This is a genomic window from Streptomyces sp. WAC 04229 (assembly GCF_003947455.1).
GTDB lineage: Bacteria > Actinomycetota > Actinomycetes > Streptomycetales > Streptomycetaceae > Streptomyces.
This window is the reverse complement of record NZ_QHJH01000023.1, coordinates 1-57,193: the sequence shown is the minus strand read 5'-3', so window position 1 is coordinate 57,193 and position 57,193 is coordinate 1. Positions and strand designations below refer to the sequence as shown.

Below are 57,193 nucleotides of genomic sequence, written 5' to 3'. Positions count from 1 at the left end.
CCCGGCGGTCCGCACTCCCTCAGGGGGTCGGGGACCACCGCGGCGTCGCCCCGGTGAGCCGGCAGACGAGGAAGTACAGCGGTATGGGCGCGGTGTACGGCGAGTCGCCGTCGGGTCCGTGGACCATGCGCGGACCCGACGGCGGGGTCTCCGTCCGCGCGCGGGTCCAGGAAGGGTCACCGCTCACGTAGAGGGCGCCGGGCGGCCACGCGACCCCGATGTCGGAGCCCGACGGGACGATCCACCACCAGCGCTCCTGGTCGGCGAAGACGCAGCCCGCGCGGGGCAGACGGGCCAGGATGCGCTCGCCGTGGTCCGGCGAGGTGCCCACCGCGTCGTGCCCGAGGCCGGTGCGCAGTCCGGCGGGCAGGGACAGCGGGGCGGGGGCCGTGGACGGACGTGGATCACGGGTGTGCTGCAGGTCCATGGGGGTGTCCTTTGGCCGGGCGGGGGGAGCGCGGTCTGCCGACGCGCACAACCGGCGGAGCACCAGGAGAACGTTGTCATGCGAGACCGACCCGGACGGGAAGAAAAGGGGCGGCGGAACCACTGTGTCATCCGCCGACAACCGTACGCAACCGGCAAGTTGAAATTTGCAGTTGAGTGGATGCATGCTCCTCGGACGGGGACGCCCGCCGTGGCAGACTGCGCACCCGAGGCTTGGCGCGCAGCCGCGAAGAAGGAGATGGTGTGACCTCGGAGACCGATTGGGGCGGTGCCCCCTCCGTGCTGCGCATGATCCTCGGCAGACAGCTGGAGGAGTTGCGCACCCGGGCCGGTCTGTCCTTCGAACAGGCCGCCGAGTCGATCGGGGTGAGCCACTCCACGATCCGGCGCATGGAGGCGGCGAAGGTGGCCCGCCTGCGGCTGCCGGACGTGGAGAAGCTGCTCCAGTACTACGGCGTCCGCGACCAGCAGGAGATCGACACCTTCCTGAAGTCGGCCCGCGAGGCGAACAAGCGGGGCTGGTGGCACACTTACCGCGACGTCATGCCGGACTGGTTCGCCGCCTACCTCAGCCTGGAGCAGGCGGCCCTGCACATCCGCGCCTACGAGCCCGAGTTCGTGCACGGACTGCTCCAGACCCCGGCCTACGCGCGGGCCCTGCTGAGCGCCGGCAATCCGCACGCCTCCTCCGTCGCCACCGAGCGGCGGGTCGCCCTGCGCATGCGGCGCCAGGAGATCCTCACCCGCCCCGAGCCGCCCCGGCTGTGGGTCGTCATGGACGAAACGGTCCTGCGCTGGCCCGTCGGTGGCGCCGAGGTGATGCGGGAGCAGGTGGACCACCTGATCGAGGTGGGCCGGCTGCCCAACGTCACGCTCCAGATCATGCCGTTCGCCCAGGGCCCGCACCCCGCGATGCGGGCCGGCGCGTTCCACGTCTTCCGCTTCCGGGCTCCCGAACTCCCCGACATCGTCTACCTCAGCGGCCTGGTGGGCGCTGTCTACCTGGACAAGGGCGACGACGTGGTGGTCTACCGCGAGGCGCTGGACCGCCTGGGCGCCCAGGCCGTACCGGCCCGAAGCACCGAGGAACTCCTCGGCGCGCTACGCAAGGAGCTCTGAATGGACCAGCACCCACAGCACTCCGCCGGCTCCGGGACACCGTCCCCGGAACCTGGCCCCCACGAGTGGGTCAAGCCGTGGAGCGACGACGCGGGCGGCGCCTGCGTAGAGGTGCGCAGGCTGGGCGACGGACGGATCGCGTTGCGCCAGTCCTCGGACCCGGACGGCCCCGCGCTCGTCTTCACCCCCCACGAGATGACGTGTTTCCTCGACGGTGTGAAGGCGGGACAGGCCGACTTCCTCTACTGAACGCGCCGGTTGCCGTAGGTTCCACCGAGAGACCACTGGTACCGCACGACTTGACGGAGAGGGGCGGACGTTGTCCGACAGCGGATGGCCGGCCGACCGGATCGACACCGAGCACGCGCACTCGGCCCGGATCTACGACTACATCCTGGGAGGCAAGGACTACTACCCGGCCGACCGGGAGGCGGGCGACGCGATGGCCGCGGAGTGGCCCGCGCTGCCCGTGCACATGCGCGCCAACCGGGACTGGATGAACCGCGCGGTGCGCTGGCTGGCGGAGGAGGCGGGCATACGCCAGTTCCTCGACATCGGCACCGGCATCCCGACCTCACCCAACCTGCACGAGATCGCGCAGTCGGTGGCGCCCGAGTCGCGCGTGGTCTACGTGGACAACGACCCGATCGTCCTCACCCTGTCCCAGGGGCTGCTGTCCAGCACGCCGGAGGGCCGGACGACGTACATCGAGGCGGACTTCCAGCATCCCGAGGACGTCCTCGAATCCGCCGAGTTCCGCAAGACGCTGGACCTGGGCAGGCCGGTCGCGCTGACCGTGATCGCGATCGTCCACTTCGTCCTCGACGAGGACGACGCGGTCGGTATCGTCCGCCGCCTCCTGGAGCCCCTGCCGTCGGGCAGCTACCTGGCGATGACCATCGGCACCGCCGAGTTCGCACCGGACGAGGTCGGCCGGGTCGCACGCGAGTACGCGGCCCGCGACATGCCGATGCGGCTGCGCACACTCGACGAGGCGCACGAGTTCTTCGACGGCCTGGACCTGGTCGAACCCGGCATCGTCCAGGTGCACAAGTGGCACCCGGACGGCGCGGGGGAGCAGGGCATCCGCGACGAGGACATCGCGATGTACGGCGCGGTGGCCCGCAAGCCGTAACGGCGCCCGGGAGCGGGCGGGACCGGAGGCCCTGGGGCGTCAGATCACGCGGAAGAGGTCGGCGGCGGCGTGCACGTCGGTGAAGTCCTCGACCGAGCGGAGGTTGTCGCACAGGGCCTCCAGGACCGACCCGGCCTCGGCGGCCCGCGGGGTGCCGACGGCGACACCGAAGACCCGGAAGCCCAGCAGGCGCTTGGCTTCGTTCCAGTCGCGCATCCACTCCTCGGTGACGCCGCAGTCGTCGTCGGTGAGCAGCACGATGTCCCCGCGCCTGCGGGCGGCGTCGTCGAACTCCTCCCGCAGCAGCTCCGCCGCCGCCGACAGGGGCCGCTGGTAGCTGGTGCCGCCGCCGAGGAAGGTCTCCGCGAAGTCGAGGGTCCGCCCGAGGTCGGCGGGCTCGTCGGCGGGGAAGTGGAAGACCTGGAGCTTGTCGGCGGCGGAGAAGAGGATGCCGACGAAGTCGCGCCCCGCCCGGCGGGCCTGGTCCAGCAGCGCCAGGGCGCACGCCTTCGCCCACGCCTCCCGGGTGATGCCGCCGGGCCCGGCCTCGTACATGGAGTGCGAGGTGTCCACGCACGCGATGACCGCGCCCCGGCCGGTGGCCTGTTCGCCCTGGCTGTCGTAGAGCATCAGCTCCCCGGCGGCGTAGCGTGCGGCGAACACCGCACGCAGTTCCGCGAGTCCGAGGTGAGCCAGTTCGGAGGGGATGACACGGGAGAGGTCGTCGCCGAGCGTGACCCCGATCAGCTCGCCGGTCGCGTTCTCCACCTTGCGGGCGCGCTCGCCTTCGGCCATCTGCCGGAAACGGCCGATCAGCTCGGCCCACCGCGCGAGCCGACCGGTGCGCAGCCGCTCGGCGAGCCGGGCGCGCCGCTCGAAGGGCATCCGCTCCAGCTCGCCGGAACCGACGCCCCAGGCCCGCATCAGTGCCGCCTCCTCCCGGGCGGCCGCCACGGCCGTCGCCACCCCGCCGCGCGCGGCGGCGGGCATCCCGGGCAGCGGCGCCGCGAGCGCCTCACCGGCCGTGTGGGCGGACTGCCGGGCGTGGGCCCGAGCGTTCTCCATCGCTCGTTCCACGGCGTCGGCGGCCGGACCGGGCACGGTGCCGTCCTCGTCGGCCTCGTCGGCGGCCTGCCGGAGCGCCTCGGCGACGGCGGTGGCCGAGTCCTCGGCGTCCCCGCGGGCCCGACCCGCCCGCTCCGCGAGGTCCTGGGCGTCCCCGGAGCCGTCCAGCATCCGGCGCAGCGCACCGGCTTGGGCGAGTACGGCCATGGCGGCGGCGTACGGGTCGCCGGCCGTCTCGCGGTGCAGTTCGGCGAAGTGCGGCGACTCCAGCATGGCCCCTACGACACGGTGGTTGACCAACCGGGTGGGGTCCATCTCGCCGGGCTCGCGCAGCCGGGGGCCGACTCGGTAGGCGGCCAGGAACGCGTCGGTCAGCAGGTCGGTGGCGTGCGCGTGGCGCTCGCCCAGTTCCGCGGCCAGGTCGCGCAGAGCGGGCGACTGGTCGTAGGTGTCGCGCCAGGCGATCCGGTCGAAACGGTCGGCGACCACGGCCGTGGTGTGGCGTGCGGGAGCGGTGGCCGACCCGGCCAGCCATGGCGCGGCCCGGGCCGCCAGACCCTCCAGCAGGGCCGGGATCTCGTCCATGTCGCTGATCACCCCTCGTGCTCAGAGCCGGGACTGCACCGTGCTCGCGTCCACGCCGAGGGCCTCGGTGAGTACCCGGGCGCGGACGGCGCGCTGGCGGCCGGTGACCCGGTCGATGGCGGCGGTGGAGCGGCCGGCCACCACCGCTTCCTCCCGCAGCTTCTCCAGTCGGGTCCCGGCGGTGGCGAGCTGGTTGTGGGCCTTCTTGATGACCCACTCGCTCAGCGCCTCGCGGGACTGCCCGGCCATGGCGTCGAGCTGGGTCTCCAGTTCGTCGATGGTGTCGGCGAGGTCCAGGGCCTCGCGGGCGTCGGGGTTCACCAGGTGCAGCACCTCGCGTTCGACCGTGGGGCGTTGGGCGGGGGAGTGCCACAGCACGTGGGTCAGCACCGACAGGTCGCTCTCGCCGACCGCGCTGCGGCCGTCGAGGTAGGCGGAGGCCTGGAGCAGGCCCACCGCCTGCCGCCAGCGCCGGTCGGAGGCGACCAGTTCCTTGCGGCGCAGGGCCGCGCGCAGCGTGCACACCGCGTCCACTATCGCGTCGGGGACGTCGACGGCCGGGACGGCCCCGGTCACGGCGTGCTGCAGCGCGGCCAGTTCCACCGTGGTCCGCGGCGGCGGGGCCGGGCGGCCGACGGCGGAGCGGACCAGCGCGGCGAAGTTCGACGGGTCCTCGAGGTACGACACTTCGACCCGCACCAGAAGCCGGTCGTAGATGGCGGCCGAGTCCTCTCCGGTGGGCAGTTCGTTGCTCGCCGTGATGGCCCCGATGAGCGGGCAGTGGACGGGCTCGCCGCCGCTCTCGGGATGGTAGATCCGTTCGTTGAGGTAGCCCAGCGTCTCGTTCAGCGCCGCCGTGGAGCACTTGAAGATCTCGTCGATGAACGCGACGTGTGCGGTCGTGGCGCGCCCCTCGTAGACCTGGCGGTACTCGCCCCGGGACAGCGCGGCGACGTCGATCGGGCCGAACATCCGCGTCGGCGCAGTGAACTTCGACAGCAGGATCTCCCAGTACGACGCCCCCTCGATCCGGCCCGTCAGTTCCCGGGCCAGCTCGGACTTCGCCGTCCCGGGCGGACCCAGTACCAGGGAGTGCCGGCCTGCCAGCAGCGTCACCAGCAGCGTCCGCACCACGTCGGCCCGTTCGTAGAAGCGGTCCGACAACTCCTCGCCGATCGCGCGCAGTCGCCGGGCCGTGTCCAGGGCGGTGCCCTGCGCGCCGGGCGCGGCCGGATGGTCCCGCGCGTCCTGTGGGCCCATCGCCGACTCCTTGCCTGTCACGTCCGGGGGCTGGCAGGTCGGAGCCTATCCCGCGCCCGCGCCGAGTGATCAGGACGCCTGCGACGCGGAGGGTTCAGGTCAACGGACGCTGCGGGCGCCCTCTTCACCACCGGTCGGCCACGTGCGGAGCAGGGAGTCCAGCGCGTTGAGGATCTCCGTCCAGCTCTCCTGCGAGTCGGGTGCGCTGTGGCTGAAACCCCCGGCGGTCTCCAGGCCGACGTATCCGCTGAAGACGCTGCCCAGCAGACGTACGGCGTGCGTCTGCTGGGGTTCGGCCAGGTCGTACCCGCGCAGGATGGCCCGCGACATCTGGGCGTGCCGCGCGCCGGCGCCGACCGCCGCCGCCTCGGGGTCGAGGCGGAACTGCGCGGCGGCGAAGCGGCCCGGGTGCCGGCGCGCGTAGTCGCGGTAGGCGTCGGCGAAGGCGGTCAGCGCGTCCTTGCCCGCCCGGCCGGCCACCGCCTCGGAGACCAGGTCGGCCAGCTCTTCGAGAGCGAACAGCGCGATGCCGGTCCTGAGTTCGTGCGCGTTCTTCACGTGTGAGTAGAGGCTCGCCGTGCGTACGCCGAACCGCCGCGCCAGCTCCGTGGGCGTGGTGTGCTCGAAGCCGATCTCGTCGGCCAGCTCGGCCCCCGCTTTGAACAGGGTCTCCGTCGTCAGTCCTGCCCGCGCCACACTCGTCCTCCACGTCACCCGCCGAGCAACCGTAGAAGATTATGTGTGTGCCTAACGTGATTAGGCAACCTGAGGAGTCAGTGGTGCGTCGCGGTCGTCCAGCGGGTCTCCCGGTACTCTCGCGCCGCGGCCATCAGTGCGTTGAGCGCGTCCCGGGTGCTCATGAGATCCGCGATGTGCTCGGACAGCCGGTCGCGCTCCTGCGCCATGCGCTCCAGGGCGGCGTCGGAGTTCTCCTCGCTGGGCGAGTCGACGCACGGGAGCAGTTCGGCGATGGTGCGGCTGGACAGCCCCGCCGCGTAGAGCCGCTGGAGGAACCTGACCCGCTCGACCTCGTGGTCCGTGTAGTGGCGCTGGCCGCTCGGGCTGCGAGTGCTGGCCAGCAGCCCCTGGTCCTCGTAGTAGCGGACGGACCGCACGCTGACCCCGGCCCGTGACGCCAGCTCCCCGATGCGCATGCCGTACTCCCCACTGCTCGCTGTGATCCGCGACACAGAACCTTGCCTCTGACGTCAGTGTCAGGTTTTAGCGTAGCCGCCGAGCCCGACATCCGGGCCCCGCGCGACCAAGGAGTTCCGACGTGACGTCCCTCTTCGACAGCTACCCGCTCGGTGAACTGACCCTGCCGAACCGGATGGTGATGGCCCCGATGACCCGGGTCCGTGCCGCGGCGGGCGGGCTGGCCACGCCTTCGATGGCGACGTACTACGCCCAGCGCGCCTCGGCCGGACTGATCGTCTCCGAAGGCGTGCAGCCGAGTCTCGTCGGGCAGTCCAACCCCGGTACGCCCGGGCTGTATTCCGATGAACAGGTGGCCGCCTGGCGCCCGGTGACCGGCGCCCTGCACGCCAACGGCGGACGGATCTTCGCCCAGATCATGCACGGGGGGCGCGTCTCGCACCCGGACACCACGGGCATGCGGCCCGTCGGCCCCTCGGCCGTCCCCGCCGTCGGGCAGGTGTTCACCCCGACCGGCCCCCAGCCGGCGCCGACTCCGCGCGCCCTGGAGACCGCCGAGGTGCCCGAACACGCCCTCTCCTACGCCCATGCCGCCCGCCGTGCGATCGACGCCGGCTTCGACGGGGTCGAACTGCACGGCGCCAACGGCTACCTCATCTCGCAGTTCCTCTCCTCCAACGCGAACCTCCGCACCGACCGCTACGGAGGCTCGGTGGCCAACCGGATCCGCTTCGCCGTCGAGGCGGTGTCCGCGACCGCCGAGGCCGTGGGCGCCCACCGGACCGGCATCCGCCTCTCCCCGGCCGGGACCTTCTGGGGCGTCGAGGAGACGGACGTCCCCGAGCTGTACGCCGAGCTGCTGGCCGAACTGGCGCGCCTCGATCTCGCCTACGTCCACGTCGAGGCCACCGCCGAGGAGGAGGTGCTCGTCGGTCTGCGCCGAGCCTGGCCGGGCACGCTCATCATGAACCCCGTGCTGCCGATGGGGCCGAAGCAGGCCGGTCGGGACGAGGCCGACCACTGGCTCGGGCTCGGCGCGGACCTCATCAGCTTCGGCCGCGGGTTCATCGCCAACCCCGACCTGGTCGAGCGGCTGCGCACCGGGCTCCCGGTCGCCCCGGTGGACGAGGGCACCTACTACCAGGGCGGCGACGCCGGCTACCTGACCTACTCGGCCTACCAGCACACCGCCTGACGACCACTCGTACGCCGGTGTGTGACGTGAATCACGCACCGGCGCGCGGTTGCCGGGCGGGGAAGTTTCGTATCCCTCTCATGACAGCGGGGCTGTGAATGCGAGGATGAGCCGCCATGACTGCTGGGTGGTGCTGCCGCACAACGCGGGCCGCGGTGTTCGCGGCCGTCTGCGTGCTGCTCGCCACTCTCGGGCACGTCCTGATGTCGGACACGGCCGTGCCCTGGTGGGCACTGGTCACCGCGGTCACCGTGACCGGCGGCGCGGGATGGTGCCTGGCCGGCCGGGAGCGAGGGGTCGTCCTCGTCTCGTCCGTCGTGGTGGTCGCCCAGACGGCACTGCACGAGTGGTTCTCCTGCGCCCAGCGGCTCACGGCGCCGCCCGCGTCCCCGGTGCCCGTGGGCGCCGGCGCGTCCGCCCCCGATCACACGGCCGGCATGGCCCACCTGGGCCACGCCGTGCATCCCGCCGCGCACGGCGGCTCCGCCGCGGGACCGGCGGGCGCCATGGACTCGATGACCGGCCTCGGCCCGGTCATGGAGGCGATGTCCTCGTCGGGCATGCTCGCCGCCCACCTGCTGGCCGCGCTGCTGAGCGGCCTGTGGCTGGCGTACGGCGAGCGCGCGGTCTTCCGCATCCTGCGGGCCGTCGCCGGCTGGCTGGCCGCCCCGCTGCGCATGGTCCTCACGCGCCCGGTGCCACCGCACCGGCCGCGTCTCGCCCCCCGCCGCGGCCACGCGGCCCACCGGCCGCCGCGGCTGCTCCTCGTCCACGCGATCACTTCTCGGGGTCCGCCCGCGGGAACCGCTGTCGTCTGAGACAGCCGGTCCCCCGACCGCGCCGGGCGTTCCACGCCGGGCCGGGCCGGGCGCCGGACGTACACCGCTGCGCGGGTGCGTCCGCCACTCCCACCCCGTCACCGGGCCCGCCGCGCACTCCGCGCCGCCGGGTCCGGAACCCGGACGACCGCGCACGCGGTGCCCGCACGCCGCGCGTCGTGTGCCCGAGATCCGGACTCACGAGAAGGACAGCACGTGATCAGTCCTGCCCCCTCCGCCGTCCACGACCGGACGGCACCCGCCGCGAGAGCACGCCAGGAGCGGACGTCCGCCGACGAGTCGGCGACGTTCTGGGCGCTGGCCGCCCGAGGCGGCGATCCGCGGGCCGTGGAGAACCTCGTCCGCGCCCTCCAGCGGGACGTCCGCCGCTTCGTCACCCATCTCGGCGCCGACCCCCAGTCCGCCGACGACCTCGCCCAGGACACCTTCCTGCGGGCGCTCGGCAGCCTGCACCGCTTCGAGGGCCGTTCCTCCGCCCGCACCTGGCTGCTGGCCATCGCCCGTCGCGCGGTGATCGACAGCCACCGGTACGCGTCCGCCCGGCCCCGGCTGCTGGCCACGGAGGACTGGGAGACCGCCGCCGAGTGTGCCCAGGAACACGGTCTGCCGGGATTCGACGACGGCATCGCCCTGGCCGGGCTGCTGGACGCGCTGCCGCACGACCGGCGTGAGGCCTTCGTGATCACCCAACTCGTCGGTGTCTCCTACGCGGAGGCCGCCGAACTCATCGGCTGTCCGGTCGGCACGGTCCGCTCCCGCGTGGCCCGCGCCCGCGAGGCGCTGATCCGGGCCCTCGGCGAGGCCGAACGCAGCGGGCCGCCGGACGCACAACGGGCGATCAGGGCCCGCACAGCCTGCCGTTAGCATGTTCGAACTCGTGACGATCGCCATGAGTGACCCGTTTGTCCGATCACTAGCAATCAGGCCAAATAATTGAAAACCATACCGACACGAATATCCGCGCGAACGACGCTCTGGGCCGCGGCGGGTGTGGCGACCCTCGGGTTCCTCATCGCGCTGGAGTTCGCCGCGCGCCACTACGGCGAGCCGGGACCGATCACCCAGCAGGCCCGCGAGGTGGTCTTCGCCCCGGATTCCGGGCCGCTGCTCTACGCGGGGCTCGCGCTGACGATGGTGGTGCTCACCTGGCGGCAGCGGTTCGTCGCGGCCGGTGTGGCGATCGGCGTCGACCTCGTGCTCTGGCCCGTGCGCTGGGCGGTCGGCGCGGACATGAACTTCGGCAACGGCGCCCTGTGGGTGGTCCTGGGCTGCGCGGTCGTCGCCGTCACGCGTCGTACCGGCCGGGAACGGGCGCTGCTGCTGAAGGGTGTCGGGCTGGGGCTGTTGCTGGTGGCCGGGCACAAGACGGGTGACACCTGGCTGCTCATCACGTCGGAGACTCGCCCAGCAGTACTCGACCCCTATCTGGCGATCGCCGACCACGCGCTGGGCGACCCCTCCTGGCTGGTCGGCCGGCTGGTGGAAGCCACCTCGCCGGTGGGCGGCGGCATCCTGCACGTCGTCTACGGCCAGCTCCCGCTGGCGGCGGCCCTGGTCGGCCTGTACCAACTGCGCCACGTGGCGGTCGAGCGCCGCTTCCCGAGCCACCATCTCGTCCGCACCTTCCTCGTCATCGGCCTGCTCGGGCCCGCCGTCTACATGATCTTCCCGGTCGTCGGGCCCGTGTACGCCTACGGAGCCGAGGGCGGACAGTGGGCGGTGGCCAACCTGTGGCCGGACACCCTGCCATCGATCGGTGCCCCGCACGCGGTGCCGTTCGACGAGATCACCCCGCGCAACTGCATGCCCAGTCTGCACACGGCCTGGGCGACGACGCTCTTCGTCCACTCGCGCAAGGGATCGCGCCCGATGCGGTACGCCGGGGCCTTCTGGCTGGTCGCCACCCTGACCGCCACGCTGGGCTTCGGCTACCACTACGGGGTGGACCTCGTCGCCGGCGTGGTCTTCGCGCTCACGGTCGAGGCGGCGATGCGCGCGTTCGCCCGCGGCTGGGACGGGTCGGCCGTCCGGCTGGTCGCCCACGGAGCGACGGTGTTCGCGGCGCTGCTGGTCTCGTACCGCCTCCTCCCGGAGGACATGGCCGCGTACCCGTGGGTGGCCGGACCGCTGCTCCTGCTCGCGATGGCCTCGGTGGTGTTCGGGTACCTGCGGACCACCAGGGCGTGGGAACCGAAGTCCGTGCCGGCGCGGCAGCCGGAGCCGCCGAGGCCTGCGGAGCCGCAGCCCGAACTCGTCTGAATCCCTGGGCGCCCTTGCGGGCCAACCAGCCTGCGGGGTCGGGCGGTTCACGAAAACGACGCAGCGCTCTGGTCGTCGGACACCCGCTGGGCTACCGTCGGTAACACCCTGTCGGCGCAGGAGTGACTCCCGTGTCCCTCCGCCCCTCCGCACACCGTCGGAAGGCAGTCCATGCAGAACACGCCACCTGCCGGGATCACTCGCCGCAACGCCCTGACCGTGACCGGGGGAGTGCTCGCGGCGGCGACACTGGCCCAGGTGGCGCCCGCCTTCGCGGCCGGGGAGCAGGCCGCGGACGCGATCGTGGTCGGACACGGTCTCGCGGGGCTGGTGGCCACGGCCGAACTCGCCGCGGCGGGCCGCAAGGTGCTGCTCCTCGACCAGGAACCCGAGGCGAGCCTGGGCGGCCAGGCGTTCTGGTCCTTCGGCGGCCTCTTCTTCGTGGACTCCGCCGAACAGCGCCTGATGGGCGTCAAGGACTCGCGCGAACTGGCCTGGCAGGACTGGCTCGGCACGGCCGGCTTCGACCGGGGCGTCGCCGACCCCGCCGGCCAGGACCACTGGGCGTACAAGTGGGCCGAGGCGTACGTGGACTTCGCCTCCGGCGAGAAGCGGTCCTGGCTGGCCGGGCTGGGCGTGCAGTGGTTCCCGATCGTCGGCTGGGCCGAGCGCGGAGGCGGCCTCGCGGACGGCCACGGCAACTCGGTGCCGCGCTTCCACGTCACCTGGGGGACCGGCCCGGCGGTCGTCGAGCCGTTCGAGAAGAAGGTGCGGGCGGCGCGCGCCGAGGGCAGGGTCACCTTCAAGTTCCGGCACCGGGTCGACGGCCTCGTGACGACGGGCGGCGCCGTCACCGGCGTACGCGGCGCCGTCCTCGAACCGAGCACGGCGCAGCGCGGCAAACCCAGCTCCCGCACCGTGGTCGGCGAGTTCGAACTGCGCGCCCCGGTCGTCGTGGTGACCTCCGGCGGCATCGGCGCGAACCACGATCTCGTCCGGCGGAACTGGCCGGCCCGACTCGGTACCCCGCCCAAGTCCATGATCACCGGTGTGCCCGCGCACGTGGACGGCCGCATGCTGGCGATCACCGAGGAGGCGGGCGGCCGGATCGTGAACCCGGACCGCATGTGGCACTACACCGAGGGCCTCAGAAACTACGACCCGATCTGGCCCGGCCACGGCATCCGCATCCTGCCCGGACCGTCGTCCATGTGGTTCGACGCCACCGGCAAGCGCTTCGGCACGCCCGACATCCCCGGCTACGACACCCTGCACACCCTGAAGTCCATCACCGACACCGGCTACGACTACTCCTGGTTCGTCACCACACAGAAGATCATCGCCAAGGAGTTCGCGCTCTCCGGCTCCGAGCAGAACCCGGACCTCACGGAGAAGAACGTCTGGAAGCTCCTCTCCCGCATCTGGCAGACGCCGGAGCCGATCGAGAAGTTCAAGAAGAACGGCGTGGACTTCGTCGTCGCGGCGACCCTGCCCGAACTGGTCCGCGGCATGAACAAGCTGACCGGCGACCACCTGATCGCGCTGGACGGCCTCCAGCGCCAGATCGAGGCCCGCGACCGCGAGATCGACAACCCGTACACCAAGGACGTCCAGGTCATGGGCATCCGCAACGCGCTGGCCTACCCCGGGGACACGCTGAGCCGGACCGCCCCGGTCCACCGGATCCTGGACTCCGGCGCGGGCCCGCTGATCGCGGTCCGGCTCAACATCCTCACCCGCAAGACCCTCGGCGGCCTCCAGACCGACCTCTCCGGCCGGGTCCTGAACGCCTCGGGCGCCCCGGTGCCGGGTCTGTACGCGGCCGGAGAGGTGGCGGGCTTCGGGGGTGGCGGCGTGCACGGCTACCGGTCGCTGGAGGGAACCTTCCTCGGCGGCTGCCTGTTCTCCGGCCGCGAGGCCGGACGCGCCGCGGCCGCCGCGACGGGGACCTGAGGGACGGCCGTCCCTCACTACGGGAGGCGCATCAGCCCGAGGTCCTCGCCCCACGCGTCCAGCACCGCCGCGTGGCCGGCCGCGCGCACCGCGGGCTCCACCCGGCCGAACAGTTCCCGCTGCACGTCCGCGTCACCGGTCTCCGCGACGCGCGTGAGCGCGGACAGCAGCGCTCGTGTGTCCCATCCCGGGAGGGGGAAGCGTTCCAGTTCCCACGCCAGGTACTTGTTGTAGGGACGCGGACGACGGTCGAGGGCGAACAGCAGCTCCAGCAGGAAGCCGACGCTGTCCCCCGCGTCGAGGCGCGCCGCGAGCGGGAGTCCGTCCCGGGCGTTCTTGACCGACCGGTAGAGGGAGTTCGCGTAGGCGTCCAGCCACTCGGCAGCCACCCGCGACGCCTCCCCGGCGTCGAGCCGCCCCTTCGCGGCCACCATCTCGGCGATACCCCCGTCGAGCCGGTCGAGCACGACCCGGGCCCGTGCGAGCGCGTACCGCTCGAAGCCGCCGAGCCGGCGGAACTCCGCGACCGTCACCACGACCAGATCCAGCCCGGCCGAGCGGAATCCGTCGAGACCGGCGAGCCCGGTGCCGGCCGAGTCGGCCAGCACGACGTACAGGTCGTGGTCGGAGTGGCGGGTGGCCATGCCGTCGTGGGCGTGGGAACCCTTGAGGACGAGTCCGGCCACATCGGGGTCGGCGGTGGCACGGGCGACGAACGCCTCGTAGGTCATGGGGTGTTGTGCGGACATGGTCCGATCGTCTCCAGACTGCTCTACGGGGGGCATACCGAGCCGCCCTCGGAGTCCTGCCGACTCGAGGGCGGTGAATCCGTTCGCGACGGCCGTGACCGTCGCCCCGCAGATCAACGCACGTCCGGCACGCTAGCGGCGATCACCGCGTGCGGCAACGCATGTGGCCGCCGCCCAAGGCGCATCGACCGAGCGCCGTCGCAACAGACCGGAGGAGGCGCCCCGTGGTGTCACGGGGCGCCTCCTCCGGATCGGGTCGTGCCCTGCTGTCAGGCCTTCTCCTGCATGGTCCGTCGGGCAGGGTTGCCCTGCTCGGCGGCCTTCGGGTCCTTCTCGTCCGCCTTGGCCCGGACACCCTTGGCGATGCGGTCGCCGATGGTCTTGTCGATGTTCGACCAGTACTCGAAGGCCCGCTGGAGGACGGGTTCGCTCACCCCGTTGAGGAGGTGACCGACCACGTTGTCGACCAGCCGGTCGCGGGCCGCGTCGTCCATGACCTCGCGGACCAGAGTGCCCGGCTGACCCCAGTCGTCGTCCTCGGCGTGGTCGACGTAGGCGGCGCGGGTGATGGCCCCGTCCGCCTCCCAGCTGGGCGGGGTGCCGAACCGCTCGGTGTCGGCGGCGGGACCGCCCTTGGAGTTCGGCGCGTAGACCGGGTCACTCGTCTTCCGATAGGCCATCGCCCCGTCCTTGGAATACGTGTGGACGTCGACGACCGGGGCGTTCACGGGGAGCTGCTGGTAGTTCGCGCCGATCCGGTACCGGTGGGCGTCGGCGTAGGAGAAGAGCCGGGCCAGCAGCATGCGGTCCGGGCTCGGGCCGATGCCGGGGACCAGGTTGTTGGGCTGGAAGGCGGCCTGCTCGATCTCGGCGTGGTTGTCGGTCGGGTTGCGGTCCAGCGTCATGCGGCCGACCGGGATGAGGGGATAGTCGCCGTGCGGCCACACCTTCGTCAGGTCGAACGGGTTGAACCGGTAGCCCGCGGCGTCCTCGTACGGCATGACCTGCACGTACAGGGTCCAGCTCGGGAACTCGCCGTCGCGGATGTGCTCGAACAGGTCCCGCATGTGGTAATCCGTGTCGGCCGCCGCCATCTGGTCGGCCTCGTGCTGCGTGAAGAACTCGATGCCCTGGTCCGTCTTGAAGGTGTACTTCACCCAGAACCGCTCGCCGGCCGCGTTGATCCACATGTAGGTGTGGGAGGTGTAGCCGTTCATGTGGCGCCAGGTCCGGGGGATGCCGCGGTCCCCCATGAGCCAGGTGACCTGGTGGGCGGACTCCGGTGACAGGGTCCAGAAGTCCCACTGCATGTCGTGGTCGCGCAGGTTGTTGTCCGCCCGGCGCTTCTGCGACCGGATGAAGTGCTGGAACTTCATCGGGTCCTTGACGAAGAACACCGGCGTGTTGTTGCCGACCATGTCGTAGTTGCCCTGGCTGGTGTAGAACTTCACCGCGAAGCCGCGCGGGTCGCGCCAGGTGTCGGGGCTGCCGCGCTCACCCGCCACCGTGGAGAAGCGGATGACCAGGTCGGTCGTCGTCCCCGGCTGGAAGACGGCCGCCTTGGTGTAGGCGCTCACGTCGTGCGTCACCTCGAAGTGGCCGAAGGCGCCGCTGCCCTTGGCGTGCGGCTGGCGTTCGGGGATCCGCTCCCGGTTGAACTGCGCCATCTGCTCGATGAGGTAGGCGTCCTGGAGGAGGACCGGGCCTCCCGGGCCGACGGTGAGCGAGTGTTCGTCGCTTTCCACCGGCGCGCCGGAGTCCGTGGTGGTGGCAGGCGTGATGTCCGTCATGAGACTGCCTTTCGTCGTGGAGTGGGTGACGCCCAGGCGCCGCGCGACACGATCGCGGGGGAGGGGTGCCCTGGAGCGGCCACGCCAATCCGGTCCGGGTACGTCCGGACGGGGGCCTCGCGCGTCTCGCGGCGCCTCTCGCGGAACGGCTCCGGACCTGGGCCGGGGCAGGGGGCACCGCCGCTCCCGCTCCCGTGCCGTGTCCCGGCGCCGGGACGCGCCGCGTGCTCACCCATCCGTCCAGGCCTTCCGGAGTGCCGTCGTCCGTATCAGTCTCCGCCGCCGCCGAGGGCACGCAAGCGGAGACGACAGGGCGAACGCGTGCCCACGTACGGCGTCCTCAATCACGCGTTTGCGTCCTTTTCGCCGGGGGTGGGCCCGTCGCGGCGCGACCAGGACACCCGGAGGACCCTGCGGACGGCCCCGCGCAGCCAGTGGTGGGCCCCGTCGGAGGTGTGCCGGGGGTGCCAGGCCATGCCGATGGTCACGGGCGGCAGGGGGAGCGGGATGTCGAGGAGCCGCAGGCCCAGGACCGCGGCCTGCTCGGTGAGGGGCGAGGGCGCGGCGCCCGGCGCTGCGGCGGGGACCAGGGCCACGGCGTCACTGCGGGCGGCCAGGGTCATCGCGGCCAGATGGCCGGGCAGGACGACGGCGACCCGGCGGCTCAGTCCGTGCTCGGCGAGGGCGGTGTCGACGGGGCCGGTGAAGCGTCCGCGGCGGCTGGCCACGACATGCTCGGCCGCCGCGAACCGCTGCGGCGTCAGAGGACCGTCGGTGAGCGGGTGGCCGGGCCGGACGGCCGCCGTCATCCGGAGGGTGACCAGCTCCTCGACGTGGGTCTCCGGGTCCACGTGGTCGATGGCCCCGACCTCCAGGTCGATCCGGCCGTCGCGGAGGGCCGGCCCGGCCTCCAGATCCTCGGCCCGGAACCGCATCGAGACCCCCGGCGCCTCCCGGCCGGCCACTTCCAGCAGCCCGGCGGCGAGCGCCGCACCGATCAGGTCGGCGGCCTGAAGCGTGAAGGTGCCGCGCAGGGCGGCCGGGTCCACACCGGTGGCCGGAGTCAGGAGCGCGCCCACCCGGCGCACCACCGCGGCGGCCTCGTCCCGCAGGGCCAGCGCCCTGGGCGTGGGCACCATGGCCTGGCCGGCCCGGACCAGGAGGGGGTCCTGGACCACGCGGCGCAGCCGGGCGAGGGTGCGGCTCATGGCGGCGGGGGAGGTGTGCATGCGGGCGGCGGCGCGGGTGACGCTCTGCTCGGCCAGCAGGGCGTCGAGGGCGACGACGAGGTTGGCGTCGATGACCTGCGCCACCGGGTCTGTGCTGTTCACCAGGGTTATTCCGTTCCGGGCAATGATCCCTTGCTGAAGTTCCCATTGTGGCAACACCCGACGGCTTCGCAGGATGGGGGCGTACCGAACCGGCACGACCCACGAGGTATTCATGATCGTCATCACTGCCCCCACCGGGAACATCGGCCGCCACCTGGTCTCCCTGCTCCTGGACTCGGCCCCCGCCCGCGGCGAGGAACTGCGCCTGATCGTGCGCGACCCCGCGCGGCTGCCCGAGGCCGTGCGCGAGCGGGTCGAGGTGGTCACCGGCTCGCACGGCGACCCCGCGGTCGTCGACCGGGCCTTCGCGGGCGCCGACGCCGTCTTCTGGCTCGTCCCGCCCAACGCCTCCCGCACCCCCGAGGACGCCTACCGCGGCTTCACCCGCCCCGCCGCGAACGCGCTCGCCGTGCACGGCGTCGGGCATGTCGTCGGCGTCTCCGCCCTCGGCCGGGGCACCCCGGTCGCCGGCCGCGCCGGACTCGTCACCGCGTCCCTCGCCATGGACGACCTCATCGCCGGGACCGGAGTGGCCTACCGGGCGCTGGCCAATCCCTCCTTCTTCGAGAACGTCCTGGAGGAGGCCGAACCGATCCGGGAGAAGGGCGTTTTCAGCGACCTCGTCGACGCCGACCGCAAGGCACCGATGGTGGCCGTCGCCGACATCGCCGCCGCGGCCGCCGGCCTGCTCCTCGACCGCTGCTGGACCGGCACCGGCAGCGTCCCGGTCCTCGGTCCGCAGGACCTGTCGCCCAACGACCTCGCCCGCATCATGACCGAGCGGCTGGGCCTGACCGTCCGCTACGAACGCCAGGCCCTCGACGAGGTGCGCGCCACCCTCGTCGGCCACGGCCTCGACCCGGCCTTCGTCGAGGGCATCGTCGACATGAAGCGCGCCAAGGACGACGGCCTCGACGCCGGCGTGGCCCGGGCCCCGGACACCGCCTCCCCGACCACCTTCGAACAGTGGTGCGCGCAGACCCTCGAACCCGCCGTCCTCTCCTGACACTCCCGCACACACCCCGAGCCCGGAGGCACCCATGACCACCACCGAGACGACCGAACCCCCGGTCACCGCGTTCATGCTCGTCAAGACCACACCCGAATGGCTCGCCATGACCGTCGAGGAACGGATCGACGCCTTCACCACCCGGGTCGTCCCCGCCGTCAGGGCGAGGACCACCGGCGTACGGTCACGCTTCTACGACACGGAGTTCTACTCCGCGCGCGTCACCGACGTCTGGGTCTGGGAGGCGGACGACCACCACGCCTACCAGCTGCTCGTCGACGCCCTGAGGGAAACACCCTTCTGGGACCGGTACTTCGAGGTCGTCGACCTCCTCGTCGGCACCGAGAACGGCTACGCCCGCACGTACGGCGTCGACGCGGTCACCAGCATCAGCACCTGACACGCACCCAGGGCCGACACGGCTCTGACGAGAGGCAACGGAAAAGGCAGGAGGACCACTCGCCTCCTGCCTGCCACTATCAAGCTATAGCTCATGGGGGGCCTTGCGGCAAGGGCCCCTCCGTGGCGCAGAATCGGCGCCCTCGGCCGCTGCCCACGTGAGGCAGCCGGGCCGATCGGACGCCTTCTCACCATGGGAGACTCATGATCGACGTGCTCGTCGTCGGCGCCGGACCGACCGGCATGATGCTGGCCGGCGAACTGCGCCTGCACGGTGTACGGGTACGGGTGCTGGACAAGGAGACGCAGCCGACCCAGGTGGTGCGCTCGCTCGGGCTGCACGTGCGCAGCATCGAGGTGATGGACCAGCGCGGCCTGCTGGAGCGGTTCCTCGAGCACGGTAAGCGGTATCCGGCCGGCGGCTTCTTCGCCGGCATCGGCAAGGCCGCGCCCGTCGATCTGGACACCACGCACCCCTACGTCCTCGGCATCCCGCAGCCCGTGACCGACCGCCTGCTGACGGAGCGCGCCGTCGAACTCGGCGCCGAAGTCGAGCGTGGCCGCGAACTGGCCGTACTGAGCCAGGACGACCAGGGCGTGACCGCTGAGCTGGCCGACGGCGCCCGGCTGCGCGCCCGCTACCTCGTGGGCTGCGACGGCGGCCGCAGCACCGTCCGGAAACTGCTCGGCGTCGGCTTCCCCGGAGAACCCTCCCGCACCGACACGCTGATCGGCGAGATGCGCGTCGATGCGGCGCCCGAGGAGGTGGCGGCCGTCGTGGCCGAGGTCCGGGAGACCCAGAAGCGGTTCGGCGCCGGACCGCTGGGGGACGGCTTCCACCGCCTCGTCGTGCCCGCCGCGGACGTGGCCGAGGACCGCTCGGTCCCGCCGACCCTGGACGAGTTCAGACGGCAGCTCACGGCGTGCGCGGGCACCGACTTCGGCGTGCACTCGCCCCGCTGGCTGTCCCGATTCGGCGACGCCACCCGGCTGGCCGAGCGCTACCGCACCGGACGGGTACTGCTCGCCGGCGACGCCGCGCACGTCCACCCGCCCGTCGGCGGACAGGGCCTCAACCTCGGCATCCAGGAAGCCTTCAACCTCGGCTGGAAACTCGCCGCCGAGGTGAACGGCTGGGCCCCCGACGGACTGCTGGACAGCTACCACACGGAACGGCACCCGGTCGCCGCCGACGTGCTGGACAACACCCGCGCCCAGATGGAACTGCTCTCCACCGAACCCGGCCCCCGGGCGGTGCGCCGCCTGCTGGCGGAACTGACGCGGTTCGAGGACGTCAGCCGCCACCTGACCGAGAAGGTCACCGCGCTGAACGTCCGCTACGACCTCGGCGCCGGACACGAACTCGTCGGCCGGAGGATGCGGGACGTCGAACTGCGGCAGGGGCGCCTGTACGAGCTGACGCACACCGGCCGCGGGCTGCTCCTCGACCGGACGGGCCGGCTTTCGGTGACGGGCTGGTCGGACCGGATCGATCACGTCGTGGACGCCGGTGCGAAACTGGACGTGCCCGCGCTGCTGCTGCGGCCGGACGGCCATGTGGCATGGGTCGGTGACGACCAGCAGGACCTGTTCGACCGGTTGCCCCGGTGGTTCGGGGCCGCCACCGGCTGACCCGACCGTCACGCGCCGCCCGTCCCCGCTTCCCCACTGGAGAGCCACCATGAACCACGTCGCCGACCCCCACCGCTACGACGGCACCATGCGGTACCGCCGCACCGGCCGCTCCGGTCTCGACCTGCCCGTCCTGTCGCTGGGCTACTGGCACAACTTCGGCGACGACAAGCCGTTCGAGTCGCAGCGGGAGATCGCCCTGCGCGCCTTCGACCTCGGCATCACCCATCACGACCTGGCCAACAACTACGGCCCGCCCTACGGATCCGCGGAGATCAACTTCGGCCGGATCATGCGCCAGGACCTGGCACCGTACCGGGACGAGATGGTGATCTCCACCAAGGCCGGATACGACATGTGGCCCGGCCCGTACGGCCAGGGCGGAGGCTCCCGCAAGTACGTGCTCGCCTCCCTCGACCAGTCCCTGAAGCGCATGGGCCTGGAGTACGTCGACATCTTCTACTCCCACCGCCTGGACGCCTCCACACCGCTGGAGGAGACCATGACGGCGCTGGACACCGCGGTGCGGCAGGGCAAGGCCCTCTACGTCGGGATCTCCTCCTACGACGCCGAACGCTCCCGTGAGGCCGCGGCGATCCTCCGCGACCTCGGCACGCCGCTGCTGATCCACCAGCCCTCGTACAACATGCTCAACCGGTGGATCGAGACCGAGGGCCTGCTCGACGCCGCGGGCGACGAGGGCTTCGGCGTCATCGGGTTCACCGCGCTGGCCCAGGGCCTGCTCACCGGCCGCTACCTCGACGGCGTCCCGGAGGGCTCCCGCGCCACCCAGGGCAAGTCCTTCGCGACCGACTGGCTGAACGAGGACACCCTCCAGCGGCTGCGCGCGCTGAACGACATCGCCGCCCGCCGGGACCAGACCCTGGCCCAGATGGCGCTCGCCTGGGCGCTGCGCGACCCGCGCGTCACCTCGCTGGTGATCGGCGCCTCGCGCACCGGTCAGCTGGAGCAGAACGTGGCCGCGCTGGACAACCTCGCCTTCACCGCCGACGAACTCGCCGAGATCGACAAGTACGCGGTCGCCGACGGCAGCGTCGACCTGTGGCGGCGGGCCCGCACCGGCGAGATGGGCTGAGGCCGGCCCCGGCCGCACGGGCGGTGGACGGCGGTCACGACACCGGTTCGTCCGTGACGCGGAGCAGCCGGGGCGGCACGGTGGCGGGCTCGGGCAGGCGCAGGGGCTCCCGGCCCGGGGTGATGCTGCCGAGGAGCGTCGCCCGGCGCGCACCGGTTCCCGACGGGATCGCGCCGGGCAGGCCGTGCACCGTGAGGAAGCCCAGGAGCGCGAAGGCGAGGGCCTCCTTCGCGTCGGACGGCAGCCCGAGCGCGTCGCTGGGCCCGAGCGGCACGCCGGGCAGTTCCTCGGCGAGCATGCCCATCAGCACCGGATTGTGCGCCCCGCCGCCGGAGACGACGAGCCGGGTGACCCCGTGCGCCCGGCAGGCGTCGGCCACGGTGACCGCGGTGAGCCGGGCCAGGGTCGCCAGCACGTCGTCCGGCTCCGGCACCGGCGCCGAGGCCAGCGCCTCCAGCAGGTGGGGCAGGTGGAAACGCTCCTTGCCGGTGCTCTTCGGGGCCGGCCTGGCGTAGTACGGGTCGTCCAGCAGCACCCGCAGCAGCGCCGCGTCGACCCGTCCCGCGGCGGCCCGCCGCCCGTCCTCGTCGTACCCGCGGGCGCCCCCGGTGAAGTGCCGTACGGCGGCGTCCATCAGCGCGTTGGCGGGCCCGGTGTCGAAGGCCAGCGGGTCGGCGCCGGGGGCGACGACGGTGAGGTTGGCGATGCCGCCCAGGTTGAGCGCGGCCGGGGTGCCGGGCAGCGCGGCCAGGGCGAGGGCGTCGGTCATGGCCACCAACGGGGCGCCCTGACCGCCGGCCGCGACGTCCCTGCCGCGCAGGTCGGAGACGACGGGCAGACCGGTGGCCTCGGCGATCCAGGCGGGCTGGCCCAGTTGCAGGGTGCCGCGCACGGCGCCGTCCTCGACCCAGTGGTAGACGGTCTGCCCGTGCGAGACCACCAGGTCCGCGGTCCCGTCGCACAGCTCGCGCAGGGCGCGGACGGCCACGTCGGCGAAGGCACGGCCGATGCCGGTGTCGAGCACGGCGGCGGTGCGGGCGGTCGTGGCCGACGGCGGCAGGAACCCCTCGATCAGCTCGCGCAGTTCGTCGGGGTAGGGGGCCGAGAGATGCCCGAGGGGCCGCATCACCAAGGCGTCGTCCTGGAGGACGAGATCCGCGGCGGCCGCCTCGACGGCGTCGTAGGAGGTGCCTGACATCAGGCCGATCACACGCAAGACGTCTCCTGTGCGAAGGGGTCCGGGCCGGAGGGGTCCGGGCCGGAGGGCGGCCCGCTCACTTCCGGCCGGCCGCGGTGAGCCGGTCGGGGCCGCTGCCCGGCTCGGCGTCCTTCAGGGCGCCCCCGCCGGCCGCCGGCGCCCGGTGGAACAGGCTCAGGACGCCGCCGACGACCAGGGTGATCACCACTCCGATGGGCACCAGCCACTGGGCCGCGATGGCCTGGGACACCGTCGTCCCGCCCGTCGTGACGTCGATCTTGACCACGCGCACGATGTACGTCATCACCCCGATGGTCACCAGGAAGGCCACGACGGAGTCCACCTCGTTGGCGCGGGTCACCAGCCGCCCGAGCAGGAACGCGCCGAGCAGCGCGCCGTAGGTGTAGCCGGCGATGGTCAGCCCGGTCAGGTAGACGTTGCCGGTGCTCGCGCTGAACGCGCACGCGAAGACGGCCATCAGGGTCGCCCACACCAGCGTCATCCAGCGGGCGAGCCGCAGCAGCGACTCCTCGGACGGGGTGCTGCGGAAGAAGCTGTGGATGATGTCGGCGACCGTCGAGTTCGACATGGAGTTGAGCGCCGAGGACAGCGAGCCCATCGCGGCGCCCAGGATGCCGGCCACCAGCAGCCCGGAGACGACGACGGGCAGCCCGTTCAGGATGAACTCGGGGTAGAGGTTGTCCGAGCTGGACAGCCCCAGCTCCGAGAACGACCTGCCCTGGTTGTACGACCACAGCAGCGCGCCGACGAGCGAGAACGCGGCGAACTGGATGACGACGAAGACACCCGAGGCGATCATGGCCTTCTGGCCCTCGCGCAGCGTCCGGGTGGCCAGCACCCGCTGCACGATGAGCTGGTCGGAGCCGTGGCTGGCCATGGCGAAGATGGCGCCGCCGATGATGGCGGTGGGCAGGGCGAACGGGCTGGTGAGGACGTGCGCCAGGGTGAAGTCGGTGTCGAAGAGCGTGAACCGCCCGGCGTCCCAGGCGCGGGCGTAACCGTCACCGCCGACGTGCGCGGACAGCACCGCGACGGCGAGGATCGCACCGCCGAGGTAGAGGCCCATCTGGATGGCGTCGGTCCAGATGACCGCCTTGATGCCGCCCAGGTAGGTGTACACCACGGTGATCAGCGTGAGCACGATGATGATCACGCGGTAGCTCGCGTGCACGCCGAACTCGTCGAGCAGCAGCTTGATGGGGATGGCGGAGGCGAACAGCCGGACGCCCTCGGCCAGCAGCCGGGTGAAGACGAACGTCACCGAGGCGAGCCCCTGCAGCTTCAGCCCGAACCGGTCGCCCAGGTACTGGTAGGCACTGACGAACCCGCCGCGCTTGTAGAGGGGGATGAGTACGGTGGCGACGACGACGCGTCCGATGACGTAGCCCAGGGCGAGTTCGACGTTGCCGAAGCCCTGGCCGCTGTAGGCGCCGCCGGGGACGCTGATCACGGTCAGGACGCTGGTCTCGGTGGCGACGACGGAGAAGGACACCGTCCACCACGGCATGTGGCCCTCACCGACGAAGTAGTCCTTCGCCGACTTCTGCTTGCCGGCCTTCCGCAGGCCGATCCAGGCGATCCCGATCAGATAGACCACGATCACGACGAGGTCGAGCTGGCGCACGCGTGCTCCTAGACACTGGCCGGTGGGGTCGCCGGCGTGGGGAGAGGGCCGTCCGAGTATGGGAATGCCGCACTCCGGATGTCAATAAGTAACGGCCTGTCGGACCGTACGTAAATTTTTGACCAACCCGGGTGGCCCCATTAACCTGTCTCCACCACACTCAGGAGGGGCCATGGTCCGCCAGTCCTCGTCCGGCGTGCCGGAGCAGTCCGCACAGGACGCCCCGCTCGCCGACATCCTCACGCGGGTCCGTGCCGCCCGGCCCTCCCTCGCCCCCTCCGAACGCCGGGTGGCCGACGCCGTCCTGGCCGCCCCGGGACAGGTCGCCGAACTGTCCATCAACGCGCTGGGGGAGCGCGCGGACACGTCGGCCGCCACCGTGATGAGGTTCTGCCGCACGATCGGCACCGGCAACTACCCTCAGCTGCGCCTCGCGCTGGCCGCCGCCGCCGCCCGCGAACACGCCCTGGGCGGTGAGCGCCCGGAGCGCGGCGGCACCGACATCAGCCCGACGGACACGCTGGACCGCATAGTCGGCAAGATCATCTACAACGAGGTCCGGGCCCTGGAGGACTCCGGCGCCGGACTCGACATCGAGGCGCTGGGCCGGGCGGTCGACGCGGTGGCGGGGGCCCGCAGGGTCGACATCTTCGGCGTCGGGGCCAGCGCGTTCGTCGGCCAGGACCTGCACCAGAAGCTGCACCGCATAGGCCGCATGGCCTTCATCTGGAGCGACCGGCACGCCGCACTCACCGCGGCGGCGCTCCTGGGGCCCGGCGACGTGGCGCTGGCCGTCTCCCACTCAGGCGAGACCGAGGACACCACCGAACCCCTCCAGGCCGCCGCCGAACGCGGAGCCACCACCATCGCCCTGACCAACGACCCCGGCTCCACGCTCGCCACCGGCGCCGACCTCGTACTGACCACCTGCGCCCGGGAGACCCCGTTCCGCTCCGGCGCGACCGTCAGCCGCATCGCCCAGCTCGCCGTCGTCGACTGCCTCTTCGTCGGCGTGGCCCAGCGCTCCTACGACGCGTCGACCGCCGCACTGGAGAAGACCTACGGCGCCGTCCAGCGCCGCCGCCGCCCGGCCCGCCGCAACACCTGACCGGACGTCACCTCATCCGCCGGCCAGGGCCCGCCGCCTGGCTTGCTCGACCGCCCGCTTCAGGGCGTCGATGTCGAAGGCACCCCGGTGGCGCCTGCCGTTGACGAAGAAGGTCGGCGTGCCCGACACGCCGCTCAGGTCCGCCGAGTCCACGTCCTCGGCGACCCGCCGGGCGCCCCGGCGCCGCGCCAGGTCCTCGCGGAACACCTCCATGTCCAGGCCCAGTTCGCGAGCGTGCCGCAGCAGATCCCGCTCGCCCAGCTCGTCCTGGCGGACCATCAGCCGGTCGTGCATGTCCCAGAACCTTCCCTGCCGCGCGGCCGCCTCCGACGCCTCGGCCGCCGACTGGGCGTTCGGATGCACGTCGGTAAGCGGCAGATGACGCCACACGTAGCGGACATCGGTCTCGCTGCCCAGCAGGTCGCGCACCACGCCCTCGGCCTGGCCGCAGTACGGGCACTCGAAGTCGCCGTACTCCACCAGGGTCACGGCGGCGTCAGCGGGACCGCGCACATGGTCGTGGCGCTCGTCGACCGCCACCCCGAGATCCGTCAGTGGTTCGGACGTGCCGAGCAGGGCCCTCGTCCGCCGCGCCGCGGGCAGCAGGCCGATCACCCCGGAGACCGCCCAGCTGACCGCGAACGAGCCGATCAGCGTGGCGATGATGCCGATGCGCGCCTGGTTCAGCTCCTCCCCCTCGAAGGCGATCGCGGCGATCAGCAGCGACACGGTGAAGGCCGACCCCGCGATCGATCCGGCGGCGGTGACCGAGCCCCAGCCCACGTTGGGCCGCAGCCGCCGCCCCGACAGCAGCTGCGCGCCCGCCATGGAACCCACCACACCGACGATCTTCCCCACCACGCAGCCGCACAGGATGCCCAGCGTGACGGGCGAGGTGAACGCGTCGGCCAGCCGCGCGGCGCTCAGTTCGATCCCCGCGTTGGCCAGGGCGAACAGCGGCACGATGCCGAAGCTCACCCAGGGCAGGAACCGCTGTTCCAGCCGCTCGTTCGGCGAGATCGCCGAGGCCAGGCCCCGCGCCGCCGAACGCTGCAGCTCGGGCGTCGGCTGCTCCCGGAACAGCCGGAAGAGGCGGCTCGCCCGCTCCAGATCCCCACGCGGCGCCGGGTAGGCGATGACCAGGGCCCCCACCGCCAGACCCGTCACGACCGGATCGACCCCGGCCTCGTGCAGCGCCACCCACACCACCACGGCCAAGAGGGCGCAGAACAGGCCGCGGCCGGCGTCCGCAAGCCGCAGCACGACGACGACGGCCAGCAGCGCGCCCAGGGCGACGAGGAGCGCCGGGAGGTGGATCTCGTCGCTGTAGAAGACGGCGATGACGAGCAGCGCCACCACGTCGTCGACGACCGAGATGGACAGCATGAGCGCCCGCAGCGAGGCCGGCAGCCGACGGCCCAGGACGGCCAGGATGCCCAGCGCGAACGCGGTGTCGGTCGACATGGCCGTGCCCCAGCCGTGCACCGAGTCGTGCCCGGCGTTGATCGCGACGTAGATCACGGCCGGAACCACCATGCTGCCGAGGCCGGCCACCGCGCTGAGCAGCACCCACCGCCGGTCCCGCAGTTCCCCCATGTCGAACTCGCGCCGCGCCTCCAGACCGACGACGAGGAAGAACAGGCTCATCAGCCCCGCGTTGATCCACTCGTGGACCGTCAGCGACAGGTGACGGGTGTCGAAGCCGACCGTGAAGTGGGCCTGCCACACGGCCTCGTAGGAGTGGAGGTCGATGTTGGCCCAGAGCAGCGCCGCGACGACGGCCACCAGGAGCAGGACCGCGCTGCCGGTCTCCGTCTGCACGAAGGTGCGCCAGCGGGTACCGCCCCTGGTGGACATCCCCTGCGCCGTCTTGTGGGACTCAGTCTCGCTCACGCGGGCGATTATGGCCGCCCGGGACCCGTTCCTCGCGCAGGCTCGTCACCAGGTCGCGCGGCAGGCCGTGGGTGTCGTGGAGGTAGTGGAAGTCGTCCTCTCCCAGCGGGCCGCGGAAACGGGGGCGGGAGAGCACCCTCCGGCCGCGCTCGAGGAGCCCGCGGAACCGGCGTTCCTCCTCCAGCAGCAGTCGCCGTACGGTCTCGGGGTCCCCCTCCTGCCGGAAGTGGTCCAATGTGTGGGAGAGCAGCTCCTCCGGAAGGTCGCCGAGACCGCGCGACGGGTCGTCCCGCCACAGCACGGTGAGGACGCGCCGCACGAGGCGGCGCAGCACGTACCCGCGGCCGGTGTTGGCCGGGCGGACCCCGTCACCGATGATGACGACGGCCGAGCGCAGGTGGTCGACGACCAGTCGCAGCGACGGTTCGTCCAGCGGCCACAGGGGCGGCACCAGTCGCCGCCACGGGTCGAAGACGTCGCACTCGAACACCGACGACCTGCCCTGGAGCAGCGAGGAGAGGCGCTCCAGGCCGAGGCCGGTGTCGATGTTGCGCTGCGGGAGCGGCACCAGGCTGCCGTCGTCCAGGCGGCGGTGACGCATCATCACGTGGTTCCACACCTCGACCCAGCGGTCGTCGCGGGTGGGTGTCGACCGGGGCGGGGTGTCACCGGTCCACAGGAAGATCTCCGAATCGGGTCCGCACGGGCCGACCGGACCGTTGGACCACCAGTTGTCCTCCACCGTCAGCTCCACCGGCACGCCCCGCTCCTGCCAGAGCCGGAGCGAGTCGGTGTCCGGTCCCACCTGGTCCCCGCCGCCGTACACCGTGGCGTGCAGCAGCTCCGGATCGATCCCCAGGCCCTCGGTGAGCAGCCGGTGGGCCCAGTCGAGGCTCTGCGAGCTCTCGTAGTCGCCCAGGGACCAGGTGCCGAGCATCTCGAAGACGGTGAGATGGGTGCTGTCGCCGACCTCATCGAGGTCCGTGGTGCGCAGACAGCGCTGGACGTTGACCAGCCGCCGGCCCAGCGGGTGCGGACGGCCCTCCAGGTACGGGGTGAGCGGATGCATCCCGGAGGTGGTGAACAGCACGGCGTCGCCGGACGGGGGCAGGAGGGTCGAGCCGATGATCCGGCGGTGACCGTGTTCCTCGTAGTACTCGGTGAAGGTGCGGACGATCTGCTCGGTGTCCATGGGGGTGACTCCTTCGCTGCGTGGCGGGAGGCACCGGAGAACGGGTCCGTGCGAGCGGGGCGGCGAGGCGAGGGGCCGGAACGCCACGAGACCACCGACGGGCCGTTTCCGGTCGCCGGTGGAAAGGGAGAAGGTCAGACGGCGGCGGCCGGCGAGCTGGTCGCTCGCGCGGTCGCGAAGGTGCTTCGGCCGATGACGTTCATGCGGACGACGGTAGCGCCCGCCGCCGCTCGGCGCACGCGAATATCCGCGGGCCGGACGAGATGCGCGGGCCGGCCGAGATGCCCGGGTCGGCCGAAGGCGGGGCCGGCCGGCGTCAGAGCACGTCGTAGGTCAGGTGGGTCGCGGTCGACGTCGGGGTCGCGCTCCGCTGTACCAGCGAGCGGGGAGCCCGGCCCGGGAACAGCGGCGTCCCGGTGCCGAGCACGACGGGTGCCAGGTGGAGCGTCAGCGAGTCGACCAGTCCCGCGTCGAGCGCCGAACCGATCAGGGCGCCGCCGCCCATGAGGACGACGTCGAGGTCCCGGCCGGCTGCCGCCGAGGCCGCCTCGGCACGCTCGCGCGCGGTGGCCACCGCGTCGGCCAGGCCGGTCGTGACGAAGGTCCAGTCGAGGCCGGTGAGGCGCACCGACTCCGGTCGTGAGCCGGTCAGGACGACGAACGCCGGTCTGCCGACCTCGCCCGCGCCGTAGCCGGTCGTGTCGTCCCAGCCGCCCGGTCCGTCGACCACGTCGAAGAGGTGGCGGCCGAGGACGACCGCACCGGACCGGGCGGTGGCCTCGCGCAGGATCCGGCGGTCGTCGGGGTCGTCGGAGAACGCCCAGGTGTGCAGGGCCTCGCCGCCCGTGCCCAGCCCGTTGTCCGGGCCCGGGTCGGGTCCGGTGACGAAGCCGTCGAGGGAGACCGAGATGTCCGCGATGATGTGCGTCATGTCAGGGTGGACCCGTGCCGCCGGCGGAACTCATCGGTCACCGTCGCCGGTCAGGGAGGCCAGGTCCTCGCCGGTCCGCAGCCGGCCCGTGACCTCGGCCTGGTCCTCCCGGGGCGCCCGGACCGCCAGGGTCCGGTCGTCGCTCTCGGCCGTGACCTCACCCGTCACGCGCAGGTCCGTCACGGCGCGGCTGCCGGCGGCGAGGACGTACCAGTCGCCGTCGGGGGAACGCCAGCGGGTGTCGGCCACCACGTGCTGGCCGAACCGGCTGCACGCCGCCGTTCCCCGGGCCCGTACCACCGGCTGGGCGGCCTCGCCGGTGCGCAGGTCCACGGAGACCTCGTCGGTGCCGCGCCAGGTGACGGCGCGGGCGCAGGACCACACGGCACGTCCGGCGTCCTGGGGGAGCCGCTGGTCGGCGAAGTCCGGGTCCGCAGGGGTGCCGGCCCGTCAACGCGCCCCGGGTGGCCGGTTCCGTGCCGGACAGCACCTGGCCCAGGGCCATGTCGACGGCGTTGCCCGACCGGGGGAACTGCCGCAGCCCCAGCACGATGGGCAGCCGGCGCGGCGGCCACACCGCGTTGCCCTGCCCGCCCAGCCGCCCCGTCCTCCTCAGTTCACGGAGAGCCGCACCAGCCCTTCGTGCGCGCGGGGCGTGCCGTCCACCGCCACCGCGACGTAGCGCGCCGAGCCCCGGTACGCGACCGCGCGCACCCGCCCGTGTCCGGTCAGTGTCCCCGCCCGCCGGTACCGCACGCCGTCGGTGCTGAACTCCACGCGGGCCGCCGGTGCCGAGCCGGTCGTCCACTCCGCCTCCACCCGGCGCACCTCGGTGCTCGCGCCGAGGTCGACCACCATGCGGCCGTCCCGGCCCGGCCGCCACGCCGTGTCGGGGGCACCGTCCACGGCGGCACCCGGGCTGGACATACCCGGCGGCAGCGGATTGGTCGGGAAGGTGTTCCGGCCCAGGGCGTGGTCGTCGTGCGGGAAGGGCCGCGCGCCGCGCAGCGTGACACGGACCTCGTGCCCGGTGCGCACGGTCGTGACGGTGCTGCGCCCCTGCGCCTCGATCCGCACCCGGCAGCGGGGGCCCGACAGGTGCAGGGTCGCCCCGTCCCCCACCCTGACCCGCAGCCCCGGCGGCAGGTTCCCGCCCGAGAGCGGGACGAGCGTGAACCGGGGCGGGAGCAGCAGCGCGGAGGCCGCGTCCAGGTGCGCCGTGTAGCCGATGCCCTGCCGGGTCACCGTCTGCTCGCCCTCGTACACGTGCCGGTGACGCCCCTCCTGCGGCACCTCGACCCCGGTGTCGACCGCGTCCGCCGAGAGGTTGAACAGGCTCAGGTGATCGTCCACGAGGGCCGCGCGGACCCGGGCGTCCTCGGCGACGGGGGCCGGCCGGCCCGCCAGCGCGCGCAACTCGGCGGGGGACGCACCGCAGTGCCCCTCGATCACGACGGCGTCCCGCGCCCCTTCGGCCGGCACGATCGTGTCGCCGTACACGGCCACCGTGTGCCCGCCGTCGCCGCCGCGGACGACCAGACCGGCGCGGCCGTCGATGTCGAGCCAGCCGCCCTCGCTGCGCAGCGCCGGGGCCGGTCCGGTGGCCAGGTCCGTCCACCGCTCACCGTCGGGCGAGCCCTGTATCAGGTAGGAGCGCCCGGCGGCCGCCTCCCAGCGCAGGGTCACCCGGTCGACCGCAAGGGCGGCGCCGAGGTCCACCGCCCACCAGCTGTCGGCGCGCTTCCTGTCCTCGCGGGAGACCGCCCAGCGGGTGCCCGCGTCGCCGTCCGCCGCCAGGTCGGCGGTCATGCCGGCCGACTGCGAGGAGGCCGTCGCGGCCCTGCCGCGCGCGAGGTCGTCGGTGCCCTCCCCGGCGCGGACCTCGACGGCGTACAGCGAGTACCCGTACGTCGGGTCGGGCCGCACACCCAGCATCCTGACGTGGCGCACCGTCGCGGCCGGGAAGGCCAGTTCGTCCACGCGTCCCTTCGCCGTGGGCGAGGCGTCCTGCGCGCGGACCGTGGCCGAACCCTCCGCGAACCGGTAGGTGCGGCTGCCGTCCAGGCCGGCCACACCGGGCATCGTGAGGTTGTGCACCTCCAGCCGCGAACCGCCCGCTCCCGCCCCGTCGGAGGCGTAGACGACAGCGCCCGAAGGGAGTGTCGTGTACCCCGCGAAGCCCTCTCCCAGCCGCAGCACCGTGGCGGTGCCGTCGAACCCGTCGCGCAGGGCGGTGTGCACCCGGACCTGCCTGCCGGTGACCTTCGCGGCCGTCGAGGGCAGGAACATCGGGGTGGCGCCGCTGAGCCGGAACAGCCAGTCGTCGTGCCCGGGCTGCCAGCCGAACTTGGCGAACCCGGGCTTCGTCACCACGCCCGCCCAGGCGGCGGGGGACTGGTGGGAGACCAGCCCCGGTCCGGTCCCGAAGTCGGTGACGCCCGCCGCGTGCGCGAACAGTTCCTCGCGCGACATCGGGCGCACCCCGCGGCCGGCGGTCGGCCACACGTGCAGCAGGTAGCTGATCGCGAGTTCCGCGCGTGCCTCCGGCTCGTACTTGGGCTCGCCCGAGAACTTCGCGAGCCGGTACTCCGGCGGATACTTCTGGTACGCCTCCAGCCGCTCGGCCAGGTCCGCCTCCGCGCGGGCCGCCGCCCGGTCCCCGGCCACCCGGGAGAGGAAGGCCAGCGGGATCACGTCCCTGCCGTACAGGTGCTCCCGGTCGTTCACCATGGGCATCAGCGGCTCGCCCGCGTCCGACATCACACCCAGCAGCGTGCGCCACAGCGGTTCCGCGTTGGGCTGCCTGGTCAGGACCTCGGGCAGCGGCTCGCCCGCCGCGAGGAAGTGCGCGGCGTTGCGGCCCGAGGTGCGCCACATCTCCGCCTGGTAGTGCGGCCCGAACGAGCCGTGGTTCTCCACGATGAAGGTGTCGTACGTGTTGTGCGCGGTGTTGCGCGAGACCGGGACGCCGTCCACGCGCGCCGGGTTGGCCAGGTCGGCGGCGGGCAGCCCGCCCTCGTTGCGCGACCAGGTTCCGTAGTCGGTGGCCCAGCCGGCCCGGCGCCGGTCGTCCGGTGCCCAGGCCAGTGCCGGGGCGAGGGTCTGCGCGTACAGGCCCATCTCCTCCAGCTTCGTGTCACCGACGTGGCCGCCCTGGAGGCCGTTGGGCGTCCAGTCCCCGGAGGCCGGGTCGTCGCCGGTGCCCAGGGAGTGGGTGTACGCCGCCTGTTCGCGGGTGATGGTGTCGACCGCGGCGCGGGTGCCCGCGTCCAGCTCGTCCCAGAGCAGGCGCGCGGCGAGGATGAAGTACGACTGGAACGTGGTGTCGAAGAACAGGGTGCGGCCCCACTCGGTGCCGCCGGTGAGCCGGTTGGAGGAGGCGAAGTGGCGCAGGGTCGCCAGGGTCCGGCGCCGGAGGGTCTCCCGGTCGACGCCGGCCTCGCGCTCGTCGAAGGCCCCGTGCGTGAGCAGCACGGCGTGTCCGAGGACGACGGCGAAGCCGAAGTACTCGTCCGTGTAGATCCCCTTGGCCTCGTCCCACTGCGTCTCGGACCAGCGGGTGTGCCTCAGCAGGACGCGGTGGTACGTGGCGGCGACGTCGTCGGGCGGATCGACGGACCGGGCCGCGGCCGAGCCGGAGGCGGCGGCCGAGGACGCGCTCAGCGCCGGCTGGAGCGCGACCGCGGCGCCGCTCGCGCCGAGCAGTTGGAGCAGGAGCCTGCGGCCGACAGGGAGGGAAACGGGGCCCATCATGGTCCTTCTTCACCAGGCGACAACGTTGTCAACGAAGGTCATCCTTGAACGGCCCGGGGAGGCGTGTCAATGGTCGTGCGTTCATCCGTTCCGGCGGAGGGCCCAGGAGCGTCCGGGTGGGAGTGTGCGGCATCCCGTGAGTTCCTCTGAGCCGTGCTGAACCCCCGCCCCGTGGCCACGGGGTTCTTCCACCTGGCAGCGAGCCGGCGCCGGGACCGGGCCGCCTACGCTGCAGAGGTCAGCCACCGATCTTCAGCACACAGCGCAGCCACGCCGCACCACGGTCGAACCCGCGGATGCTCCCAGCTGTCACGGTGCAGGACGTCGAGGCCGTGCCGCTCCCCGTTGTGATGGTCCATTCGGCCTGCGCTGTCGGCAAACCTGTCCTCAGCGGTCAGCGCCAACCGCCGTACCGAACTTCCCCGAGGTCGTAGCCCGTGAAGTCGGCGTACGGCAGGTATCCGATGAGCCGGTAGAGGGCGTTGCTGGTGAGGTTGGCGGGGTTGGTGAACAGGACGACGTCCGTCGCGCCCGCGGCCAGCGCGGCCCGGGTGACCTCGACGGTCACGGCGCCGGCGTAGCCGCGGCCCCGGAGCCGGGCCGGGGTGTAGACGGGGTCGATGCGGACCTGGCCGCCGACCAGCGGGTTGGCGCCCGCCATGGAGACGGGTGTGCCGTCCGGGGCCTCCCAGTAGGTGTACCGCTTCTCGGCGAAGCGGGTGCCGGCCCAGGAGGCGGTGTCTATGGCGACGGTTTCCCCGACGTCCGCGGCGAACTCGCGGCACCAGCCCATGAGGTGTTCGTGCTCTGCCTCGTCCACCGCCCGGCCCCGGCCCGCCGGCGGCGGCTCCGGTGGGGTGAGCGTGCCGAGGCGGTGGAGCCGGCCCCGCCAGCTGTGCGCGGACGCGGCGCCGGTCTGCCGCTGCCAGGCCTCGGCGAACGCGGTGGCGGTGTCGTGGTCCGCGGTGACACCGGTGACGGAGAGACCGAGGCCCGCCAGGTGGGTGGCGAGGACCTCGGCCTGTTCGGGGGAGAGGGCGGTGAGGGTGAGGCGCCGGGACGGGAGGCGGTAGAACGCCGCGTGGACCTCGCCCCCCGCCTCCAGCAGGCCGAACACGACGGGTTCGGTGCCGAACACCGTCGCGCCCCGGGTGCGCATCTTCTCCAGCGTGGTCAGCGGGGTGGTGTGCAGGGCGGGGCGTGAGCGCAGGAATTCTCCGGCGCGGGCGAGGAATTCGTCGAGGTCTTCGGTGACGTGCCAGTCGTCCGGTCGCATGCTTCATGATCTCCGACGCACCCCGGCCCGGGCGAGTACGTGCCCGGAGTACGTTCTCCGGACGCCCGGGAACCGCTCGCCCGGGGCCGGTTCACCGGCCCCGTCGGCCTGCCCTCGCGCAGGGTGAGGACGCGGAGGATGTCGATGACGTGCCGGTGGCCGGCAGGCGGTGGGCGCGTGCCCCCCGCCGTGAGCCGCGCTCACCGCCTCCGCCACCACCGAACGACCGCCGCCCCGGCGAGGAGCCCGAGTGCGGCTCCGGCCGTGCGGCGCCCGCGGGTGCGGGGCCGGATGCGGTGCGGCGCGGAAGATGCCGTGTGCGGGTGACGCCCCGCGTCCACGGGTGCCGGTGCGGCGGGTTCGTCCGGCTCGGACAGGGACTGGGTGATGCGCTGCCACACATGTGCCGGAGGGGCGCTCGGGAGGTCCGGCTCCTCGACTCCGCGGGCCGCCATGACGACGCGGGTCATGAGGTGCAATTCCTCCCGGCAGCGCCCGCACGCGGCGAGGTGCCGGAGGGCGCCGGCGTCGTCGCGCGAGACGTCGTTTCCGAGTGCCAGTTCCACCAGATGCGCAGGGTCGACATGTGGCACCGCTGCCCTCCTGCCGGTGTGCCGGGGCCGGTTCACCCACGGTGCCCCGCGGCCCGGCGGATCACCAGGACGCCGGTCAGGGTGACCACGCCCGTGACGGCCGCCCAGGCCAGCCACTGCTCCGAGGAGTTCGGGGCGAGGCCGGCGGCGTTGGCGCCCGAGGAGCCGGCGCTCGGTGATGCCTCCGTGGTGTCGAGCGTCTGGGTCGCCAGTGCCAGGTTCTTGTCGGCCGCGCTGCCCCAGGCGTAGGCGACGTTGCTCGTGCCGTTCCGGAGGTTCAGGTCGGCCGGGCCGATCGCCACGGTGTCGGTGCCGGCGAGCACCACATCGGCGGAGACCGTGCCGGAGTCGACCACCGCGGTGTCCTGCTTCGGGTTTTCCAGCCCCTTGAACACGGGCTGACCGCCCGCGCGGACGTCCACGGCGGGTGCGGCGGCGACGTGGCGTACCGTCAGCCGCGACTGGCCGTCGTCGACCGCGGAGACGTCGTTGGTGAAGGCCGTCAGCTGGGGTGTGCCGTCGGCGGACAGGTGTGCGGCGATGGTGGCGTTCGCCCCGGCGGGTACCTCGACCTCCTTCTCGATCGCCGGGGTGCCGTCGGGGCCCTGGCCGGCTTCGAAGACCTGGATGTCGTAGGTGCCCGACTTCAAGGACTGCGGGTCGGTCACCGTGCCGGGCTTGAAGTCGCTGAGCAGCTTGTCACCGTTGGCGTAGACGTCGACGTCGAGTCCGGGGACGCCGTGGAAGACGGACACCATGGCCGAGTCGTCACCGCCGCCCGCGGGTGCGGACACGGCGGGTGCGGCGGCGGTGAGGGCCAGGGCGCAGGCTCCGGCCGACGCGCCGAGGATGAGCGGGATTCGGGAAGCCATGAGGATCATCCCTTCTTCGAGTGGCGCCCGTCTGGGCGGTCTCGTCGATGGCTCGTATCTGGTTCGGGCACGGGCGTCACGACGGATGCGCCGTGGGGTGCGGTTTCTCTTCGCCGGCCGCCGCCCGCTCGTCGGCGCGGCCCTGCTCGATCCCCTCGCGCAGCCGGTGCAGACCGCGGCGGGTGTGGCTCTTGACCGTGCCCAGCGGTGTACCGGTGCGCTCGGCGATCTGTGCCTGGGTGAGGTCCTCGTAGAAGGCCATGCACAGGACCTCGCGCTGGCCGCGGGGCAGCCGCGACAACGCGTCGACCAGCAGCACCCGGTCCAGGACCTCGTCCACGCCCGCGTCGTGGCGGTGCCCCTCGGCCTCGTACGCCACCGATTCGACCAGGGCGAGGCGGCGCGTCCTGGCCGCCAGGGCGTCGACGATCTTGCGGCGCGTGATGCCGACCAGCCAGCCGCCGAGCGGCCCCCGCTCCGGGCGGTAACCCGCCCGTCCGCGCCAGGCGCCGATGAAGACCTGCTGCGTCACGTCCTCGGCCTCGTGGGGGTCACCGAGCGAGCGGCTGGCCAGGGTGTGGACGAGTGAGCCCCAGCGCCGGTAGACGGCCGCGAAGGCGACCTCGTCGGACGCGCACAGACCACGGGCCAGCTCCTCCTCGTCCGGCGGGCTCGCCGGCGGACCGGCGGGGGCGTCGGAGTGTCGCGCTTTCGTGCTCATGATCTGTTCCTCCTGCCGTCTGCGCTGTCCGAGGCGGAGAGCCACCCGCGCGGCGGGTTCCGGACGGTGTGGGATTCGTTGGCAGCAGCCCTTGGAAAGCAGTCTTGTGAGAGCGAACGACGCAACACAACATGCGTCGTTTGTGCGTCGTAAGGTGGAGAGATGGGTTTGGACGGGGACGATGAGACGGATGCCGAGGCGGATGCCCGGCGCGGTGGCGGGCTGACCACCGGCGAGGTGGCACGGCGCCTCGGGGTGGCCCCGACCACCGTCCGGTCGTGGGACCGCCGCTACGGGCTCGGTCCCGCCGCCCACACCGGCGGCCGGCACCGTCGCTGGACCGCCGGCGACCTCGCCCGGCTGGAGCGGATGTGCGCGCTGACGGCGACCGGGCTGCCGCCCGCCGAGGCCGCCCGCCTGGCCCTCGGCGAAGCCGGCCCCGACACGCCCCCGCGCCGGACCGCTCCCCGGCCGCCGCCCCCGGAACGCAGCCGCGCCGGCACCGGCATGCGGCTCGGCGACGTACGCCAGGAGTGCAAGGGCATCGCCCGCTCGGCGCTGCGACTCGACGCCGCCGCCCTCGACACACTGCTGGAGGACGCGATCGAGGACCACGGCCTGGTCGCCGCCTGGACGGAGGTGATCATGCCGACCCTCCAGGCCGTCGGACGCAAGTGGGAGACCGCGGGCGAGCGGTACGTCGAGGTCGAGCACTTCCTGTCCTGGCACGTCTCCGGCGCCCTGCGCCGCCACGCGCCGCCCGTGGTCGCCGACCGGCCCGGCGCCACCACGGTCCTCGCCTGCGTGCCCGCGGAGAACCACACGCTGCCCCTGGAGGTCCTGGCCGCCGCGCTGGCCGAACGGGGCCTGCCGGTCCGCATGTTCGGCGGTGCCCTGCCCGTCGAGTCGCTCGTGACCGCCGTCCGCAGGACCGGCCCGGCCGCGGTGGGGCTGTGGGCGCAGTCCCGGACCACGGCCAGCCGACCGCTCGCCCAGCACGTCTCGGCGATCGAGTGGGGCGTGCGCGGCGCCCGCAGGAAGCCCGTGGTGCTGACGCTCGGCCCCGGCTGGGCCGGGCAGACCTCACCGGGGCTGCCGCACCCGCCGGGCCTGTCGGAGGCCGTCGCGGTGGTGGAGTCGGTCGTACACAGGTGACGTCGCTCGTCCTCTCGGGTACCCGACGGCGGTGCCGCCTGGCCTCACCGGGCGGAACGTGCTCGGGTGGATCCGGTCTCCCGGCCGGCGGAGGCCGCTGTCGAAGGAGGGGCGCGCATGACGACTCACCACCACGGGACCCCGGACACGGTCGTCGTCGGAGCGGGGCTCGCCGGTCTGGCCTGCGCCCTCGACCTGTGCCGGGCCGGACTGCGGGTGGCGCTGCTGGAGGCGTCCGACGGGGTCGGCGGACGGATGCGCACGGACCGGCGGGACGGGTTCCTGCTGGACCGCGGGTTCCAGGTGTTCAACACCTCCTACCCCCAGGTCAAAAGACGCCTCGATCTGCGCGCCCTGCGCCTGAGGCCGTTCACCCCGGGCATCCTCGCGCACACCCCGGCGGGTGCAGTCCGCCTCGCCGATCCGACCCGGCGTCCCCGGGCCGCGGGAACGCTGCTGCCCGGGAGGGTGCTGGACGCCCGTGACCTGGCCGCCCTCGCCGCGCTCACCGCCCGCGACACCCTGCTCCCCGCCGGTCTGCTCAAACGGGGCCCCGACCGGTCCACCGCCGACGCCCTGTCCCGCGCCGGAGTCTCCGACGCGGTGGTCACCGACATCCTGCGGCCCTTCCTGTCCGGGGTCTTCCTGGAGGACCGGCTGGAGACCTCCGCACGCTTCTTCCACCTGGTCTGGCGCAGCATGGTCAGGGGGACCCTCTGTCTGCCCACCGGTGGAATCGGCGCCGTCCCCGCACAGTTGGCCGACGGCCTGCCCGAAGGAGTCCTCCGGCTGGAGATGCCCGTCGAGGCGGTCACCGCGTCCGGAGTGCTCCTGACGGACGGCCGGGAACTACGGGCCCCCTCCGTGGTGGTGGCGACCGACGCGGCCGCGGCGGCACGTCTGCTGCCGGGCCCTCGGATCCCGGAGACCCGTACCGTCACCACCTACTACCACGCCGCGCCCCGCACCCCGCTGGCCGAACCCACACTGGTGGTGGACGGCACCGGCGCGGTACTGAACACCTGCGTCCTGACCGAGGTCGCGCCCTCCTGCGCACCCCCGGGCACCTCGCTGGTCTCCACCTCCGTGCTCGGCCCCGACCGCCCCGGAGCGGACGGGACCGTGCTGCGCCGCCTGGCCGAGCTGTACGGCACCGACACCGGCGACTGGACACCGGTCGCCACGTACACCGTCCGGGGAGCACTGCCCGCGATGACGCCGCCGTGGCCGACGAGCCGCACGACGCGTGTCGCCGAGGGCCGCTACGTCTGCGGCGACCACCGCGCGACCGGCAGCGTGCAGGGCGCCCTCGCCTCGGGCACCCGGGCCGCCCGGGAGCTGCTCGCCGACCGGGCCGGCGACTGACCGCCGACCGGACGGCACCCGCCGCATCCAGCACGGGCCGGGACACGGAATACCCGGACGACACCGACGACGGGCGGGACCGCCGCCCCGACCCAGCGATCGGAAGTGGACAGTGGACCTCGACGGCGCGCGCGTGCTGGTGGCCGGTGCCACCGGCGTCCTCGGCGGTGCCCTCACCGCCGAACTCCGGGCCCGGGGAGCGCGGCCGGCACTGGCGGGACGCGACCCCGCGCGGCTCGCGTCGGCCGCACGGGCCCATCCGGGCGCCCCGACCTTCACGTTCGACGCCTACGACCCCGCGTCCTGCGCCCGCGCGGTCGACGGCGCGGCGAAGGAACTGGGCGGGCTGGACGCCGTCGCCACCGCCTTCGGGGCGGTGGCCTTCGGTCCGGCGGCGGAGGTCGGCGACGAGATCGCGGAGCACCTGACCGCCGTGAACGTCCTCGCGCCCGCCGCCTTCTTCCGCGCCGCGTTCACCGTCCTGGGCCCCGGCTCGGCGATCGCCGCCTTCACCGGTGTCGTCGCGCGGCGCCCCCAGGCGGGCATGGCCGACTACAGCGCCTCCAAGGCGGCGCTGAGCACGTGGCTCGACGCGGCCCGCCGCGAGGTGCGGACCGGCGGCGTCACGGTCCTGGAGGTCCGGCCGGGACACCTCGACACGGGCTTCGCCGACCGGCCCGTCGCGGGCACGGCCCCGCCGTTGCCGGCCGGAGGCGACCCGCACCGGGTCGTGGCGGCCGTCGCCGACGCGCTGGCGGCGGACGCCGAACTGGTCCGCAGCGACCCGGACGGAACACCCGTCGTCGAACGGCGCACCAGGTGAGCCGGCCCGCGCCCGACCTGACGTCGGACGTCGTCATCGTCGGCGGCGGCGCGGCCGGACTCAGCCTCGCGCTCCGGCTGACGGCCCCCGCCTCCCCGACCGTCACCCTGGTGGAGGCCCCGGACGGCCCACTGCGACCCCCCGAACGGACCTGGTGCTACTGGGATCAAGACACCGATGACCCTCATGGCACCCACGGAGCCGGCGACTTCGGCGCGGCGGTCGGCGCCTCCTGGTCCCGCCTGCGCGTCCACGGCAGCGACGGCCGCGCCGTCACCGTCGACCCGGCACCCCTGCGCTACCGCATGCTCCGCTCCACGGACTTCGAACGGCTGGTGCACGCGCGGCTGGCGCGTGCCCCCGGCGTACGCGTCCTGCGCGCGACGGCGGACACGGTGCGCAACACCGCCGACGGCACGGCGGAGGTACGCTGCACCACCCCCGACGGCGGATCCCGGCTGCTCCGCGCACGCCATGTGTTCGACTCCCGCCCCCGGCCCGCCCTGCCCCCGGCCCGGACCCGGCTGACGCAGCACTTCCGGGGCTGGTTCGTGCGCACCGACGCACACCGGTTCGACCCCGGCGTGGCCGACCTCATGGACTTCCGCGTCCCGCAACCCCCGCACGGCCTCGCCTTCGGCTACGTACTGCCCCTGGCACCGGACCGCGCGCTCGTCGAGTACACCGAGTTCTCCCGGACCCCGCTGACCACCGGGGCGTACGAGGCGGCGCTGGCCCACTACACCCACGACGTCCTGAAACTCGGGGCGTTCACCGTGGAGTCGGCGGAGCAGGGGGTCATCCCGATGACCGACGCGCGCTTCGCCCGCAGGGTGGGCCCCGCCGTGTTCCGGATCGGCACCGCGGGCGGCGCCACCCGGCCCGCGACCGGGTACACCTTCGCCGCCGTCCAACGGCAGAGCCGCGCGATCGCCGCGGCCCTGCACCAGGGCCGCGCCCTGGTGCCGCCTCCGCACGGGCGGCGCGCCCTCGCCATGGACGCGGTGCTGCTGCGGGCCCTGGACACCGGCCGGATCAACGGCCCCGACTTCTTCACCGGCCTCTTCCGGCGGATCCCGCCGCACCGGCTGCTGCGCTTCCTCGACGGCGACACCACCCCGTGGGAGGAATGGGGCATCGGCCTGCGCACCCCCGTGGGTCCGATGCTCCGCACCGCCCTCGAACTCCCCTTCCTGCCCCGGCGCCGGCACGGCACCCCACGAACCGGAGACAACCACCCATGACACTCCTGCGCGACCACGACCTGGCACGCGCCTTCGACCACGCCTCGCGCACCTACGACCGGCTCACGGCCCTCAACCCCGGCTACCGCACCGACCTCCTGCGCTCCGCACGGCGGCTCCGGCTGCCCCGCGCCGGCGCCGGCCTGCACGTCCTGGACCTCGGCTGCGGCACCGGCACCTCCACCCGGGCGCTGCTGCGGGCCGCACCCCACGCACGGATCACCGCCGTCGACGCCTCGGCGGGGATGCTGCGGCGCGCCCTCGCCAAACCCTGGCCGGCCCGCGTCCGTTTCCGGCACCTGACCGCCGAGGAAGTCGTCACGACCGACGAGGGACCGTACGACGCGGTCTTCGCCGCCTACCTGTTCCGCAACGTCACCGACCCGGACGGTGTCCTGGCCGCGGTCCGCACCCTGTTGCGGCCGGGCGGCCGGCTCGCCGTGCACGAGTACAGCCTCAGCGGCTCGGCCGCCCACCACGCCCTGTGGAACGCCGTCTGCCTGGGCCTGATCATTCCCGCGGGCACCCTGAGCGGCGACCGCGCCCTGTACCGGCACCTGTGGCACAGCGTCGTCCGCTTCGACACCGTTCCCGCCTTCACGGCGCGCCTGGCCGAGGCCGGGTTCACCGGGGTACGCGCGGCCCCCGTCGCCGGGTGGCAGACCGGCCTCGTGCACACCTTCCTGGCCCGCAACGGTGCCGCCGCCCCACGGGTCGAGGCGGCCCGTTGAGCGCCGGCCGGCCGGCGGCCCGGCGCGGACGCGACCGCAAGGCCGAGATCGTGATGCCCGCGCCGGGCCGGGACCGCCTGGACCCCGGGGACGCCCCGGCGGTCGCCGTGGCCGGCGGGGGAATCGCCGGGCTGGCCGCCGCCACCCTGCTGGCCGAACGCGGCGCCCGCGTGACCCTGTACGAACGCGAGGACACACTCGGCGGACGGCTCGCCGGGCGGCCCACCCGCCTCGCCGACGGCTCCGGGGCCACCATGAGCCGCGGCTTCCACGCCTTCTTCCGCCAGTACTACAACCTGCGGGGTCTGCTGCGGCGGACCGACCCCGGACTCGACCGGCTGCGCCCCCTGCCCGACTACCCGCTGCGGCACAGCGGCGGGCTGACCGACAGCTTCGCCCGCGTCCCGCGCACCCCGCCGCTCAGCGCGCTCGGCTTCGTCGCCCTGAGCCCCACCTTCGGCTGGCGCGACCTCGCCGCCATGGACGCCGGGGCCGCCCTGCCGCTCCTCGACGTCCGGGTGCCCGAGGTCTACGACCGGTTCGACTCCACGAGCGCCACGGAGTTCCTCGAACGCGTCCGCTTCCCCGAGGCCGCGCACCATCTGGCCTTCGAGGTGTTCTCCCGCAGCTTCTTCGCGGACCCGCGGGAACTGTCCGCCGCGGAACTGCTGCTGATGTTCCACATCTACTTCCTCGGCTCGGCCGAGGGCCTGCTCTTCGACGTGCCGGACGAGCCGTTCCCCCAGGCCCTGTGGGACCCGCTCGGCGACTACCTCCAGCGCCTCGGGACCGACCTCCGCACCGGCACCCCCGTGCGCGGCGTCCACCCGGACGACGACGGGGGAGTGGAGGTGCGCACCGACGACGCCCTGGACCGGTACGACGCCGCCGTGCTCGCCCTCGATCCCGGAGCCCTGCGCGGACTGACCGCCGCGTCACCCGGGCTCGGCACACCGGCCTGGCGCGAGGACATCGCCTCGCTCGGCACCGCGCCGCCCTTCCTCGTCTCCCGGCTCTGGCTGGACCGGCCGGTCCACGCCGACCGCGCCGGGTTCCTCGGCACCAGCGGCTACGACGGACTGGACAACATCAGCGTGCTGGAGCGCTACGAGGGCGAGGCCGCCCGCTGGGCCGCCCGGACCGGAGGCTCGGTGGTGGAACTGCACGCCTACGCGGTCCCCGCCCACGCACACCCGGAGACCGTGCAGAACCGCCTCCTCGACAGCCTCCGCCGGGTCTACCCCGAGACACGGCGGGCCCGGATCGTCGACGCCCGGCACGAATGGCGCGCGGACTGCCCCCTGTTCCCGGTCGGCTCCTACTCCCGGCGGCCCACCGTCGTGACCCCTCACCCGAACGTGACGCTGGCCGGCGACGCCATCCGCTGCGACCTGCCCGTGGCCCTGATGGAGCGTGCGGCCACCACCGGCTTCCTGGCGGCCGGAGCGCTCCTCGCCGGCTGGGGAGTACGGGGTCAGGTGCTGTGGACGGTGCCCCGGGCCGGCCGGTCACCCGTACTGCGGGCACTCGGCCGGGCCGGGAACCGCCGCGCTCAGCCCGGGAACCGGCCCGTGCTGCGCAGCGCCCACCGCCGCTCCGCGTAGGCGAGGTCGTCGCGCCACAGCCGCCCGGCCGTCCGGCGCATCAGGGGCCGCAGCACCGGCGCGGCGGCCCGCGCGAGTGCGAAGCCCCGCCGGCCGGAGGCCGCGACGACCGCTTCGACGACGGCGGTCCGCGGACGCGCGGCCCCCTCGGCGGTCAGCGGCGTGGCATGGGTCTCCACGACGGACGTGGTCCCCTCGCCCTCCGTGATCCGCATGACGACCGTACGCGGCTCCGGCGCGGTGAACTCCGCCCGGACCGGCACCACCAGACGGCCCGTCACCCGGAACGACACGTCCACCACGAAGGCGTCGTCCGCGTCGCCCAGCGGCGGCCGGGCCACCGTCAGATCCACGAACGAGTACGGGTGGAACCACGAGCCGTGCCACGGATCGAGCCGGTTGGCGACCACGTCCTGCGGCTCGCACCCCCCGACGGCCGTGTAGACGGCGTCCACACCGCCGCCCGGCGCGGGCCGCTCCGGGACCACGGGACGCTCCGACGGCTCCTCGCCGCCGACCGCGTCCAGCCGGACCCACACCAGGACACCGTCGTCGTGGACCGGAAACGGCTCCCACCCCGCGAACGGCCCGCCGTCCAGGGCCAGTCCGTGCCAGTGGCACACCAGCGTCCCGCACACCACCCGGCTCTCCCGCAGGGGCGCGCCCAGATGCGGGCACGCCCCCGGGCCCGCGCGCAGCTCACCGGTCTCCGACCGCCACAGCACCACCTCGGTGCCGCCCACGGTTCGGCCACAAGGGCGGCCACCGGTGCGCACGTCCCGGGAGGCACCGACGACGAACCAGTTGCCCGAGGGACGCGCCGAGGCCCGTTTGAGGGCCTCGGCGATCAGTGCCGGGCGCGCCTCCCGCCAGGTCGGGGTCTGGGTCGCCCAGTCCGACCGGCCGCGCCGCCGCAGCGGCGGGGTCCAGCCCGCCCGGTCCGCTCGGTCACTCACTGCACGGGTCCTTTCGTCCGGGGCGCCGCATCGTCCGTCCGCGGCGCCGGGTGCGTGCCGCGGGCACGTACGACGCCCACCACTCCGGCGGCGGCCGTGGCCGCGCGACGCGCGCGCGAGACCACGGCACGGCGGTGCACCACGGTGTAGTCCTGCTCCGCGATCGCGTCGAGAATCCCGCCGTAGAGGGTGAACGCGGTGCGGATGCAGGGACGCACCCGCGGATCGAGCATGGCGATGCCCGGCTCCGCCGCCCGGTACACCTCCCGCGTCAAGGCCTCGGCGGCGACGAGCGCAGCGCGGATCCGCGGGTCCCGGCGTCCCGTGCGGCGGCTCCACTCCAGCAGCGGCCGGTCCACACCGTGCGCGGCGAGCAGGTCGGCCGGCAGGTACACGCGGCCCCGGTCCAGGTCCTCGCCGACGTCCCGCAGGAAGTTGGTGAGCTGGAAGGCGACCCCGAGGCCGGCCGCGTGCGGGGCGGCCTCCTCGCGGGGGACGACCGTGCCCAGCACCGGCAGCATCTGAAGGCCGATCACCGCGGCCGAACCGTGCATGTAGGCGCGCAGGTCGGCGTAGGTCGGGTAGTCCGTGACGTGCAGGTCGCTGCGCATCGACACGAGGAAGTCGGCGAACAGCGAGTGCTCGATGCCGTGCCGTGCGGCGGTGTCGGCGACGGCCCGGACCACGGGCTCGGTCCCCTCACCGGTCCGCAGCCCGTGCGCGAGGTCGCTCTCCAGGACCCGCAGCAGCCGGTCGCGCTCCGTCGGTGTGCGGTGCCGGTCCAGGTCGTCGACGATGTCGTCGGCCCAGCGGGCGAAGCCGTACAGCGCGTGCACGCGGGCGCGGCGCTCCAGCGGGAGCAGCCGGGTGGCCAGGAAGTAGGTCTTGCCGTGGCGGGCGTTCAGCCGTCTGCACAGGGTGTAGTCGGCGCGCAGGCCGGGATCGGTGATGTGCGCGGCATCCAGTTCACGACGGGCCATGGGAGCCTTCCGCGGTCGGGGTGGCATCGGCACGCTCGGCTCGTGGCGCCGGACGGGGGCGCACGGCACGGGCGGCCCTGCGGGCCCCGCCGGTGACCCGCGCGGCGGCGAGCTTGCCGCTGATCAGCACGGTCGGCACGCCGACGCCCGGGGTGGTGCCGCAGCCCGCCAGTACGACGTTGTCCACGCCGCGCACCAGGTTGCGGGGGCGGAACGGACCGGTCTGGGCGAAGGTGTGGGAGACCGAGAAGGGGCTGCCCGCCGCGTGCCCCTGCGCCGCCCAGTCCAGCGGGGTGACCAGCAACTCCTCCTGGACACCGGCCGCGAACCCGTCCAGCCCCCGCCGCTCCAGCTCGGCGACCAGGCCGTCCCGGTAGCGGGGCCCCAGGTCCCGCCACGCGGCGGCGGAGGGCCCCACGTCGGTGTTCGGGCACGGTGCGAGGACGTAGTGGAGGTGCCGGCCCGGCGGTGCGAGGCCGGGGTCGTGCGTCGTCGGCCGGGTGATCAGCAGGGACGGGTCGCTCATCAGCCGCCCCGTGCGGGTCAGTTCGTCGAAGGTGGCTTCCCAGGCGCCGCCGAAGGACAGCGTGTGGTGGGCGAGACCGGGCCACGTCCGGTCGGTTCCGGCGTGCAGGACGACCGCCGAGGGGGAGTGCCGCAGCCGCACCGGACGCCTCGGCGTACGCCCCAGCAGCCGGTGCGCGGCGGGCAGTTCGCAGGTCAGCACCACGGCGTCGCACGGGATCCGCTCCCCGGAGGCCAGCCGCACGGCCCGCACCCGGCCCGCCGACCGCTCCAGCGACGCCACTTCGGACGACCAGCGGAACCCGGCCCCCGCCGCGCCCGCCGCGTCCGCCATCCCGCGGGGCAGCGCGTGCATGCCGCCCTTGGGGAACCAGACGCCGGCCACGGTGTCCATGTAGGCGATCACCGCGTACGCCGCGAGGGCCCGGGCCGGGGCCACACCGGCGTACAGCGCCTGGAAGGAGAAGACACGGCGCAGCCGCGGGTCGGCGATGAAGCGGCCGATCCGCCGGTCCAGCCGCCCGAAGCCGCCCAGCGCCGCCAGCCGGGCCAGGTCGGGGTGGAGCAGCTGGAAGGGCGAGTCGAAGTTCGTGTCGATGAAGCGCCGCATCTGCGCCCGGTACAGCCGCTCCAGCCAGTTCCGCAGCCCGCGGTAGCCGGCCGCCTCGGCCGGACCCGCGAACCGCCTGACCTCCGCCTCCATCGCGTCGCCGTCGGTGTGGACGTCGAGGGCGCTCCCGTCGGCGAAGGACGCCCGGTACGCCGGATGCAGGGGCGTCAGCTCGACATGGCGGTCGAGCCGGTCGCCCACGGCTGCGAACGCCTCGTCGGCCAGGTGCGGCATGGTCAGCACCGTGGGCCCCGTGTCGATCTGGTAGCCGCCCAGGCTCACCCGGCCCGCCCGGCCGCCCGGCCCGTCGTCCCGTTCGACGACCGTCACCCGGCGGCCCGCGCCCAGCAGGTGCAGCGCGCAGGCCAGCCCGGAGAGGCCGGCGCCCACCACGACCACGTGATCCGTCGGGCCCGTCACCGTCCTCACGCGGCCTCCCCGGTGATGCGCCCCGCGACGACACCGGACGCCCGCTCGACCAACGCGGTGAACTCACGGCGTACGGCGGGCTCGGCTCCGGTCCGGGCGAAGTGCCGCAGACTCTTCGCGGCCAGCTCCGTGATGGTCGACTCGACGACGGCCCGCGCCCCGGTGCGCTCCAGCGCGTCGCGCATCCGGCGCACCTCGTCGTCCGGGCCGGACCGCGCCCCCGGGGCGAGCGCGTCGGCGGCGTCCGCGTCGCCGCCCGCTTCGGCGGCCCTGCGGCCGACCGCGAGCAGACACGTCAGCTTGCGCGTGCGCAGGTCGTCGTCGGCCGGTTTGCCCGTCACCGCCGGGTCGCCGAAGGCGCCGAGCAGGTCGTCGCGGAGCTGGAAGGCCAGCCCGGCACAGCGTCCGGCGGCCCGCAGCGCGTCCAGGGCGGGCCCGTCGGCACCGTGGAGCGCCGCGCCCAGCGCCAGCGGGCGTTCGACCGTGTACAGGGCGCTCTTGAGGGTGGCGACGCTCAGCGCCGCGTCGACGCCCGACGCCCCGGTGGCCTGCGCGTGCAGGTCCCGGTACTGTCCGGCGACCATCTCGCCGCGCATCTCCTGCCACTCCTGGTGCAGCCGTGCACCGTAGGGCGAGCGGAGCGCCGTCTCGGTCAGCAGGTCGTCCGCCCACGCCAGGGCCAGATCGCCGACGAGCACGGCGGCGGACACGCCGAAGGCGTCGGCGGAGCCGCTCATCCCCGCGGCGAGATGCGCGCGGGCGAGGTCGACGTGGACGGCGGGCGCGCCGCGGCGCAGCGGCGATCCGTCCATCACGTCGTCGTGGACGAGCGCGCACGCCTGGACGAGTTCCAGGGCCGCGCCCGTACGCAGGACCGGCGTGACGTCCCCGGTTCCGCCGGCGGCCCGCCACCCGCACCACGCGAACGCCGTGCGCAGCCGCTTGCCGCCGCGCCGTACGAAGGCGGCGACGCGCTCGGCGACGTCGCGGGCGTACACCGGATCGACCTCGCGTGCCTGCCGCAGCCTGGAGTCGAGGACGGCGTCGAGTTCCGCCTCGGCCGCCCGGACGGCATCACGGGCCGTGAGCGGGCCGTCGGCCGGCCTGACCGGCTCGGTCACCGTGGACGGCGGTCCCAGCATGCACAACCCCTTCTCACTCTCGGTCATTTGCACACCCATGCTTCCGCCGGGCGGGCCCCAACGGATGCGGCGGACTCCCGGCCGTCGCTCACGGCCGCCGCTCAAGGAGGCGCGTCGCCGCGGGCCCGTTCCTGGCGGCGCACGTCGGCCAGGTCGGTGAGCCGGTCCAGCTGTCGCACCGGACGGGCGGTGCGGTGGTTGTGGCCGAGCCGCTCCCGGTGCCGGTCGAGGAAGGTCCAGTAGCCCGCGGTGTAGGGGCAGGCGTGCTCGCCTGTCCGGTCGCCCGGCCGGTAGTGGCACGGTCCGCACAGGTCGCTCATCCGGTGCACGTAGGCGCCGCCCGACGTGTAGGGCTTGGTCGTCATCCGGCCGCCGTCGGCGTACTGGGACATGCCGACGACGTTGGGCACCATGACCCAGTCGTAGCCGTCCACGAAGCAGCGGTGGAACCAGTCCGTCACCGCGGCGGGGTCCCAGCCGCGCTGGAGGGCGTGGCTGCCGAGGACCATCAGCCGGGGGATGTGGTGGGTCCACCCGGTGTCCCGTACCTGGGCCAGCACGGTGTGCAGGCAGCGCGCCCGCACCGCGTCCGCGTCCAGCTCGCTCCACCAGTCGGGGAGCGGGGCGGTGTGGCGCAGCTGGTTGGACCGCCGGTACTCCTCACCGAAGTACCAGTACAGCTGCCACACGTACTCGCGCCATCCGGCGATCTGCCGGACGAATCCCTCCACGCTGCCGAGCGGCGCCCGGCCGGCGCGCCACTCCGCCTCCGCGCGCTCCACGCACTCCACGGGGTCGAGCAGGCCGAGATTGAGCGAGGACGACAGCAGGCTGTGGCTCATCACGGGGTCGGCGGCGAGCATGGCGTCCTCGTACGGCCCGAAGCTCCCCAGCCGACGCGCCAGGAAGCGTTTGAGCGCCGCCCGCGCCTCCGCGCGGGTGGCCGGGAACAGTCGTGGCCCGTCGCGTCCCACGAAGGAGACGTCGCCGTCCTTCTCCCACCGGTCGAGGTCGTGGCGGACCTCCTGGTCGATCTCGTCCTCGCGCGGTCGGTAGGGCGCGGGAACCGGCAGGGTGTCGGCCTCGCGCGGGGGCGGCCGCCGGTTGTCGTGGTCGAAGTTCCAGCGGCCGCCCGCCGGGCTGTCGGCGTCCATCAGCAGCTCGTGCCGCCGGCGCACCCAGCGGTAGAAGTCCTCCTGCCGCAGCCGCCCGCCGCCGTGCCCGTCCGCCCACGCGGCGAAGTCGTCCGTCGGGACCATGAAGCCCCGCGCCGGGCCGACGGTGACCCGGGGGAGGGAGCGCACCAGCCGGAGGGCGGCGTACGAGGTCGGGTGGTGGACGGTGACCTGTCGGCCGCGGGCGGCCCGGTCGAGACCCTCCCGGTAGGTGTCGGCCCGCACATAGGTCACCCGGTCGCCCAGTTCGGCGGCCCGGTGCCGCATGGCGGAGAGCACCAGGTGCGCCTTGGCCCGGTGGAAGCGGCGCCGCCGGAACACCGACCGGGCCTCCACCATGAGCAGCGGTGTGTCCCGGCGGGGACCGTGTCTGCCCGGCGCGAGGAAGTGCGGCCCGAGCTGGTCCCCGAAGAGCCAGTGCACGGTGCTTCCCATGACCGCTTCCTTCCGGCGCTCACTCCGATTGGTCCCTGATACGAGATCATGGGGGCATCGGCGCGACCGCGCCCGTCGCGACGGGCGCACGCGGCGAGCCTTCTGCTCCACCCGGGTGAACGGCGTACCGGCGCATCCGATCCGGGCGCGGCCGGCGAAACAGGTGCATGAAGCTACGAGACGAACTGCCCGTCGATCACCACCTCGCGAGCGTCTACCGCTACGGTGCCGGCTTCTGCGGTCTCGTCCTGCTGGCCTTCGCCGCCCTCGGTTTCGCGGACGCGCTCAGCCCGTTCCGGACGGGGGGCGGTACGGTCGCCGGAATGACCACGAACGTCGCCCTCAGTGTCATCTCCACCGTGGTGGGACTGGCGCTGCTCGGCGGGGCGGTGATCGGCGGCAACGTCGCCTCCACCCTCAACATCGTGGTGGGCGCGCTCTTCTTCCTGAGCGGCTTCGCGCACATCTTCGTGCTGGACCGTCCGGCCAACATCCTGGGCTTCGGCATGAGCAACGTGATCTTCAGTTTCGTCATGGGACTGTTCATCGCCACGTTCGGCATGTACGGCCGGGTCTCCAGCAAGCTCTCGCACGACAATCCCTACTGGGCGGCGCGACACCCCGAGCAGGCGGCGAGGGAGGAAGCAGCCGCGCGGAGCGCTCTGCCGGGTACGGCGGACGGCACCCGGGCGCTGCCCGCGGCGGCTCCCCGGCGCGGGAGGCGGTGACCCCGGGCGAAGGGCGAAGGCGGGCGGACCGCGGTCCGCCCGCCCGCCGGTCCGCCCGGTCACCCCGTCACCTGCAGCGAGCGGTGAACCCGTTCGCGGCCAGGCCCTGACAGAACGAGGCCTTCGCCGCGCCGTACCGGGAGAGCCTCCCGTCGACGAACCAGGTGGTGTCCGGCGGGAAGTCGAAACTCCCGTCGTCGATGCCGTCCCAGCCGTAGCGGAAGTCCAGGTTGATGTAGGCGATCGAGCGGATCACCCCGGTCAGGTCGTGTGTCCCGGACATGTTGGGGATCGGGCCCCGGTAGTTCATGAGGGAGAACAGGCGCTTCACCCACAGGTCACCGCTCTGCTGCTCCAGGCCGTCGGTGGAGGTGCCGTCGGCCGTGAAGTTTTCAGGCCCGCCTCGGAGACCACGACCGGCCTGCCGTGGTCCTTGGCGAACTTCAGCAGCTTCAGCACGTTGGCGTCGTGGTCGAAGGCCCGCCACACGGCGGCCGGGTTGCCGTGGGCGTCGGTGCCGATGTAGGCGTTGCGGCACTGCTTGGCGGCCACGTCGTAGTTCTGCGGCGGAGTGCCGTTGTACAGGGGGCCCCGGTCGTAGATGGGCAGGCACAGCTCGTGGGCGAAGACCGAGACGCCCATCCAGTCGACCGCGGCGTCACCCGGGTACATCGACTCGAACTCGCCGCGCACCGGGTGGAAGACGTACTCCAGGTTGTGCGCGGTGGACCGGCTGTCGAGATGGCCCGCGAGGCGGTTGAAGGCGTTCTTGTACGAGGAGCAGCTCGCGTCGGTGCAGTGGTAGAAGCTGCTCACCTCGTAGTCCAGGCGCAGCTTGAAGCGGGCCCGGGGGTGGGCCTCGGTGAAGGCCAGCAGCCGGTCGAGGGAGGCCGTGTGGCCGCCCGCGGCCAGCTCGGCGGTGACCGCCCGGGACCGTGCCGCCTTGGCGTTCTCGTCGCCGCCCTCGAAGCCTGGCGGGTTGTCCTTCCAGCTGATGCCGACCTGGACGGTCTTCCCCTGCTCGGCGAGGAGGGTGGCGTACGCGCGGTGGGCGGGGTTCACCCAGTCGCCGGCGCGCAGCTCGTAGTAGACGGAGCCGCCGTCGGCGTTCTGCCCGAAGGTGTGGAAGTCGTCCCAGGCACCCCTGGTGGACTGGCCGAGGAGCAGTTCGGGCGGGGCGGCCGCGGTGGTCGTGGCCTCCGCGGCCCGGGCGGATTCGGTGCCCACGGGCAGGAACAGAAGTCCCGTGAGCGCGGCGGCGGCCAGGGACCGCAGGACGGTTCTCACTCGTTGTGCGTCCATGTCGGCTTCCTGATCTCGTCGAGGAATCGGGCGAGTACGGTGGGGTCGGCCTGCACGCGGGAGTCGCCCCAGTTGCCGTTGGCGCAGCCGGGGCCGCCGGCCTGCGCGCCGTTCGCGCACTGCCACTGGGTCTGCGCGTCCCAGTCGGTGTTGATGTAGGCCGCGGCGCGGATGACGTCCCTGTTGCGCTCCACCCAGTCGAAGTACCCGGCGTGCCAGCCGTCCCAGATCGCCTGGCCACTGGACGGCGCCGGGCTGTTGCGGAAGATGCAGCTCGTGGTCCCGGCGCCGGTGCGGGCGCCCTGCGGCGCGGCCTCCGACACCATGGCGGGCTTGCCGTGCGCGCGGGCGAAGTCGAGGATCCGGTCCTGGAGGCCGACCGGATCGGTGTCGTACGTCCCGCAGCCCCACTGGGTGCGCACCGAACGGGAGTTGTAGAACGAGGACAGCCCGACCCAGTCGACGTACTGGTCACCGGGATACCAGTCGTCCAGGTGGCCGGGGTCGGTCACGACGTAGTTCCACTCGGGATGGTCCGGGTGGGTGTTCACCGGCCAAGCGGCGCTCTGCCACACGGTGGCGACCCGGGTGGCGCCGAGGGCGTCGACGCGTCCCTTGATGTAGCGGAAGGCGTCCTTGTAGAACTCGGAGTTGTAGCAGTTCCAGGGGCCGTCGAACTCGTAGCCGATGCGCAGCAGGATGTCCCGGTCGTAGCTCTTGAACCGGTTGATCATCTCGTCGACCTTGGCGCGGTACCGCGTGACGAGGTTCGGGTTCCCGGCGGTGACGTCCGCGTCGTCACGGCCGATGATGGCGCGCAGCGGCTGGTTGGTGCAGCCGGAGGTGGCGTCGGAGAGGTACAGGCCGACGGCGACGGTCGCGTTCGGGTACTCGCGCATCGTCCGGGCGAAGTCGACCGTCCCGGCGCCCCAGTCGGCCGGTCCGGTCATCCCGGCCAGCGCTTCGGGGGAGCCGCCCAGGACCAGGTTGGTGTACAGCGTCACGCCACCGGGATCCGGTGCCCCGAGCGCCGGGTCGTCCAGCACGTCCCTGCGGTAGTCGCCGAGCGTGTCGCTGTCCTGGCCCATCACCAGCATGACCTTGCCGTCGGCGGGGGCCGACGGGGCCGGATCCGCCGCGGCGGTCGAGGGCAGCCCGGTCAGGGCGAGCAGGACGGCGGCGGCGACTCCCGCGCCGAAGGCCCGTCTCTTGTGTGTCATGTGTGTCTCCGCTTCGTAGGGTCACGGCGCTCGCATGGTGCGGTCGGTGCGGGGCCGGGTCAACCGCCTGCGAAATTTTCGTAGAACCGAGCAGCTCGCGGGCCTGACGCTACGAAACTTTGCGGAACGCCATCGGAGTTGGGTCAAACGCGCAGGTCGATCAGCCCTTCACTAAAGTTTTCGCGAAACTATTGACTTTGTTTTCGGCGGCGGCGAGCTTGTTGCCACTCATCCACGCCCCCTGCTCCGGAGGACCACCATGGGCCGTACGCGTGCCCGCAGAACCGCCGCCGCGCTCTCCGCCGCCACCGCTCTCCTCGCCCTCTCCGCCTGCGGCTCGGGCTCCGACACGGCCGACGGCAAACTCACCCTGACCGTCGCCACGTTCAGCGACTTCGGCTACAAGCCCCTGATCGAGGAGTACGAGCGCACCCACCCCGACGTCGACGTCAAGGAACGCATCTCCCAGTTCGACCAGCACCACAACCAGCTCTCGACCCAGATCGCCTCCGGCAGCGGTGCTGCCGACGTGGTCGCCATCGAGGAGGGCTACCTGCCCAAGTTCCGTGCGGTGAAGGACAAGTTCACCAACCTCGCCGACTTCGGCGCCCTGGACCGCGAGGACGAGTACCTGGACTGGAAGTGGGAGCAGGGCACGCTCGGCACGCCCGGCTTCGTCATGGGGTACGGCACCGACGTCGGCAGCCTCGCCATCTGCTACCGCAAGGACCTGTTCGAGAAGGCCGGGCTGCCCACGGACCGCACCGAGGTCGGGAAGCTCTGGCCCACCTGGGACGCGTACTTCGCCACCGGGGAGAAGTTCCAGGACCGGGTGAAGGACAAGGCCTGGTTCGACAGTTCGGGCAACATCTTCATGGCGATGATGAACCAGACCGAGTTCGGATTCTTCGACGCCCGGGACCAGTACGTGGGGGAGACGAACCCCAAGGTCCGTGAGTTCTTCATGGCGAGCGCCGAGGCGACGGCGGACGAGCAGTCGGCCAACCTCCAGCCCTTCAGCCAGCAGTGGAACGCCGGCATCAAGCAGGGCCGGATGGCCACCATGACCTGTCCCGCCTGGATGACCGGACAGATCGCGACCGCGGCCGGCGAGGCGGGCGCCGGGAAGTGGGACATCGCCGCGGTGCCGGGCGGCGGCGGCAACTGGGGAGGCTCCTTCCTGACCGTGCCCAAGCAGAGCAAGCACGCCGAGGAGGCCGCCGAACTGGCCGGCTTCCTCACCTCGGCCGCCGCACAGAAGAAGATCTTCACCGGTCCGGTCGGCGCGCTGCCCTCACTCGCCCCCGTCCTGGAGGACCCCGAGGTGCGGGGCACGAAGTCCGCGTACTTCAACGACGCCCCGACGGGGGAGATCTTCGCCTCCTCCGCCAAGAGCCTCAAGCCCAACTACCGCGGCACCAAGGACCAGCAGGCCCGCATTCCGTTCGGCAACGCACTGCAGCTCGTCGAACAGGGCAAGGCGGACCCGGAGGAGGCGTGGGACAAGGCGCTCGACGAAGCCGCCAAGAACATCCGCTGACGCCGGACGGGCGGCGCGGCCCCCGCGCGCGCCGCCACCCTCCCTCCCCAGCCCTCCAGCCCTTCCCCGTTTCGGAGACCAGCATGGCGCTCCAGGCCGCCACCACCACGGACCCGCCCGCCGGGGCGAAACCATCACGTCGCATCCGCCCGGAGCGCCATCTGCTCCCCTACCTGTTCATCGCCCCCTTCTTCCTCGTCTTCGGTGTCTTCGGGCTCTATCCGCTGCTCCAGACGTTCTGGGTGTCCCTGCACGACTGGGACCGCCTCGCCGGCGCGGGGGAGTGGGTCGGTCTCGCGAACTTCAGCCGGCTGCTGGAGGACTCGGACTTCTACACCGCCACCTTCAACACGCTCAGCATCTTCGTGCTCTCCACGGCCCCGCAGCTGCTCGCGGCCCTGGGCGTCGCCTGGCTCCTCGACCGCCACCTGCGCGCACAGAGTGTGTGGCGGGCCCTGGTCCTGGTGCCCCAGTACGTCTCCGTGGTGGCCGTCGCCCTGGTGTTCTCGCAGCTCTTCGGGCGGGACTTCGGCATCGTCAACTGGGTCCTGGAGGGCACGGGACTGATCGGCGACCCGATCGACTGGACCGCGGACACGTGGAGTTCGCACCTCGCCATCAGTTTCATGGTCATGTGGCGCTGGACGGGCTACAACGCCCTGATCTACCTCGCGGCCATGCAGGCCGTACCGCGCGACCTGTACGAGTCCGCGCAGATCGACGGCGCCGGCCGCCTGCTCACCTTCCGGAAGGTCACCCTGCCGGCCATCCGGCCGACCGTCGTCTTCACCGTCGTCATCTCCACCATCGGCGGCCTGCAACTCTTCGCCGAGCCCTTCCTGTTCGACCAGCAGGGCAACGCGGAGGGCGGCGCCGAGCACCAGTTCCAGACGCTCACGCTGATGCTGTACAAGTACGGCTTCATCAACAACGACGCCGGGTACGCCTCCGCCGTCTCCTGGGTGCTCTTCCTCGTCATCGCGGTCGTCGCCGCCGTGAACTTCCTGCTGGCACGCCGCTCCGAGCGCGGCTGACCGCCGCCCCGGCAACCTGGAGACCCCATGGCCGTCACCACACCACCCCGCGTCCCGGCACCCCGTCCCGGTGCCACCGCCCGCCGCCGGGCCCTGCGGACCGTCCCGAAGCGCGGACCGGGCAGGCTCGACAAGGCCGGACCCCTCGCCTACGCCCTCCTGGCGGCGATCACCGCCGCCTCCGTCTTCCCCCTCTACTGGAGCGTCGTCGTCGCCTCCCACGACGACAACTCCGTCCTGGCCGGCTCCACACCGCCGCTGGTGCCCGGCGGCCACCTGATCGAGAACATCCAGCGCGTCTTCGAGCTGTCCGCCTTCTGGCAGGCCCTCGGCAACTCCTTCGCCGTCGCCGGCACCACCGCCGTCAGCAACGTCCTGCTCTCCTCCCTGGCCGGCTTCGCCTTCGCCAAGCTCCGCTTCCGGGGCCGCAACCCGTTGCTGGTGTGCGTGGTGATCACCGTCATGGTCCCGACCCGGCTCGGCATCATCCCGCTGTACATGCTCGTCACCGACATGGGCCTGTACGGCAAGCTGTCCGCGCTGATCGTGCCCGCGCTGGTCTCCGCCGTGGGCGTGTTCTGGATGCGCCAGGCCGTCGAGGAGAACATCCCCGACGAACTGATCGAGGCCGCCCGCATGGACGGCGCCGGACTCCTGCGCACGTACTGGCACGTGGTGGTGCCCGGGGTGCGGACGACGGCGACGGTCCTCGCCATGTTCACCTTCATGTTCGCCTGGAACGACTACTTCTGGCCGCTGATCGCCCTGCCGCCGGAGAACGGCACCGTGCAGATCGCCCTCAACCAGCTGGCCGCCGGCTACTACACCGACTACACCCTGATGCTCGCCGGCGTCGTCGTCTCCGTCCTGCCCGTCCTCGCGGCCTTCACCCTGCTCGCCCGGCGCATCGTGTCCGGCGTGATGGCCGGCGCCATCAAGGGCTGACGCACCCCTCACCCCCGGAGAGACACATGACTGCCGTGCCCACCGCTCCCGGCCAGGACCGGTCCGAGAGCCGAACGCCCGACGGGCGGCGAGGCCCCGACATCGTCAACCCCGTCCTGCCCGGCTTCCACCCCGACCCGTCGATCCTGCGCGTCGGCGACGACTACTACATCGCCACCTCCACCTTCGAATGGCTCCCCGGGGTCGCCGTCCACCACTCCCGCGACCTCGTCAACTGGCAATCGCTCGGCGGCATCCTGCGCGAGGACCGCCTGATCGACCTGACCGGCCGCCCCGACTCCGGCGGCGTCTGGGCACCCTGCCTGTCCCACAGCGACGGACTCTTCCACCTCGTGTACAGCGACGTCACCAACCTCTCCGGCGCCTTCAAGGACGTACGCAACCACGTCATCACCGCCCCCGCCCTCGACGGACCCTGGTCCGACCCGGCCCCCTTCCCCTCGCACGGCTTCGACCCGTCCCTCTTCCACGACGACGGCCCGGACGGCGACGGACGCAGCTGGGCACTGTGGATGGAGTGGGACCACCGTCCCGGCCGCCACCCCTTCGCGGGCATCCTCCTGCAGGAGTGGGACCGCGGGCAGCGCCGGGTCACCGGCCCGCTGCACCGGATCTTCGGCGGCACCCGGCTCGCCCACACCGAGGGCCCGCACGTCTACCGACGGGACGGCTGGTACTACCTGATGACCGCGGAGGGCGGCACCTCCTGGTCGCACGCCGTGACCGTCGCCCGCGCCAGGAACCTGACCGGCCCCTACGAGGCCGACCCGGCCGGCCCACTCCTCACCTCCGCCGGACACGACCGGCTGCCGCTCCAGAAGGCCGGACACGGCAGCCTCGTCACGACCCCGGACGGCGAGTGGTACCTCGCCCACCTTCTGGCCCGGCCGCTCGGCCCGCTCGGTCCGTGCGTCCTCGGCCGGGAGACGGCCATCCAGCGTGTCGTGTGGACAGCCGACGGCTGGCCGCGCCTCGACGGCGAACCGCCCGCCGGTGACCGGGGCGGTCCGCTGCCGCGCACCGTCGTGC

Annotated in this window: 51 protein-coding genes; 24 read left to right on the top strand and 27 right to left on the bottom strand. The window is 73.0% G+C overall.

Annotated elements, in window-relative coordinates:
- Positions 1–19 precede the first annotated feature (19 nt).
- Positions 20–427 (bottom strand): hypothetical protein, encoded by a 408-nt coding sequence (locus tag DMH12_RS09765; RefSeq protein WP_125491165.1) that lies wholly within the window; start codon positions 425–427, stop codon positions 20–22.
- 263 nt (positions 428–690) lie between these two features.
- Between DMH12_RS09765 and DMH12_RS09760 the strand changes: the two genes are divergently transcribed.
- From DMH12_RS09760 to DMH12_RS09750, 3 genes are all read left to right on the top strand, one after another.
- On the top strand, positions 691–1,566 hold the full coding sequence (locus DMH12_RS09760) for a helix-turn-helix transcriptional regulator (protein WP_125491164.1): 876 nt from the start codon (positions 691–693) through the stop codon (positions 1,564–1,566).
- Positions 1,567–1,815 carry a DUF397 domain-containing protein gene (locus tag DMH12_RS09755; RefSeq protein ID WP_125491163.1) on the top strand — a complete coding sequence of 83 codons (249 nt, stop codon included), beginning with the start codon at positions 1,567–1,569 and terminating at the stop codon, positions 1,813–1,815.
- Positions 1,816–1,885: 70 nt separating this feature from the next.
- Entirely contained in the window at positions 1,886–2,701 is an 816-nt protein-coding gene (locus DMH12_RS09750; RefSeq protein WP_125491162.1) for an SAM-dependent methyltransferase, read from the top strand.
- A gap of 39 nt (positions 2,702–2,740) precedes the next feature.
- On the opposite strand, the gene DMH12_RS09745 is transcribed toward DMH12_RS09750, so the two are convergent.
- From DMH12_RS09745 to DMH12_RS09730, 4 genes are all read right to left on the bottom strand, one after another.
- Positions 2,741–4,351 carry a VWA domain-containing protein gene (locus tag DMH12_RS09745; RefSeq protein WP_125491161.1) on the bottom strand — a complete coding sequence of 537 codons (1,611 nt, stop codon included), beginning with the start codon at positions 4,349–4,351 and terminating at the stop codon, positions 2,741–2,743.
- Between the two features lie 21 nt (positions 4,352–4,372).
- Entirely contained in the window at positions 4,373–5,611 is a 1,239-nt protein-coding gene (locus DMH12_RS09740) for an AAA family ATPase (RefSeq protein WP_125491160.1), read from the bottom strand.
- A gap of 99 nt (positions 5,612–5,710) precedes the next feature.
- On the bottom strand, positions 5,711–6,307 hold the full coding sequence (locus tag DMH12_RS09735) for a TetR/AcrR family transcriptional regulator (RefSeq protein WP_125491159.1): 597 nt from the start codon (positions 6,305–6,307) through the stop codon (positions 5,711–5,713).
- Positions 6,308–6,384: 77 nt separating this feature from the next.
- Positions 6,385–6,765 carry a MerR family transcriptional regulator gene (locus tag DMH12_RS09730; RefSeq protein ID WP_125491158.1) on the bottom strand — a complete coding sequence of 127 codons (381 nt, stop codon included), beginning with the start codon at positions 6,763–6,765 and terminating at the stop codon, positions 6,385–6,387.
- Between the two features lie 122 nt (positions 6,766–6,887).
- On the opposite strand from DMH12_RS09730, the gene DMH12_RS09725 reads away from it, so the two are divergent.
- The 5 genes from DMH12_RS09725 (at position 6,888) to DMH12_RS09705 (ending at position 13,012) form a co-directional block, all read left to right on the top strand.
- Positions 6,888–7,961, top strand: a complete 1,074-nt coding sequence (locus DMH12_RS09725; RefSeq protein ID WP_125491157.1) for an alkene reductase — start codon at positions 6,888–6,890, stop codon at positions 7,959–7,961.
- 116 nt (positions 7,962–8,077) lie between these two features.
- Positions 8,078–8,779: a hypothetical protein gene (locus DMH12_RS09720; RefSeq protein ID WP_125491156.1), complete on the top strand. Its 702-nt coding sequence runs from the start codon at positions 8,078–8,080 to the stop codon at positions 8,777–8,779.
- Between the two features lie 216 nt (positions 8,780–8,995).
- On the top strand, positions 8,996–9,664 hold the full coding sequence (locus DMH12_RS09715; RefSeq protein ID WP_125491155.1) for a sigma-70 family RNA polymerase sigma factor: 669 nt from the start codon (positions 8,996–8,998) through the stop codon (positions 9,662–9,664).
- Between the two features lie 69 nt (positions 9,665–9,733).
- Positions 9,734–11,059: a phosphatase PAP2 family protein gene (locus DMH12_RS09710; protein ID WP_125491154.1), complete on the top strand. Its 1,326-nt coding sequence runs from the start codon at positions 9,734–9,736 to the stop codon at positions 11,057–11,059.
- Positions 11,060–11,230: 171 nt separating this feature from the next.
- Positions 11,231–13,012 carry an FAD-binding dehydrogenase gene (locus DMH12_RS09705; RefSeq protein WP_125491153.1) on the top strand — a complete coding sequence of 594 codons (1,782 nt, stop codon included), beginning with the start codon at positions 11,231–11,233 and terminating at the stop codon, positions 13,010–13,012.
- Between the two features lie 17 nt (positions 13,013–13,029).
- Here the strand turns inward: DMH12_RS09705 and DMH12_RS09700 are convergent, their stop codons facing one another.
- The 3 genes from DMH12_RS09700 to DMH12_RS09690 form a co-directional block, all read right to left on the bottom strand.
- Positions 13,030–13,761 carry a hypothetical protein gene (locus tag DMH12_RS09700; protein ID WP_185832218.1) on the bottom strand — a complete coding sequence of 244 codons (732 nt, stop codon included), beginning with the start codon at positions 13,759–13,761 and terminating at the stop codon, positions 13,030–13,032.
- Positions 13,762–14,030: 269 nt separating this feature from the next.
- Positions 14,031–15,551 carry a catalase gene (locus tag DMH12_RS09695; protein ID WP_125491152.1) on the bottom strand — a complete coding sequence of 507 codons (1,521 nt, stop codon included), beginning with the start codon at positions 15,549–15,551 and terminating at the stop codon, positions 14,031–14,033.
- A 344-nt stretch (positions 15,552–15,895) separates the two neighbouring features.
- Positions 15,896–16,882, bottom strand: coding sequence for a LysR family transcriptional regulator (locus tag DMH12_RS09690; RefSeq protein ID WP_125491151.1), 987 nt, complete (start codon positions 16,880–16,882; stop codon positions 15,896–15,898).
- Between the two features lie 112 nt (positions 16,883–16,994).
- Here DMH12_RS09690 and DMH12_RS09685 point away from each other — a divergent pair, with 112 nt between their 5' ends.
- The 4 genes from DMH12_RS09685 (at position 16,995) to mgrA (ending at position 21,018) form a co-directional block, all read left to right on the top strand.
- Positions 16,995–17,888 (top strand): NAD(P)H-binding protein, encoded by an 894-nt coding sequence (locus DMH12_RS09685; RefSeq protein ID WP_125491150.1) that lies wholly within the window; start codon positions 16,995–16,997, stop codon positions 17,886–17,888.
- Positions 17,889–17,922: 34 nt separating this feature from the next.
- A complete protein-coding gene (locus DMH12_RS09680) occupies positions 17,923–18,291 on the top strand; it encodes a darcynin family protein (protein ID WP_125491149.1) in 369 nt (122 codons plus the stop codon).
- A gap of 203 nt (positions 18,292–18,494) precedes the next feature.
- Positions 18,495–19,922: a rifampin monooxygenase gene (rox, locus tag DMH12_RS09675; protein WP_125491148.1), complete on the top strand. Its 1,428-nt coding sequence runs from the start codon at positions 18,495–18,497 to the stop codon at positions 19,920–19,922.
- 49 nt (positions 19,923–19,971) lie between these two features.
- Positions 19,972–21,018: an L-glyceraldehyde 3-phosphate reductase gene (gene mgrA / locus DMH12_RS09670; protein WP_125491147.1), complete on the top strand. Its 1,047-nt coding sequence runs from the start codon at positions 19,972–19,974 to the stop codon at positions 21,016–21,018.
- 34 nt (positions 21,019–21,052) lie between these two features.
- On the opposite strand, the gene DMH12_RS09665 is transcribed toward mgrA, so the two are convergent.
- The gene (locus DMH12_RS09665) at positions 21,053–22,234 is read right to left on the bottom strand and encodes an anhydro-N-acetylmuramic acid kinase (protein ID WP_125491146.1); all 1,182 of its coding nucleotides are present in this window, start codon (positions 22,232–22,234) and stop codon (positions 21,053–21,055) included.
- Between the two features lie 58 nt (positions 22,235–22,292).
- Positions 22,293–23,861: a sodium:solute symporter gene (locus DMH12_RS09660; RefSeq protein ID WP_125491145.1), complete on the bottom strand. Its 1,569-nt coding sequence runs from the start codon at positions 23,859–23,861 to the stop codon at positions 22,293–22,295.
- Positions 23,862–24,033: 172 nt separating this feature from the next.
- Between DMH12_RS09660 and DMH12_RS09655 the strand changes: the two genes are divergently transcribed.
- The gene (locus DMH12_RS09655; RefSeq protein ID WP_125491144.1) at positions 24,034–24,969 is read left to right on the top strand and encodes a MurR/RpiR family transcriptional regulator; all 936 of its coding nucleotides are present in this window, start codon (positions 24,034–24,036) and stop codon (positions 24,967–24,969) included.
- A gap of 12 nt (positions 24,970–24,981) precedes the next feature.
- On the opposite strand, the gene DMH12_RS09650 is transcribed toward DMH12_RS09655, so the two are convergent.
- The 9 genes from DMH12_RS09650 to DMH12_RS09605 form a co-directional block, all read right to left on the bottom strand.
- The gene (locus DMH12_RS09650; protein ID WP_125491177.1) at positions 24,982–26,826 is read right to left on the bottom strand and encodes a Na+/H+ antiporter NhaA; all 1,845 of its coding nucleotides are present in this window, start codon (positions 26,824–26,826) and stop codon (positions 24,982–24,984) included.
- Between the two features lie 22 nt (positions 26,827–26,848).
- Positions 26,849–28,054 carry an alanine--tRNA ligase-related protein gene (locus tag DMH12_RS09645; RefSeq protein WP_125491143.1) on the bottom strand — a complete coding sequence of 402 codons (1,206 nt, stop codon included), beginning with the start codon at positions 28,052–28,054 and terminating at the stop codon, positions 26,849–26,851.
- 316 nt (positions 28,055–28,370) lie between these two features.
- Positions 28,371–28,985 carry a dihydrofolate reductase family protein gene (locus tag DMH12_RS09635; protein ID WP_125491142.1) on the bottom strand — a complete coding sequence of 205 codons (615 nt, stop codon included), beginning with the start codon at positions 28,983–28,985 and terminating at the stop codon, positions 28,371–28,373.
- A gap of 30 nt (positions 28,986–29,015) precedes the next feature.
- Positions 29,016–29,369 carry a hypothetical protein gene (locus DMH12_RS09630; protein WP_125491141.1) on the bottom strand — a complete coding sequence of 118 codons (354 nt, stop codon included), beginning with the start codon at positions 29,367–29,369 and terminating at the stop codon, positions 29,016–29,018.
- Between the two features lie 228 nt (positions 29,370–29,597).
- On the bottom strand, positions 29,598–32,735 hold the full coding sequence (locus tag DMH12_RS09625) for a discoidin domain-containing protein (RefSeq protein ID WP_125491176.1): 3,138 nt from the start codon (positions 32,733–32,735) through the stop codon (positions 29,598–29,600).
- Positions 32,736–33,132: 397 nt separating this feature from the next.
- Complete coding sequence (locus DMH12_RS09620) at positions 33,133–34,014, bottom strand: GNAT family N-acetyltransferase (protein WP_125491140.1); 882 nt, start codon at positions 34,012–34,014, stop codon at positions 33,133–33,135.
- A 200-nt stretch (positions 34,015–34,214) separates the two neighbouring features.
- On the bottom strand, positions 34,215–34,607 hold the full coding sequence (locus tag DMH12_RS09615) for a hypothetical protein (protein ID WP_125491139.1): 393 nt from the start codon (positions 34,605–34,607) through the stop codon (positions 34,215–34,217).
- 32 nt (positions 34,608–34,639) lie between these two features.
- The gene (locus DMH12_RS09610; protein ID WP_125491138.1) at positions 34,640–35,479 is read right to left on the bottom strand and encodes a DUF4397 domain-containing protein; all 840 of its coding nucleotides are present in this window, start codon (positions 35,477–35,479) and stop codon (positions 34,640–34,642) included.
- Between the two features lie 76 nt (positions 35,480–35,555).
- Positions 35,556–36,200, bottom strand: coding sequence for a sigma-70 family RNA polymerase sigma factor (locus DMH12_RS09605; RefSeq protein ID WP_125491137.1), 645 nt, complete (start codon positions 36,198–36,200; stop codon positions 35,556–35,558).
- A 162-nt stretch (positions 36,201–36,362) separates the two neighbouring features.
- Here DMH12_RS09605 and DMH12_RS09600 point away from each other — a divergent pair, with 162 nt between their 5' ends.
- From DMH12_RS09600 to DMH12_RS09575, 6 genes are all read left to right on the top strand, one after another.
- On the top strand, positions 36,363–37,355 hold the full coding sequence (locus DMH12_RS09600) for a MerR family transcriptional regulator (protein WP_125491136.1): 993 nt from the start codon (positions 36,363–36,365) through the stop codon (positions 37,353–37,355).
- 117 nt (positions 37,356–37,472) lie between these two features.
- Positions 37,473–38,720: an NAD(P)/FAD-dependent oxidoreductase gene (locus DMH12_RS09595; protein WP_125491135.1), complete on the top strand. Its 1,248-nt coding sequence runs from the start codon at positions 37,473–37,475 to the stop codon at positions 38,718–38,720.
- A 112-nt stretch (positions 38,721–38,832) separates the two neighbouring features.
- Complete coding sequence (locus tag DMH12_RS09590) at positions 38,833–39,543, top strand: SDR family oxidoreductase (RefSeq protein WP_125491134.1); 711 nt, start codon at positions 38,833–38,835, stop codon at positions 39,541–39,543.
- Positions 39,540–40,787 (top strand): lycopene cyclase family protein, encoded by a 1,248-nt coding sequence (locus DMH12_RS09585; RefSeq protein WP_185832217.1) that lies wholly within the window; start codon positions 39,540–39,542, stop codon positions 40,785–40,787. The genes DMH12_RS09590 and DMH12_RS09585 overlap by 4 nt, the downstream gene beginning before the upstream one ends.
- On the top strand, positions 40,784–41,518 hold the full coding sequence (locus tag DMH12_RS09580; RefSeq protein ID WP_125491133.1) for a methyltransferase domain-containing protein: 735 nt from the start codon (positions 40,784–40,786) through the stop codon (positions 41,516–41,518). The genes DMH12_RS09585 and DMH12_RS09580 overlap by 4 nt, the downstream gene beginning before the upstream one ends.
- Positions 41,519–41,571: 53 nt before the next feature.
- Positions 41,572–43,122 carry an NAD(P)/FAD-dependent oxidoreductase gene (locus DMH12_RS09575; protein WP_185832220.1) on the top strand — a complete coding sequence of 517 codons (1,551 nt, stop codon included), beginning with the start codon at positions 41,572–41,574 and terminating at the stop codon, positions 43,120–43,122.
- Here DMH12_RS09575 and DMH12_RS09570 read toward each other — a convergent pair.
- The 5 genes from DMH12_RS09570 to DMH12_RS09550 all read right to left on the bottom strand — a co-directional run bounded on the left by DMH12_RS09570 (position 43,071) and on the right by DMH12_RS09550 (position 49,374).
- Entirely contained in the window at positions 43,071–44,078 is a 1,008-nt protein-coding gene (locus DMH12_RS09570; protein WP_221763115.1) for a DUF5914 domain-containing protein, read from the bottom strand. The two genes, DMH12_RS09575 and DMH12_RS09570, sit on opposite strands and share 52 nt — an antisense overlap.
- Positions 44,075–45,058: a phytoene/squalene synthase family protein gene (locus tag DMH12_RS09565; protein WP_125491131.1), complete on the bottom strand. Its 984-nt coding sequence runs from the start codon at positions 45,056–45,058 to the stop codon at positions 44,075–44,077. Before DMH12_RS09565 ends, DMH12_RS09570 begins: the two co-directional genes overlap by 4 nt.
- Positions 45,045–46,622: a phytoene desaturase family protein gene (gene crtI, locus DMH12_RS09560; RefSeq protein WP_125491130.1), complete on the bottom strand. Its 1,578-nt coding sequence runs from the start codon at positions 46,620–46,622 to the stop codon at positions 45,045–45,047. The genes DMH12_RS09565 and crtI overlap by 14 nt, the downstream gene beginning before the upstream one ends.
- Entirely contained in the window at positions 46,619–47,764 is a 1,146-nt protein-coding gene (locus DMH12_RS09555) for a polyprenyl synthetase family protein (protein WP_125491129.1), read from the bottom strand. The genes crtI and DMH12_RS09555 overlap by 4 nt, the downstream gene beginning before the upstream one ends.
- Before the next feature lie 101 nt (positions 47,765–47,865).
- Positions 47,866–49,374: a cryptochrome/photolyase family protein gene (locus tag DMH12_RS09550; RefSeq protein WP_260474156.1), complete on the bottom strand. Its 1,509-nt coding sequence runs from the start codon at positions 49,372–49,374 to the stop codon at positions 47,866–47,868.
- Between the two features lie 167 nt (positions 49,375–49,541).
- Here DMH12_RS09550 and DMH12_RS09545 point away from each other — a divergent pair, with 167 nt between their 5' ends.
- On the top strand, positions 49,542–50,102 hold the full coding sequence (locus DMH12_RS09545) for a DUF4383 domain-containing protein (RefSeq protein ID WP_125491128.1): 561 nt from the start codon (positions 49,542–49,544) through the stop codon (positions 50,100–50,102).
- A gap of 67 nt (positions 50,103–50,169) precedes the next feature.
- On the opposite strand, the gene DMH12_RS39710 is transcribed toward DMH12_RS09545, so the two are convergent.
- Genes DMH12_RS39710 through DMH12_RS09535 form a run of 3 tightly spaced genes read right to left on the bottom strand, consistent with a single transcriptional unit; the run spans position 50,170 to position 52,624 of the window.
- Entirely contained in the window at positions 50,170–50,433 is a 264-nt protein-coding gene (locus DMH12_RS39710; RefSeq protein WP_260474155.1) for a hypothetical protein, read from the bottom strand.
- Positions 50,430–51,404, bottom strand: coding sequence for a hypothetical protein (locus DMH12_RS09540; RefSeq protein WP_260474154.1), 975 nt, complete (start codon positions 51,402–51,404; stop codon positions 50,430–50,432). Before DMH12_RS09540 ends, DMH12_RS39710 begins: the two co-directional genes overlap by 4 nt.
- Positions 51,386–52,624 (bottom strand): glycoside hydrolase family 26 protein, encoded by a 1,239-nt coding sequence (locus tag DMH12_RS09535; protein WP_260474153.1) that lies wholly within the window; start codon positions 52,622–52,624, stop codon positions 51,386–51,388. The genes DMH12_RS09540 and DMH12_RS09535 overlap by 19 nt, the downstream gene beginning before the upstream one ends.
- A gap of 259 nt (positions 52,625–52,883) precedes the next feature.
- Here DMH12_RS09535 and DMH12_RS09530 point away from each other — a divergent pair, with 259 nt between their 5' ends.
- The 4 genes from DMH12_RS09530 to DMH12_RS09515 all read left to right on the top strand — a co-directional run.
- A complete protein-coding gene (locus tag DMH12_RS09530; RefSeq protein WP_125491127.1) occupies positions 52,884–54,164 on the top strand; it encodes an extracellular solute-binding protein in 1,281 nt (426 codons plus the stop codon).
- Between the two features lie 83 nt (positions 54,165–54,247).
- On the top strand, positions 54,248–55,198 hold the full coding sequence (locus tag DMH12_RS09525; protein WP_125491126.1) for a carbohydrate ABC transporter permease: 951 nt from the start codon (positions 54,248–54,250) through the stop codon (positions 55,196–55,198).
- A gap of 27 nt (positions 55,199–55,225) precedes the next feature.
- Positions 55,226–56,143: a carbohydrate ABC transporter permease gene (locus DMH12_RS09520; RefSeq protein ID WP_125491125.1), complete on the top strand. Its 918-nt coding sequence runs from the start codon at positions 55,226–55,228 to the stop codon at positions 56,141–56,143.
- Positions 56,144–56,169: 26 nt separating this feature from the next.
- Positions 56,170–57,193, top strand: a 1,024-nt coding sequence (locus tag DMH12_RS09515) for a glycoside hydrolase family 43 protein (protein WP_148107521.1), incomplete at its 3' end; no start/stop codon positions are given.

Coding starts and splice junctions, on each gene's coding strand:
- DMH12_RS09765 (WP_125491165.1), bottom strand. CDS start 427: ATGGACCTGCAGCACACCCGTGATCCACGTCCGTCCACGGCCCCCGCC.
- DMH12_RS09755 (WP_125491163.1), top strand. CDS start 1,567: ATGGACCAGCACCCACAGCACTCCGCCGGCTCCGGGACACCGTCCCCG.
- DMH12_RS09745 (WP_125491161.1), bottom strand. CDS start 4,351: ATGGACGAGATCCCGGCCCTGCTGGAGGGTCTGGCGGCCCGGGCCGCG.
- DMH12_RS09740 (WP_125491160.1), bottom strand. CDS start 5,611: ATGGGCCCACAGGACGCGCGGGACCATCCGGCCGCGCCCGGCGCGCAG.
- DMH12_RS09730 (WP_125491158.1), bottom strand. CDS start 6,765: ATGCGCATCGGGGAGCTGGCGTCACGGGCCGGGGTCAGCGTGCGGTCC.
- DMH12_RS09720 (WP_125491156.1), top strand. CDS start 8,078: ATGACTGCTGGGTGGTGCTGCCGCACAACGCGGGCCGCGGTGTTCGCG.
- DMH12_RS09705 (WP_125491153.1), top strand. CDS start 11,231: ATGCAGAACACGCCACCTGCCGGGATCACTCGCCGCAACGCCCTGACC.
- DMH12_RS09700 (WP_185832218.1), bottom strand. CDS start 13,761: ATGTCCGCACAACACCCCATGACCTACGAGGCGTTCGTCGCCCGTGCC.
- DMH12_RS09695 (WP_125491152.1), bottom strand. CDS start 15,551: ATGACGGACATCACGCCTGCCACCACCACGGACTCCGGCGCGCCGGTG.
- DMH12_RS09685 (WP_125491150.1), top strand. CDS start 16,995: ATGATCGTCATCACTGCCCCCACCGGGAACATCGGCCGCCACCTGGTC.
- DMH12_RS09680 (WP_125491149.1), top strand. CDS start 17,923: ATGACCACCACCGAGACGACCGAACCCCCGGTCACCGCGTTCATGCTC.
- rox (WP_125491148.1), top strand. CDS start 18,495: ATGATCGACGTGCTCGTCGTCGGCGCCGGACCGACCGGCATGATGCTG.
- mgrA (WP_125491147.1), top strand. CDS start 19,972: ATGAACCACGTCGCCGACCCCCACCGCTACGACGGCACCATGCGGTAC.
- DMH12_RS09655 (WP_125491144.1), top strand. CDS start 24,034: ATGGTCCGCCAGTCCTCGTCCGGCGTGCCGGAGCAGTCCGCACAGGAC.
- DMH12_RS09650 (WP_125491177.1), bottom strand. CDS start 26,826: ATGTCCACCAGGGGCGGTACCCGCTGGCGCACCTTCGTGCAGACGGAG.
- DMH12_RS09645 (WP_125491143.1), bottom strand. CDS start 28,054: ATGGACACCGAGCAGATCGTCCGCACCTTCACCGAGTACTACGAGGAA.
- DMH12_RS09635 (WP_125491142.1), bottom strand. CDS start 28,985: ATGACGCACATCATCGCGGACATCTCGGTCTCCCTCGACGGCTTCGTC.
- DMH12_RS09625 (WP_125491176.1), bottom strand. CDS start 32,735: ATGGGCCCCGTTTCCCTCCCTGTCGGCCGCAGGCTCCTGCTCCAACTG.
- DMH12_RS09620 (WP_125491140.1), bottom strand. CDS start 34,014: ATGCGACCGGACGACTGGCACGTCACCGAAGACCTCGACGAATTCCTC.
- DMH12_RS09610 (WP_125491138.1), bottom strand. CDS start 35,479: ATGGCTTCCCGAATCCCGCTCATCCTCGGCGCGTCGGCCGGAGCCTGC.
- DMH12_RS09605 (WP_125491137.1), bottom strand. CDS start 36,200: ATGAGCACGAAAGCGCGACACTCCGACGCCCCCGCCGGTCCGCCGGCG.
- DMH12_RS09600 (WP_125491136.1), top strand. CDS start 36,363: ATGGGTTTGGACGGGGACGATGAGACGGATGCCGAGGCGGATGCCCGG.
- DMH12_RS09595 (WP_125491135.1), top strand. CDS start 37,473: ATGACGACTCACCACCACGGGACCCCGGACACGGTCGTCGTCGGAGCG.
- DMH12_RS09580 (WP_125491133.1), top strand. CDS start 40,784: ATGACACTCCTGCGCGACCACGACCTGGCACGCGCCTTCGACCACGCC.
- DMH12_RS09575 (WP_185832220.1), top strand. CDS start 41,572: ATGCCCGCGCCGGGCCGGGACCGCCTGGACCCCGGGGACGCCCCGGCG.
- DMH12_RS09565 (WP_125491131.1), bottom strand. CDS start 45,058: ATGGCCCGTCGTGAACTGGATGCCGCGCACATCACCGATCCCGGCCTG.
- DMH12_RS09555 (WP_125491129.1), bottom strand. CDS start 47,764: ATGCTGGGACCGCCGTCCACGGTGACCGAGCCGGTCAGGCCGGCCGAC.
- DMH12_RS09550 (WP_260474156.1), bottom strand. CDS start 49,374: ATGGGAAGCACCGTGCACTGGCTCTTCGGGGACCAGCTCGGGCCGCAC.
- DMH12_RS09545 (WP_125491128.1), top strand. CDS start 49,542: ATGAAGCTACGAGACGAACTGCCCGTCGATCACCACCTCGCGAGCGTC.
- DMH12_RS09540 (WP_260474154.1), bottom strand. CDS start 51,404: ATGGACGCACAACGAGTGAGAACCGTCCTGCGGTCCCTGGCCGCCGCC.
- DMH12_RS09535 (WP_260474153.1), bottom strand. CDS start 52,624: ATGACACACAAGAGACGGGCCTTCGGCGCGGGAGTCGCCGCCGCCGTC.
- DMH12_RS09530 (WP_125491127.1), top strand. CDS start 52,884: ATGGGCCGTACGCGTGCCCGCAGAACCGCCGCCGCGCTCTCCGCCGCC.
- DMH12_RS09525 (WP_125491126.1), top strand. CDS start 54,248: ATGGCGCTCCAGGCCGCCACCACCACGGACCCGCCCGCCGGGGCGAAA.
- DMH12_RS09520 (WP_125491125.1), top strand. CDS start 55,226: ATGGCCGTCACCACACCACCCCGCGTCCCGGCACCCCGTCCCGGTGCC.